This window comes from Enterobacter sp. V87_3 (assembly GCF_029967835.1).
Lineage (GTDB): Bacteria > Pseudomonadota > Gammaproteobacteria > Enterobacterales > Enterobacteriaceae > Enterobacter > Enterobacter cancerogenus.
Genome location: NZ_JASCAM010000026.1, coordinates 115,344 through 158,266, shown reverse-complemented (window position 1 = coordinate 158,266; position 42,923 = coordinate 115,344). Strand labels below are relative to the sequence as shown.

The following is a 42,923-nucleotide window of genomic DNA, read 5'->3' as shown; positions in this document are numbered from 1 at the left end:
GGTAGTGTGGGGTCTCCCCATGTGAGAGTAGGGAACTGCCAGGCATCAAACAAGTAAAAAGGCCATCCGGAAGGATGGCCTTTTTGCGTTTTTGTACCCCAAAAAACCTCAACACCTTTTCTTCATTGCCGTCTAAAATTGTTAAAAAGACTTTAACAATGGTGCCGCTTTGACCCGTCCATTTGATTATCAGCAAGATTTTGCCAACATTAATTTTCGCGAACGTCCCGAACTGTACCAGGTTGGCCGGGGTGAACAGGGCGTTTTGATGGTCGAGCCTTATAAAAGCGAAATCCTTCCTCACTGGCGCTACAAAAATGCTGAAGTGGCGGCGCGTTCTGCAAAAGAGATATATGCCCTGTTTGAAGAATACCGCCAGCAGAACGACTTTGTTGGCATGGATATGGCTCGAAAATTCATTCAGATGGGCTATACGCGCGCCCGTCGATATGCCAACCATAAAGGCGGTAAAAAGTACGATGAGGAGCGTCAGGTCAAACCCCTCGATCACGATCCGGTAAAAGCTGAAGCCGCTGCGGTATTCAAAGTGTGGTGGGATAAGATCCGTGAGGACGACGATTATTTGCAGAGGAAAAAAGCGCATCAACGTAAGTGGGGATAATTACTACGTTCGCTAATAATTCAATATCTGATCAACTTCACAAAACTTAATGAAACATATTGGAAACATTTCTTTTACCTAACGGTTCGTTTTAAATCCGGTTTTACTGTGGGTGGGCACTGGCCCGCAATGTGAGACAGGGGATTTAAAATGACAGAAACCGTAGCAAGTACAGATACGGAAAACACAAACTTAACGGCGAAAGATACACGCCGTCGGGTTTGGGCAATTGTTGGGGCTTCATCGGGGAACCTGGTAGAGTGGTTCGATTTTTACGTTTATTCATTCTGCTCTCTCTACTTCGCGCATATCTTTTTCCCATCCGGTAATACCACCACACAGCTTCTGCAAACCGCAGGCGTCTTTGCCGCCGGGTTTTTGATGCGTCCAATTGGCGGGTGGTTGTTCGGCCGTATCGCCGACAGGAAAGGGCGAAAGACCTCAATGCTCATATCGGTCTGCATGATGTGCGTGGGTTCGCTGGTCATTGCCTGCCTGCCCGGATATAACGTAATCGGCACCTGGGCACCCGCGTTGCTCCTGCTGGCTCGTCTGTTCCAGGGACTTTCTGTTGGCGGCGAGTACGGCACCAGCGCGACATACATGAGTGAAGTCGCTGTTGAAGGGCGCAAAGGTTTCTATGCTTCATTCCAGTATGTCACGCTAATCGGCGGGCAACTGCTTGCTCTGCTCGTTGTGGTGATGCTTCAACATATTCTCAGCGATGCAGATCTTCGCGCCTGGGGCTGGCGCATCCCGTTTGCGATGGGGGCCGCTCTGGCGGTTGTGGCTCTCTGGCTGCGCCGCCAGCTGGATGAAACCTCTCAACAAGAGGTCAGGACACTGAAAGAGGCCGGGTCTCTCAAAGGGCTGTGGCGTAACCGTAAAGCCTTTTTAATGGTGCTCGGTTTTACCGCCGCGGGGTCGTTGAGCTTCTACACCTTTACCACTTATATGCAAAAGTATCTGGTCAATACCTCCGGCATGCACGCTAACGTGGCAAGCGTGGTCATGACCGTCGCCCTGCTGGTCTTTATGCTTATTCAGCCTGCTATCGGTGCGCTATCCGATAAGATAGGCCGCCGAACCTCAATGCTCATTTTTGGCAGTTTACTGACGCTCGGTACCGTCCCGCTATTAAGTGCGCTGCAGCATACCACCTCACCTTATGCTGCTTTTGGACTGATCATGATTGCACTGGTCATCGTCAGTTTTTACACGTCAATCAGCGGGATATTGAAAGCAGAGATGTTCCCGGCCCAGGTCAGGGCGCTCGGGGTAGGGCTGTCGTATGCGGTGGCTAACGCGCTATTTGGTGGGTCAGCGGAGTACGTCGCGCTGTCGCTTAAATCGTGGGGCAGTGAGACAACGTTCTTCTGGTATGTCACCGTAATGGGGGCGTTGGCCTTTATCGTCTCCCTGATGCTGCATCGCAAGGGTAAGGGTATTCGCCTTTAATAATGGGCCATCTGCCATACCGCGTAGCCGGTTGTTGCACCGGCTACGTCCCAGGCAAAATCTTTCCAGCTCCAGCCGGTTCCCCCCGGACGACTGTCCCAAAGCTCTTTAGATGCGCCAAGGCTGACGGAGAACATCAATCCGATGGCTGCACTGCGATCCCGGCTGTAACCCTGGTGCTGCGCGACTTCATTACCCGCAGCGGACAACATCGCAGAAGCAATAAAGTGTTGAGCTTTGTCCTGGCCTGTCCAGCTGTCGTTCGCCATATGGCTGCATCCGGTCAGGCAAAGGGAGATAAGCAGGAGAAGGATACGCATCAACAGGCTCCATAAAAAAGCCCTGTCGATGACAGGGCCGGAATATTACAGAATACGGCTGATAAGGCGGTCGATACGGATCCGACGTAAGCGACGAATCAGCTTGCGGACTTTTACCGGGTAATCCGCAATGCTCTGCAGATCGCGGTAATGGCGCACAACGGTCGTATGCGTGCGGATCAGTTCCAGCTCGCGTTCACGCTTCGCCGCCAGTTCGTGCTGCGGATCGTGGATCAGAATGGCGTTTTCCAGATCCAGCCGCCAGGCGCGAGGGTTGAGGTTGTTGCCGGTCAGCAGCATCCACTCATCGTCCACCCACATGCCTTTGAGATGATAGCTATTGTCTTCATCTTTCCACAGGCGCACAACCAGTTGGTCTGTGTTTACATAGTACTGTAAACGGCTCAGGAAGCGACGCAGGTTGATCTCATAGAGATAAGGCAGTGCGCCGATGATCTTGAAGGGCTGATCTTCCGGAATAAAGAAGTCGTTAGCCGTTTTATCCCCAACGATAATTTCCACTTTCTTGCCATCACGCAGCAGCTGAATGATATTCCGCACCAGCACGGCAGGCAGGTTAAAGTAGGGCGTGCAGATCGTAAGCTTTTGCTCTGCACACGGCATCAGATGGAAGATAGTCTTGTTCAGCAGGCTGGATTTGCCCAAACCGACCAGTGGCGTAACGGAGAGCTCTTCGTTATTGGCGTCACCCTGGAAGTGATAGACCGCGTCGCGCAGCTCCTGGCGGAAGGAACGCACGTCGTTTTTAATTTCCGGGCTTTTAGGGCGCTGCGGATCATCAAGACGGTTTACGCCGCGGCCATGCACAAGGTATTTATCAACCCAGTTGAACATGATGTCCGCCATCTGCGGATTGCGGATAAGATGATAGCGGTCGTAACGGTACTTATCGAGCTGATGAAGATAGACATCATTCAGACTGGCGCCGCTGTACAGCACGCTGTCATCAATGATAAATCCTTTGAAATGCAGCACGCCCAGCGCTTCGCGGGTATTCACCGGCACGCCGTAAACGGGCACATCGACGCCAGGATTTTCCTGCGCCGTGCGGCAGTACCAGTCAGCATTGGTGTTTGACGCCGCAGCGCCAATGCGCCCGCGCTGGCCACGGTGCCAGTCGACGAGCACACGAACGTCCAGTTCCGGACGCTGACGTTTCGCTTCATAGAGCGCGTTCAGAATAGCGCGCCCACCTTCATCTTGTTCAAGATACAGCGCCACGATACAGATACGTCGCGTCGCACTGGCAATCTTTTCCAGAAGCGTCTCCCGAAAATCAGCGGGAGCATAAAAGAATTCGACATCATCAACTGACTGAGAAATCTTCGGTAGTTGAGCAAGGTGTTGTTGATGTTTATTACGCTTAAATTTTGACAACATCACAGTGCGTTTCTTCTCTGTTCATTGAAGGGTTGTATGTATCATGCAAACAACATAAGCGGGCAATGATACCACCAGTACCGTCCAAAGTGGGCAACATTTCCAGTAGCTTACTCTTGTTTACCCACGGATATAAGGCTGAGCGAAAGGGAAACAATGCCTTCATCCAGCTGGATATCAACATCAAAACCGAGTTTACGCGCGAGTGTCACCATGCCGCGATTGTTTGGCATAGTAATGCCGTTCAGGCGTAACAATCCATGATCGCGCGTATAGCTGATAAGCTTTTCAAGCAGTCGTCTTCCCAGACCCAGCCCCTTCAGATCGGAACGCACCAGGACGGCAAACTCTGCATCCACATTATCCGGATCAGAGATCGCACGCGTGACGCCGAGGATCTCATCCCCGCTGTCAGTCCGGCGAACCGCCACAAACGCCATTTCTCGATCGTAGTCGATCTGCGTCATATTGGCTAAATCATCGTGGGTAAATTCATTGATTTCGCTAAAGTAGCGATAGTAAAGGTCCTCTTTGGTCACCTGCGAAATGAAGACCCGCAACTGGGGTTCATCTTCCGGCAGGATAGGGCGAAACAGCGCCCGTTCTCCATTCTTCATCTCGACCCACTCTTCAAGATGCAGAGGATAAGGGCGAATGGCGAGGCGGCTTTCACTGTCTCCGTCAAAAGGCGCAATATCCAGCGTGACGTCAAGCGCGGTAAATTCATTTCCGGAGGCGAGCAGGGGATGAATATCCAGCCGCTGGATCTCCGCACAATCAACGATTAGGTTAGAGACCTGCACCAGAAACTGGCTTAAACCGGCAATATCAAGCGGGCGCAGGGCGCTTCGGCCACGGATTTTTTTACTCTTAATCGCCTGAATGATCAGATAGCGCGCCAGGTTCATGTTGAGCGGCGGCAGTGCCACCACGGCCTGTTCCTCCGGTCGCCATTCAACGCCACCCTCACCCAGCATGATGAGCGGGCCAAAGACCGGGTCGTGCTCGACCACAACCCGCAGTTCCTGCGCGCCCGCCCGGTTAGCCATGCTTTGGACCAGCAGGCCGTGGATCCGTGCCTGAGGCCAGGCCATTTTGACGCGATCGAAAATGGCATCTGCCGCCTGCTGCACTTCTGCCGCAGTTCGCAGATACAGCATTACCCCCTGAACATCTGACTTATGCGGAATATCGGGCGAGCGAAGCTTGAGGGCAACCGGATAGCCGAGTTGCTCGGCAATATGGACCGCCTCGGCGCTGTCGCTGGCAATCCAGGTGGGGAGCGTCTGAATACCGTAACTGCCAAGAATAGGCTGCACTTCGTGGGTATCCAGGGACGTTGCGCCTTCCGCGATAGCCTGGTGCAGCAGTCGATGGACATCCACCGCGTTAGCCGTCAGATTGCCAGGCAGGGCGGGCGTTTCACGGAGCTGCTTTTGATTACGGCGATATTCAACCATATGCATAAACGCGGTAATGGTGCCTTCCGGAGTACGGTACGTGGGTAATCCGGCCTCGCTGAACAACCGTCGCGCCTCCTGAGACGAAAATTCGCCGCACCAGTTCGTCAGTAGCGTGACGTATTTTCCGCGAGGATGACGTTTTACCGCCTCAATGAGTGCTCGCGCGCTGTCGCTACCTGGCGCTGCCGCACTGGGAGAGTGGATAATCATCAGCGCGTCAAAATCCTGGCTATCCAGCAGGATGGAAAGCGCGGTGATGTATCGCTCGCTGCTGGCATCGTCGCGTAAATCGAGTGGATTGCCCGGGGTAACGCTGGCCGGCAGAGCGTCTCGCAGGCGCTGAAGCGTCTCGTCTCCGAGCGTCGCCAGCTTTCCATTGCGTAGCCACAGCTCATCCAGTGCCAGCGCCGCGGGCGCTGCGCCGTTACTGACGATCATCAGTTTATCACCGCGTAGCGGACGCATGTGGCTTAAGGTCTCAACGGCGGAAAAGAGCTCATGGGTATCCTGTACACGCAACAACCCAGCGCGCTGGATCGCCGCGTCCCAGGCGGGATCCATGCCCGAGTGGGAATGAAGCAACCGTTGCGCGGCGGGGCTGCGTCCGCTTTTGATCACCAGAATCGGTTTGTTACGTGACGCGCTTCGGGCCGCTGAGACAAAACGACGGGCATCGCTGAGATGTTCAAGGTAGAGCAGAATTGCGCTGGTTTTGCTGTCACGCGCCAGGAAGTCCAGCAGCTCGTCAACGTCAATATCGAGGCTGTCACCCAACGCAATAAAGTAGGAAAACCCCATTTCCCGCTGCTGCGCCCAGTCCAGAATCGTGTTCGATACGGCAGCAGACTGCGAAATAAACGCCAGTTTACCTTTGCGAATCGGCACCGGCGAGAAGCTGGCGTTCAGACCCTGCCAGGGGGCAAGGAGGCCCAGACTGTTCGGGCCAAGGATCCGCATCTGAAAGCGTCCGGCACAGGCCAGTAGCTCGGCCTGCTGTTCAGGAGGAGACGAGAGAATAATGCAGGTTTTACACCCCTTTTGCCCAAGCGACTCCAGTAACTCCAGATTACGCTTAGCATGGGTACAGAGGACGGCGAGGTCGGGTATGAATGGCAGACTGGGCACATCGGGCCACGCCAGCACGCCCAGAACCGCCTTATAAGCGGGCGTGACGGGCAGAACAGGGCCACTGAAACCACCGGCCAGGAGATTGCGCATCATCAGATAACCTGCGCGATCCGGTTTCATCGAGGCGCCAATAACGGCAATGGACTTTGGACGTAATAGCGCTTCTAACCCTCGCTGGCTCATGCAACTCTCCTGTGAATGCAAGCGACCTGATGATTTTAAACGCTTTCTGACTCTGCTGCTGTGACGCTGCCCTTATGAATGGTTTTTCCCGCCAGATAGCGTTCGCGAAAACAGGAGAAATGGTTGCCAAGCGCGGTGGCGGCAGCGGTATCCCCGGCCAAATCCAGCAGCGCGATGGCCACTTCTGCGGTGCAGTATTGCCCGTCAGCGTGCGCTTCCCGCAGGCGATAGGCCGAGACGCGTGATAAATCAACGGAGATCACCGGTAAGGCATCCAGATACGGGCTTTTACGAAACATTTTTCGGGCTTCGGTCCAGGTGCCATCCAGCATGATAAACAGCGGCGGTTTGCCTGACGGCGGTGCAGAGAGAACTTCACGCTGTTCTCCGGCATAGGAGGCCGGAAAAACCACCATCGGCTGATAGTCAGGATGGGCGACCAGGTCCAGCAGCGCCTGTGGCGGCTCCGTTCGCGACCACTGGAACGCGGCGGTTTCGGGCAGGATATCGGCGATCAGACGCCCGGTATTGCTGGGCTTCATGGGTTCGGTATCGAACATCACCAGGCAAAAGCGGCTTTCGGCGGGGCAGGGAGCCAGCGTGTCGCACAGGCAGACCTTGAGCGGAAGCAGGCAGCGCTGGCAGCGGCGAATGCGATTGCCTCGGGCAAGAAAAGGGCGAGTGGCGCGGGCGAGTCGTTCGGCGCGCAGTTGCAGGACAGCGTTATCAGTCATGGGCGAAACACAGGAAAAACGCTATTTTCGCAGAGGCGGGAGCGGGGCACAAGATGTGCCCCGGGGAATGTTAGAGTGACTCGTTCAACCAGCTTTCAAAAGGTGCTTTAGGAACCGCACCGTTCAGCATGTCAATCACTTCACCATTTTTAAAGATCATGATGGTAGGGATGCTGCGAATGCGAAAACGGGCGCTTAACTCACGTTCCGCTTCGGTGTTCACCTTCACAAAACGCATTTTACCGCTACGTTCCTCCGCCACGTCTTCAAATACCGGCGCGAAGTTACGGCACGGACCACACCACGGTGCCCAAAAATCGACAACCACCGGGAGATCGTCTTTGAGGAGTTTGTCCAGCGTAGCACCCGTCGCGTTAATGACATCGCCATCAAACAGTTCGTGACCACAGCGTCCGCATTTAGCGGCATCGTCAATACGATCGTCCGGAATGCGATTCAGGGCCTGACAGTTGGCACATACGGTATTCATAACTAACCTCTGATACAGCGGCAGAATGCCGAGAATGTTTCTTATATGTTACATATTATCAATGAGCCTGTTTGAAACGACAATGCGTTTTATTCAATGAGAACAATAGTCACAGGCTTTTGTACGAAATTATGGCTATGAGCTTGCACATCGGGTAATCTGCGCGCTTCGCGCAGCGCTGGTGGAGAAAAGCATGAACGACGAAATGAAAAACAAAAGCGGCAAGGTCAAAGTGATGTATGTCCGCAGTGATGATGACTCAGATAAACGCACCCAAAATCCGCGTACCGGAAAAGGGGGCGGGCGTCCGGCGTCTTCTCGTGCAGACGGTGGCCGTCGCCCCGCCCGCGATGACAGAAATAACCGCGGCGATGACCGCAAACGTGACGATCGCAAACGCGATGACCGTCCACGCAGCGATCGTCCACGTAATGACCGCCCTCGCGACGATCGTCCGCGTGATGACTATTCGCGTGATAATGCCTCACCGTGGCGTACCGTGTCGCGCGCACCTGGCGAAGAGACGCCAGAGAAAGCCGATCACGGCGGGATCAGCGGCAAAAGCTTTATCGATCCGGAAGTTCTGCGCCGCCAGCGTGCAGAAGAGACCCGTGTCTACGGCGAAAACGCCTGTCAGGCCCTGTTCCAGAGCCGCCCTGAGTGCATCGTCCGCGCCTGGTTCATCCAGAGCGTGACCCCACGCTTCAAAGAAGCGTTACGCTGGATGGCGGCAAACCGTAAGGCCTACCATGTGGTGGATGATGCCGAGCTGACGAAAGCATCCGGTACGGAACACCACGGCGGCGTCTGCTTCCTGATCAAAAAACGTAACGGTACTACCGTGCAGCAGTGGGTTAGCCAGGCTGAAGCGGATGACTGCGTGCTGGCGCTGGAAGATGTGGGCAACCCGCACAACCTGGGCGCGATGATGCGCAGCTGCGCGCACTTCGGCGTGAAGGGTGTTTTGCTGCAGGATGCTGCCCTGCTGGAATCCGGCGCGGCGATCCGTACCGCAGAAGGCGGAGCGGAACACGTTCAGCCGATCACCGGCGACAGCGTTCTGGACGCAATTGAGCAGTTCCGCAAAGCGGGCTACTCCATCGTGACCACTTCCAGCCATGCCGCTACGCCGCTGTTTAAAGCAACGCTGCCGCGTAAAATGGTGCTGGTGTTAGGTCAGGAGCGTGATGGCCTGTCTGATGCAGCGCTGTCCAGCGCCGATCTCAGTGTCTCCATCGACGGTACGGGTAATGTTGAAAGCCTCAACGTGTCCGTCGCGACCGGCGTATTGCTAGCCGAATGGTGGCGTCAGAATAAGGCATAAGCCTCTTATGTGCCGGGCCTGACCCGGCACATTTAATGTTTATTCACCCTCAGCCGGCAACACAGGCATCCAGTCAATCGGCGTTTCGCCACGTTTCTCCAGCCATTCATTCGCCAGAACAAAGTGATTACTGCCAAAGAAACCGCGATGGGCAGAGAGCGGTGACGGGTGCGGCGCTTTAAGAACGTGATGACGCTGCCTGTCGATGATCACCCCTTTCTTCTGCGCATGCGATCCCCAGAGTAAAAATACGACCCCTTCGCGATGCTCGTTAATCAGGCTTATCACCTTATCCGTAAAGGTTTCCCACCCCAGGCTGGCATGGGAATGCGCCTGCCCGGCACGCACCGTGAGCACGGTGTTCAACAGCAGTACGCCCTGGCGCGCCCAGCTTTCCAGGTAGCCGTGATTTGGCCGGGTAAACCCGGGTACCGTCGCTTCGAGCTCTTTATACATATTCAACAGGGAAGGGGGTATGGCAACGCCAGGACGCACGGAAAACGCCAGGCCATGCGCCTGCCCTGGCCCATGGTAGGGGTCCTGACCCAGGATCACCACTTTGACGTCGCCCAGTTCGGTATAGCGAAACGCGTTGAAAACATCCTTTTGCGGCGGATAGATCGTCTGCCCCGCCTGCCGCTCTGCGGCAACCGTGCTGAGCGTATTGATAAAATAGGGCTGCTGTTTCTCTTCGGCCAGCACATCGTGCCACGTTAACGGGGTCGTCATCTCGCTCTCCTGCGAATTTTCATCTGTGCCTAGCTTAACTGCTAAATCCCGGTGAGCAAAATTTCGGGCCGGAAAATCACGCTAACCCTTTAAATTTTATTTGAAAGTCTATGCCATGGTTTGAAATGGTAAGGTTCAAAATTGATCTAAAACAATAAAATCAAACCACACTCTTTATGTGGTTGGTGTTTTTGTTGATTTAAATCAATAAATCTCACGGGGGTGAATGATATATATACACACAAGCAACAATGGTTTTACCAATTGGCCGCGTGAGGCCGACACCAGTTAATGTAGCCTAAGGGAGGCATCACATGATTACGGGTATCCAGATTACTAAAGCTGCAAATGACGACCTGCTGAACTCTTTCTGGCTGCTGGACAGCGAAAAAAATGAAGCACGCTGTGTAGTAGCAAAAGCCGGTTTTGCTGAAGATGAAATCGTTCCGGTGAACAAGCTGGGCGAAATCGAATACCGTGAAATTCCGATGGAAGTGCAACCGGAAGTGCGCGTGGAAGGCGGTCAGCACCTGAACGTCAACGTTCTGCGTCGCGAAACGCTGATGGATGCCGTTGAGCATCCGGAAAAATACCCACAGCTGACCATCCGTGTGTCTGGCTATGCGGTACGTTTCAACTCTCTGACGCCAGAACAGCAGCGCGACGTTATTGCACGTACCTTTACTGAAAGTCTGTAAGGGTCTCAGCCACGGGGGTGGCATAAAAAAGCCGGGGATTTCCCCGGCTTTTTTTTATTCTTCAGTTTTCGTCTCAGGCGCAGCTGAGCTTGGCTTGCGACGTTTACCAACGTTTTTGGTGTCGCGGTGGCGCTGCTTCACCCGCGGCTTCTCTTTTTCTTTCTCTTTTCTCTCGGCACGCTTCGCGAGCGCTTTTTTAGACGGTTTACCCGTCATTTTTTCACTCGGGGCACGCGTGGTTGGACGCAACCCGTCAATCACCCGCGATTTCAGCGGTTCGTCGACGTAGCGGCCAATTTTCTGCAGCAGCAGATGGTCGTGTGCTTCAACCAGAGAAATAGCAATACCTTTACGGCCCGCACGTCCGGTACGACCGATACGGTGCAGATAGGTATCACCGCTGCGCGGCATATCAAAGTTGATGACATGGCTGACATCCGGAATGTCGATCCCGCGCGCAGCGACGTCGGTGGCTACCAGCACGTTCACGCGGCCCTCGGTCAGGCGCTTAATCCCTTCGGTACGCTTAACCTGCGCCATCTCGCCTTCGAGATAACAGTTGTTGATCCCGGCGTTACGCAGGATCTCTGCCAGCTCATGCACACGCTCGCGTTTACGCACAAACACGATGGTACGGGTCGCATCTTCCTGCTTCAGCAGTTGCTTGAGCAGTTCAATTTTGTGCTCAAGATTATCCGCACGGTAATACCACTGGTGGATCTTTTTGCGCTCGCGCGTGGACGGTGTAGCAGACACTTCTACCGGATCTTCCAGCAGACGTTCTGCGAAATCTTTGATGGCGTCCCCTTCGAGGGTCGCAGAGAACAGCATCGTCTGGTTACGCCAGCGCGTTTCACCTGCAATGTGCTCGATATCCTGGGCAAAGCCCATGTCCAGCATGCGGTCGGCTTCGTCGAGGATCAGGGTTTCAACCGCGCGGCAGTCGAAGTTCTCTTCTTTAATGTATTGCAGCAGGCGGCCCGTCGTTGCAACGACGATGTCCTGGTTCTCGCTGAACACTTCGGCGTGGTTCATATACGCAACGCCGCCGGTGATCGTGGCAATGTCCAGATGGGTATTAGCCGCAAGCTCACGCGCGTGGTCGGCAACCTGCATCGCCAGTTCTCGGGTTGGCGTCAGGATCAAAATACGCGGTGGGCCAGATTTTTTACGCGGGAAATCGAGCAGGTGCTGCAACACAGGCAGCAAATAGGCTGCTGTTTTCCCCGTGCCGGTTGGCGCAGAACCGAGCACATCGCGGCCTTCAAGCGCAGGCGGAATGGCCGCGGCCTGAATGGCGGTCGGGCGTGTAAAGCCTTTACTCTCAAGTGCATTGAGCAGGCTTTCATCGAGTTCAAGTTCGGAAAAAGTCGTTACAGTCATGTTCTACCTCTGTGTGGGGCGCTGATTATAGACGTTACGGCTGTAATCTTCATCTGTTTGTATGGATATCGCTTTTCGGCCACATCGCTTTCCCCTATGCTACTCCAGTTTCGTTCAGAAGGTTGCCCCAACATGTCTCAACTCAAAGCGCAATTGCGCCGCGATGGTTTCACATTTAAACAGTTCTTTGTTGCTCACGACCGCTGCGCGATGAAAGTCGGCACTGATGCTATTTTACTGGGGGCCTGGGCACCCGTCGCCGAGGCGACGCGTATTCTGGATATCGGAACCGGGAGCGGGCTTCTGGCATTAATGCTGGCACAGCGTACCAAAAATCACGTCACGATTGATGCCGTCGAGCTGGACGCGCAGGCGGCAGGCCAGGCGAGTGAAAATGCAGCCGAATCACCCTGGGCGGAGCGCATTAACGTCAAGTGTGCTGATATACTTGCCTGGGCACCAGAGCAGACGGCGCGTTACGATCTTATCGTCAGCAACCCGCCCTATTTTGAACCCGGCGTGGAATGCGGTACACCGGAACGTGAACAGGCCCGCTACACCGGCTCGCTTGATCATAAGGCGCTGCTAACCAGTGCCGCAGAGCTGATCGCGGAAGAGGGTTTTTTCTGCGTTGTACTGCCGGAAAGTACCGGCAACACCTTTATTGAGATAGCGCAGCAGATAGGATGGAAACTCCGTTTGCGGACTGATATCTCCGATACCGAAGGGCGTTTGCCGCATCGCGTGCTGCTGGCGCTCTCCCCGAAAGAAGGGGAGTGCTTTACTGACCGGATGGTGATTCGCGGACCAGACCAGCGCTATTCCGAAGATTACACTGCCCTGACCCAGGCTTTTTATCTGTTTATGTGAGTATGTGGCGACAGGATCGACGGGCCGGATGTCGGTAAAGCATCAGGATAGTCCAGGGTATAGTGCAGGCCACGGCTCTCTTTACGCATCATCGCGCAGCGAACGATCAGCTCAGCCACCTGAACCAGGTTGCGCAGCTCCAGCAGATTATTGGATACGCGGAAGTTGGCGTAGTATTCATCTATCTCTTGTTGCAGCATCGTGATGCGGCGTAACGCACGTTCAAGGCGCTTAGTCGTTCGCACAATCCCCACGTAGTCCCACATGAAGAGTCTCAGCTCATGCCAGTTATGCTGGATGACGACCAGCTCATCCGGATTCTCCACCCGACTTTCGTCCCAGGCTGGCAAGTTCTCCGTCTGGCGGGCATACGGCATGCGTTTGGTGATATCTTCCGCAGCTGACCATCCATAGACCAGACACTCCAGTAGCGAGTTGGACGCCATCCGGTTAGCGCCATGCAGCCCGGTGTAACTCACCTCACCGATGGCATATAAGCCATCCACATCGGTACGCCCGTGATCGTCAACCATCACACCGCCACAGGTATAGTGGGCAGCGGGAACGACAGGAACCGGATCGCGGGTCAAATCTATACCCAGACCCCGCAGTTTTTCGTCGATTGTCGGAAAGTGGTGGCGAATAAATTCAGGCGGCTTATGGCTGATATCTAGATACATGCAATCGACGCCAAGGCGCTTCATTTCATGATCGATAGCACGGGCGACGATGTCGCGCGGGGCGAGTTCGCCTCTATCATCAAAGTCCGGCATAAAGCGCGAGCCGTCCGGGCGCTTCAGGTAAGCGCCTTCGCCGCGCAGGGCTTCCGTCAGCAGGAAGTTGCGCGCCTGGGGATGGTACAGGGCAGTAGGATGGAACTGATTAAATTCAAGATTCGCCACGCGGCATCCGGCCCGCCATGCCATCGCGATGCCATCGCCTGAAGAAATGTCCGGATTCGTCGTGTACTGATAGACCTTAGAAGCCCCGCCTGTTGCCAGCACAACCGCTTTGGCGCGGCAGGTTTCAACTTTCTCTTTATTACGATTCCATACCCAGGCACCGACCACGCGCCGCGTGCCGGGCAGGCCAATTTTATCGGAGATAATCAGATCCACTGCATTACTGCGCTCAAGGATCTGGATATTGGGATGGCTCAGGGCCTTACTCACCAGCGTGGTTTCGACCGCTTTACCGGTGGCATCGGCAGCATGAAGGATGCGGCGATGGCTGTGCCCACCCTCGCGGGTCAGATGATAGCTCTGTTCACCATTGGGTTGAACTTCGGTATCAAATAACACGCCCTGGTCTATCAGCCACTGCACGCAGTGTCGGGCGTTGCTTGCGACAAACTCAGCGGCGTGGGTGTCCACGATCCCGGCACCGGCAATCAGGGTATCTTCTACGTGGGAGGCGATGCTGTCGGTTTCATCAAACACGGCGGCGATGCCACCCTGTGCGTAGAAGGTCGATCCTTCGCTCATCGGCCCCTTACTGAGTACGATCACCCGCTGATGCTCGGCCAGACGCAGCGCAAGGGACAGTCCCGCAGCACCGCTGCCGATAATCAGTACATCACAATGGAGTTCTGGTGTAGTGTTCATGTTGTGTTGTTTAATTTACTAAACATGGTTAGGCCAGAATAGCACCCGATTGCGAGATATCGCACGTTTTTTTTAATCACTGTTACAATGGCTAAACGTGTGACAAGGCGTAAACGGGAGGTAAATGAACGAAAATATTTTGCGAAGCAGATCGTTAGCGTCAGATTATGTGATGAAATAAAACCCGTGTTGCGTTACTCTTCAGCGGTAAAGTGGCGCATTCTTGACAGAAAGTGCGTATGTATCGTGAACCGACTTATAATGAGAGAAAATGAACGGTCGACGACACGATGAACAAAAACAAAAGCGTGACGGAACTTATTGAAGAACAAACGCTCTAAGTCGGTGCTTGCTCAAAGTGCGATGTTTTAGAGTGGCGTTTCGATAACGCGTGGAATTTTGGTTTGGGGAGACATTACCTCGGATGAGCGAGCAGTTAACGGACCAGGTCCTGGTTGAACGGGTCCAGAAGGGAGATCAGAAAGCCTTTAACCTCCTGGTAGTGCGCTACCAGCATAAGGTGGCGAGTCTGGTATCCCGCTATGTACCCTCAGGTGACGTGCCTGATGTGGTGCAAGAGTCTTTTATTAAGGCCTATCGTGCGCTGGATTCGTTCCGGGGGGATAGTGCTTTTTATACCTGGCTGTACCGTATTGCGGTCAACACAGCCAAGAACTATCTGGTCGCTCAGGGCCGTCGTCCGCCTTCAAGTGATGTGGACGCAATCGACGCCGAAAATTTCGAAAGTGGCGGCGCATTGAAAGAAATTTCGAACCCTGAGAACTTAATGTTGTCAGAAGAACTGAGACAAATCGTTTTTCGCACAATCGAGTCACTCCCGGAAGATTTACGCATGGCTATTACTCTGCGGGAGCTTGATGGTCTGAGCTATGAAGAGATAGCCGCTATCATGGATTGTCCGGTTGGCACGGTACGCTCTCGTATTTTCCGTGCGCGAGAAGCTATTGATAATAAAGTTCAACCGCTTATCAGGCGTTGACGATAGCGGGATACTGGAAAAGGTATTAGGCATGCAGAAAGAAAAACTTTCCGCTTTAATGGATGGTGAAACGCTGGACAGTGAGTTGCTCAACGAGCTTTCTCACTCCTCCGAGATGCAACAGACCTGGGAGAGTTATCACCTCATCCGTGATGCGCTTCGCGGTGACACCAGCGAGGTTCTCCATTTCGATATCTCAGCCCGCGTGATGGCGGCCATTGAGAATGAGCCTGTCCATCAGACCACTCCGCTGATCCCTGAAGCGCAGCCAGCACCGCACCAGTGGCAAAAAATGCCGTTCTGGCACAAGGTGCGACCGTGGGCCAGTCAACTCACCCAAATGGGCGTGGCGGCTTGCGTATCGCTTGCAGTTATCGTTGGTGTCCAGCACTATAACACGCAGTCTGAAGCCAGCCAGCAGCCTGAAGCGCCAGTGTTTAATACGCTGCCGATGATGGGCAAAGCCAGCCCGGTAAGTCTGGGTGTTCCTGCAGATGCCTCCGCCAGCGGCGGACAGCAAGTGCAGGTTCAGGAGCAGCGTCGTCGCATTAATGCGATGTTGCAGGACTATGAGCTGCAGCGTCGACTGCACTCAGAGCAGCTTCAGTTTGAGCAGGCACAAACCCAGCAGGCCGCTGTGCAGGTGCCTGGAAACCAAACTTTAGGAACGCAATCGCAGTAATGAAGCAACTTTGGTTCGCCATGTCTCTGATGGCGGGTAGCCTGTTCTTCTCTGCCAACGCCTCGGCTGATGTTTCATCCGGGGCGTTGTTGCAGCAAATGAATCTGGCCAGCCAGTCACTCAACTATGAGTTGGCATTTATCAGCATCAATAAGCAGGGCGTCGAATCGTTACGTTATCGCCATGCACGTCTTGATAATCAGCCTCTCGCTCAGCTTTTACAGATGGATGGCCCACGGCGTGAAGTGGTTCAGCGGGGGAACGAAATCAGCTATTTCGAACCCGGGCTTGAGCCGTTTACCCTGAATGGCGACTATATCGTCGATTCTCTGCCGTCACTTATCTATACCGATTTTAAGCGACTTGCCCCTTACTATGATTTTATCTCAGTAGGACGCACGCGAATTGCTGACCGACTGTGTGAAGTGATCCGCGTGGTTGCTCGCGACGGTACGCGCTACAGCTATATCGTCTGGATAGATGCGGAAACCCACTTGCCGATGCGCGTTGACCTGCTCGATCGTGATGGTGAAACGCTGGAACAGTTCCGCGTGATCTCCTTTAGCGTTAACAGCCAGGTCGGAAACAGCATGCAGGACCTGGCCAAGGCCAGCCTGCCGCCGCTGCTTTCTGTCCCTGCGGGTGATTCCGTCAATTTCAGCTGGGTGCCTTCCTGGATCCCGCAAGGGTTTAGTGAAGTGTCCAGCAGCCGTCGTCAGTTGCCGACCATTGAAACGCCCGTTGAGTCACGACTCTACTCTGACGGTTTGTTCAGCTTCTCGGTAAACATTAACCGTGCCACGGCTAACAGTTCTGAACAGATGCTACGTACCGGCCGCCGGACGGTGAGCACGACGGTTCGTGAAAATGCTGAAATTACTATCGTCGGGGAATTGCCGCCGCAAACCGCGAAGCGCATTTCCGACAGCATCAAATTCAAGGCTACGCAATGATTAAAGAGTGGGCTACCGTCGTCTCATGGAAGGATGGCATCGCACTGGTTAGCTGTGATGTGAAAGCATCCTGCAACAGCTGCGCATCCAGAGCGGGTTGCGGAAGCCGGGTGCTGAATAAACTCGGCCCTCAAACCTCGCACACCCTCTCCGTGCCGAGTGAACAGCCTCTGATGGAAGGGCAGAAAGTCGAACTGGGAATTGCCGAAGGCAGCCTGCTGGGTTCCGCAATGCTGGTTTACCTTTCTCCGCTGGTGGGGCTGTTTGTCATGGGCGGTGTTTTCCAGATGCTTTTCGGTACCGATATTGCCGCCATGTGCGGGGCTGCATTGGGCGGTGTGGGCGGTTTCTGGCTTGCCAAAGGCATCTCGCCTAAGCTTGCCGCCCGCGAAGAGTGGCAGCCTGTTATTCTCAGCGTAGCGCTGGCGCCTGACCAGCTTCGTGTTGAAACGCTCTCTTCTGAGGCCCGGTAATCTGCCGGGCTTTATCATTATTTACATCCCAAAAAAGAAAATGCCGTTTCTTCGCGCTATGCTTGGCTCTAAGTGCATTTCCAGGTGACGGGGATGTAGTGTAGAATGCTGCGTTTTCGCACTGAAAAACGTCAGGCTAAGAACAGCGGCCTCCAGGAATTCGTAAGGCATAATTATTTAACTATATGAAGAACATACGTAACTTTTCGATCATTGCTCACATTGACCACGGTAAGTCGACGCTGTCTGACCGTATTATCCAGATTTGCGGTGGCCTGTCTGATCGTGAAATGGCAGCCCAGGTACTGGACTCCATGGACCTGGAACGCGAACGCGGTATCACCATTAAAGCGCAAAGCGTGACGCTCGACTATAAAGCGTCTGATGGTGAAACCTATCAACTTAACTTTATCGACACCCCGGGCCACGTTGACTTCTCTTATGAAGTTTCCCGCTCGCTGGCGGCTTGTGAAGGTGCGCTGCTGGTGGTCGATGCCGGGCAGGGCGTAGAAGCCCAGACGCTGGCAAACTGCTACACCGCGATGGAGATGGATCTGGAGGTTGTGCCGGTCCTGAACAAAATCGACCTGCCGGCAGCCGATCCTGAGCGCGTGGCAGAAGAGATTGAAGATATCGTTGGTATCGATGCCACCGATGCCGTGCGCTGCTCGGCGAAAACCGGCGTGGGCGTTCCTGATGTGCTTGAACGTCTGGTACGCGATATTCCGGCCCCTGAAGGCGATCCGGATGCCCCTCTGCAGGCGCTGATCATCGACTCCTGGTTTGATAACTATCTCGGCGTCGTCTCGCTGGTGCGTATTAAAAACGGCACCATGCGTAAAGGCGATAAAATCAAGGTTATCAGTACCGGCCAGGTCTATAACGCCGACCGTCTGGGGATCTTCACGCCAAAACAGGTTGACCGTACCGAGCTGAAATGCGGCGAGGTTGGCTGGCTGGTTTGCGCCATCAAAGACATCCTCGGTGCGCCAGTGGGCGATACCCTGACGGGCGCACGTAACCCGGCGGACAAAGCGTTGCCTGGTTTCAAAAAGGTGAAGCCGCAGGTTTACGCGGGTCTGTTCCCGGTCAGCTCTGACGACTATGAAAACTTCCGCGACGCGCTCGGCAAACTGAGCCTCAACGATGCCTCCCTGTTCTACGAGCCAGAAAGCTCAACCGCGCTGGGCTTCGGCTTCCGCTGTGGCTTCCTTGGCCTGCTGCACATGGAGATCATCCAGGAACGTCTGGAGCGTGAATACGATCTGGATCTGATCACCACCGCCCCGACGGTAGTGTACGAAGTTGAAACGACGTCGAAAGAAGTTATCTATGTCGACAGCCCGTCCAAGCTTCCGCCGCTGAACAACATTCATGAACTGCGCGAGCCTATCGCAGAGTGTCACATGCTGCTGCCACAGGAGTTCCTGGGCAACGTGATCACCCTGTGCATCGAGAAGCGTGGCGTGCAAACCAACATGGTTTACCACGGTAACCAGGTGGCGCTGACCTATGAAATTCCAATGGCGGAAGTGGTGCTCGACTTCTTCGACCGTCTGAAGTCTACCTCCCGTGGCTATGCGTCGCTGGATTACAACTTCAAACGCTTCCAGGCCTCCAATATGGTCCGTGTTGACGTGCTGATCAACGGCGAGCGTGTCGACGCCCTGGCGCTGATCACCCATAACGACAACGCGCCGTATCGTGGACGTGAACTGGTCGAGAAGATGAAAGAGCTGATCCCGCGTCAGCAGTTCGACATCGCGATTCAGGCGGCCATCGGTAACCACATTATCGCCCGTTCTACCGTGAAGCAGCTGCGTAAAAACGTCCTGGCGAAATGCTATGGCGGCGACGTCAGCCGTAAGAAAAAGCTGTTGCAGAAACAGAAAGACGGTAAGAAGCGTATGAAGCAGGTCGGTAACGTTGAGCTGCCGCAGGAAGCATTCCTTGCCATCCTTCACGTTGGTAAAGACGGCAAATAACCCTAAGGAGTTGGCATGGCGAACATGTTTGCCCTGATTCTGGTCATCGCGACCCTGGTGACAGGTCTGTTGTGGTGTCTGGATAAGTTTATTTTCGCCCCAAAACGCCGTGAACGTCAGGCTGCCGCGCAGGCAGCCACTGGCGATCAGCTGGACGCGAAGACCCTGAAAAAAGTCGGCCCAAAACCGGGCTGGCTGGAAACAGGGGCCTCGGTCTTCCCGGTGCTGGCGATTGTGCTGGTGGTTCGTTCGTTCATTTACGAGCCGTTCCAGATCCCGTCAGGCTCAATGATGCCTACGCTGCTGATTGGTGATTTCATTCTGGTCGAGAAGTTTGCCTACGGAATTAAAGATCCTATCTACCAGAAAACACTTATTGAGACCGGCCACCCGAAACGGGGCGACATCGTGGTCTTTAAATATCCGGAAGATCCGCGCCTGGACTACATCAAGCGCGCTGTCGGCCTGCCGGGTGATAAAGTGACCTACGATCCGGTTGCGAAAGAAGTGACCGTGCAGCCAGGCTGCAGCTCCGGTACCGCATGTGAAAATGCGCTGCCAATCACTTACTCCAATGTGGAGCCAAGCGATTTTGTGCAGACGTTTGCCCGTCGTAACGGCGGCGAAGCGACCAGCGGTTTCTTCCAGGTACCGAAGGGCGAAACCAAAGAAAATGGCATTCGTCTGGTCGAGCGTAAAGAGACGCTGGGCGACGTAACGCACCGCATTCTGACCGTGCCAATCGCGCAGGATCAGGTGGGGATGTATTACCGTCAGCCAGGCCAGCAGCTGGCAACCTGGATCGTTCCACCGGGGCACTACTTCATGATGGGTGATAACCGCGATAACTCTGCGGACAGCCGTTACTGGGGCTTTGTGCCGGAAGCGAATCTGGTCGGTAAAGCTACCGCCATCTGGATGAGTTTTGAGAAACAGGAAGGGGAATGGCCAACCGGCGTTCGCCTGAATCGTATTGGCGGAATCCATTAATTCTCATTAAATGAACACGTAGCCGCGTTAATTCGCGGCTACGTGAATTATTTCCGCGATAAATCTCTATGAACTAACGACATCCCCTGTCGTTGTGTATAGAATATTCCCCCGAAGTTTAAGGTTGGCCCTGCAAGGGTGCCACGGCACACGAAACCGCGTTGGTCTTCTCAGGTCGGTTTCGTGTGCTGCATTTTTGACGCATTCATTTATTGGTATCGCATGAACCCCATCGTAATTAATCGGCTTCAACGGAAGCTGGGCTACACTTTTATTCATCAGGAGTTGTTGCAACAGGCATTAACCCACCGCAGTGCCAGCAGCAAACATAATGAGCGTCTTGAGTTTTTAGGCGACTCTATTTTAAGTTTTGTGATTGCTAATGCGCTTTACCATCGTTTCCCACGTGTGGACGAGGGTGATATGAGCCGCATGCGCGCCACGCTGGTGCGGGGTAACACTCTGGCGGAAATCGCACGCGAATTTGAGCTGGGTGAATGTCTGCGTCTGGGGCCGGGTGAACTGAAAAGCGGCGGCTTCCGTCGTGAGTCTATTCTCGCCGATACCGTCGAAGCATTGATTGGTGGCGTATTCCTGGACAGCGATATCCAGACCGTAGAAAAAATGATCCTTAACTGGTATCAAACCCGTCTGGATGAAATCAGTCCAGGCGATAAACAAAAAGATCCGAAAACGCGTCTGCAGGAATATCTGCAGGGTCGCCACCTTCCGCTGCCGTCCTATCTGGTTGTGCAGGTGCGTGGCGAAGCGCACGACCAAGAATTTACCATCCATTGCCAGGTCAGTGGCCTGAGTGAACCGGTGGTTGGCACAGGTTCTAGCCGTCGTAAGGCGGAACAGGCTGCCGCCGAACAGGCGTTAAAAATGCTGGAGCTGGAATGAGCGAAGAAAAAACCTATTGCGGATTTATTGCCATCGTCGGACGTCCGAACGTCGGCAAATCCACCCTGTTGAATAATCTGCTTGGACAGAAGATTTCAATCACCTCTCGCAAGGCGCAGACGACCCGTCACCGCATTGTGGGCATCCATACTGAAGGCGCGTATCAGGCGATTTACGTCGATACCCCGGGCCTGCATATGGAAGAGAAACGCGCCATCAACCGCCTGATGAACAAGGCGGCAAGCAGCTCGATTGGCGATGTTGAACTGGTGATTTTCGTGGTCGAAGGTACTCGTTGGACGCCGGACGACGAAATGGTGCTCAACAAGCTGCGTGATGGTAAAACGCCGGTGATCCTTGCCGTCAATAAAGTTGACAACGTGCAGGAAAAAGCCGACCTGCTGCCGCACCTGCAGTGGCTGGGCAGCCAGATGAACTTCCTCGATATCGTACCGCTGTCTGCAGAGACCGGTCTGAACGTCGATACCATCGCGGGCATCGTGCGTAAACATCTGCCGGAAGCGATCCATCACTTTCCGGAAGATTACATTACCGATCGCTCACAGCGCTTTATGGCCTCTGAAATCATCCGCGAAAAGCTGATGCGTTTCCTGGGGGCGGAACTGCCTTACTCGGTGACCGTGGAGATCGAACGTTTCCAGACCAACGAGCGTGGCGGCTATGACATCAACGGCCTGATCCTCGTTGAGCGTGAAGGGCAGAAGAAGATGGTTATTGGCAACAAAGGGGCCAAGATCAAAACCATCGGCATTGAAGCCCGTAAGGACATGATGGAGATGTTTGAAGCGCCGGTTCACCTGGAACTGTGGGTGAAAGTGAAATCTGGCTGGGCCGATGATGAGCGCGCGCTGCGCAGCCTCGGTTACGGCGAAGACCAGTAACGCAAGACGACGAACAGTATGGAAGGTTGGCAGCGTGCCTTCGTTCTCCATAGTCGTCCCTGGAGCGAAACCAGCCTGATGCTGGACGTCTTCACGGAAGAGTCGGGTCGCGTGCGCCTTGTGGCTAAAGGCGCACGTTCCAAACGTTCTAACCTGAAAGGTGCCTTACAGCCTTTCACGCCGCTGCTGGTCCGCTTTGGCGGGCGCGGTGAAGTCAAAACCCTGCGCAGTGCCGAAGCCGTCTCTCTGGCGCTTCCCCTTTCTGGTATCACGCTATACAGCGGTCTGTATGTCAACGAGCTTATCTCGCGCGTTCTTGAACATGAGACTCGCTTCTCTGAACTTTTCTTTGATTACCTGCACTGTATCCAGGCCTTAGCTGGCGCAACCGGCACGCCGGAACCTGCGCTGCGCCGTTTTGAGCTGGCGCTGCTGGGGCATCTGGGTTACGGCGTCGATTTTCTGCATTGTGCGGGCAGTGGTGACGAGGTGGAAGACACCATGACCTACCGCTATCGCGAGGAAAAAGGCTTTATTGCCAGCATTGTGGTCGATAACAGTACCTTTACCGGGCGGCACCTGCGGGCGCTATATGAGCGGGAGTTCCCGGATGCGGATACCCTGCGTGCGGCAAAACGCTTTACCCGAATTGCACTCAAGCCGTATCTTGGTGGCAAGCCCTTAAAGAGCCGCGAATTATTCAGGCAGTTTTTGCCGAAACGTTAACGTTTTACCCCTCACCCCAGCCCTCTCCCGAAGGGTGAGGGGGAAAGGAAATGAACCAAAATACCGAGGATTGTCATGGCTGAATTACTGTTAGGCGTCAACATCGATCACATTGCCACGCTGCGTAATGCACGCGGGACGGCGTATCCCGATCCGGTTCAGGCGGCGTTTATCGCCGAACAGGCTGGCGCCGACGGTATTACCGTTCACCTGCGTGAAGATCGCCGCCACATCACCGACCGTGACGTGCGCATTCTGCGTCAAACGCTGGATACCCGCATGAATCTGGAGATGGCCGTCACCGAGGAGATGCTGGCGATTGCCTGCGAAACGAAGCCGCATTTCTGCTGCCTGGTGCCGGAAAAGCGTCAGGAAGTGACCACCGAAGGCGGTCTCGACGTGGCGGGCCAGCCTGAGAAAATGCGCGATGCCTGCAAACGTCTTGCAGATGCCGGTATTCTGGTTTCCCTGTTTATCGATGCCGATGACGCGCAGATCAAAGCGGCGGCTGATGCAGGCGCGCCGTATATCGAAATTCATACCGGCTGTTATGCCGATGCCAAAAACGATGCCGAGCAGGCGAAAGAGCTTGAGCGCATCGCGAAAGCCGCCACCTATGCGGCAAGCCTCGGCCTGAAGGTCAATGCCGGTCACGGGCTGACCTACCACAACGTAAAAGCCATCGCGGCGCTGCCGGAAATGCACGAGCTGAATATCGGACACGCCATTATTGGCCGTGCGGTGATGAGCGGCCTGAAAGACGCCGTGGCGGAAATGAAGCGCCTGATGCTGGAAGCACGCCAGTAATGGCCATTCTGGGCTTAGGCACCGATATCGTAGAAATCGCCCGCATAGAAGCGGTGATCGCCCGTAGCGGCGATCGCCTGGCAAGACGCGTGCTGAGCGACAACGAATGGGCCATCTGGGAAGCGCACCAGCAGCCGGTGCGTTTTCTGGCGAAGCGCTTTGCGGTGAAAGAGGCGGCGGCGAAAGCCTTCGGAACCGGCATTCGTAACGGGCTGGCGTTTAATCAGTTCGAAGTTTTCAATGATGAACTGGGGAAACCGCGCCTGCGCTTATGGGGCGAGGCGCAAAAGCTGGCGGAAAAACTCGGCGTAGCGCATATGCACGTCACGCTGGCCGATGAACGCCACTACGCCTGCGCCACGGTCATCATCGAAAGTTAAAGTTTGTCCGCGTGGTGCATCAGGACAAACTTGTCCCACAGTTGCTCTTCGCTCTCAGCGTGTGCCGGATCTTTAAGAATGGTATTGGGGATAGGGCACACCTTCTGACAGGTCGGCGTCTCGTAGTGGCCGATGCATTCGGTGCAGCGGTCGCTGTTAATCTCATAAATGCTCTCACCCATCGAAATGGCCTCGTTCGGGCATTCGGGTTCGCACATATCGCAATTGATGCATTTTTTGGTGATTAACAGCGCCATCGGGAAATTCTCAGAAACAACACAAACAGGGCGGGCATTATACGCTCATTCTCTGTTCAAACCAGTTTTTTTACCAGCGCCTCGCTGTGGCGGATCCGCTCCGGCGCATGCTCAAGATCCTGCTGTACGAGAGCCATAAACAGCAGATCCGTCAGCATCATCTGGGCGCTGGTGGAGGAGATGGCTGCGCTGCGCGTGGCCTGTTCTTCGGCGATGGTATACAGACAGCGTGTCGCACGCTGTTGCAGCGCGTTAGGGGTGAAACCGGTGATGGCCAAAATTTTGCCACCCACGCGCAGCGTTTCATCCGTCGCCATATTGATCTCCCGGCGTTCGCCGGAATAGGAGATCGCCAGCAGCACGTCTTCAGGATCCATTGCCTGTACCGTCGCCAGCAGGGCATGCATATCCTGCTCAACAATGGCGTTAAGACCGATTTTTGTCAGCTTCCAGCCAAAGTTACGCGCCACAAGCCCGGACGCGCCAATCCCGGTCAAAATAATGCGCCGTGCGTTACGCAGCATCGCGACGCTATCCAGCAACTTCTCTTCGGTGTTGACGTCGAGCGTCGCATGCATGGCCGCGACCTTCTCTTTAATCAGCTTTTCGCCCACCAGGCGCATCGGATCGTCGCCGCGGATCTGGTTATGCACCGGCATCGACTGCGGGTTCGGGTTACTGACCAGCGCTTCGCTGAGTGCCAGTTTCAGCGCCGGGAAGCCTTTAAAACCAATCTTCTGGGCAAATTTCACCACGCTGGACTGGCTTACCCCCGCCTCGCTCGCCAGCTGCTGCGAGCTAAGATGGCGCGCCCGATCGGGCTGGGACAGCAGAAAGTCCGCGAGCTTCTTATCGCTCTGGGCAAAGCCCGCGTAACGCTGGCGAATGCGAATTAAACAGTTCATACGATCTCCTGGCGAAAATGTGATTGCCTGCGCAAATACGGATTTTGCTCGCCTGAATGAATTTTATATTCCATTATAGTGTGATTATTATGAATTAAAAATTCTTGAGGTACAAAAGATGAATCTTGGCTCACTTGTTTCTGAAACGCGCAACCCGCAAACCATGGATCTGGATGCGCTCTCCACGCTGGAACTGGTTAACCGTTTTAATCAGCAGGATACGCTGGTCGCGCTGGCGGTGAAAGATACATTACCAGAGGTCGCGAAGGCGGTCGATGCGGCAGCGGCCGCGCTGAAAGCCGGTGGACGCATTATTTACATGGGCGCAGGCACCAGCGGACGTCTCGGCGTGCTGGACGCGTCTGAATGTCCACCGACCTTTGGTGTACCGCATGGCCTGGTGGTGGGGCTGATCGCCGGTGGTCCTGGCGCGCTGCTTAAGGCGGTAGAAGGGGCGGAAGACAGCAAACAGCTGGGCGAGGATGACCTGAAGGCGCTGAACCTGACCGCGCAGGATCTGGTGGTGGGCCTGGCGGCCTCGGGGCGTACACCGTACGTCATTGGCGGCCTCGAGTACGCCAGGCAGACCGGGTGCACCACGGTGGCTATCTCCTGCAACCCCGGCTCCCCGATTGCGCAGGTGGCAGATATCGCTATCTCGCCGGTCGTCGGGCCTGAAGCGCTTACCGGCTCCACGCGGCTGAAGTCCGGAACCGCACAAAAACTGGTACTGAATATGATCTCTACCGGCGCGATGGTGAAATTTGGCAAGGTTTACCAGAACCTGATGGTGGATATGAAGGCCACCAACGTGAAGCTGGTGGACAGAGCGTGTCGCATGGTGGTGGAAGCCACAGGGACAAGCCGCGAGGAGGCGGAAAAGGTACTCAAGCAGACGGACTACGACGTGAAACCGGCCATCCTGATGATATTAAGCGGGCTGGATGCAGCCGCCGCACGAGCCAGCCTTGAAAGGCATCAAGGCTTCCTGCGGGCGGCATTAGAAAACGAATAAGAGGCGTGTATGGAAAAAACAGCAGCGCTCGCCGGCGACATCCTGAAGGGAATCGGTGGGGAAAAAAATATACAGCGTCTGGAAAACTGCATGACGCGCGTGCGCGTCGAGGTGCATGACGATGAGCAGCTCGACATCGTGCGTCTTAAGCAGCTTCCTGGCGTCAGCGGCTACGTCAAGCAGGGGCAACAGCATCAGCTGATCGTCGGACCGGGCAAAGCGGCACAGGTGGTTGATGCCATGCGTGCGCAAATGGGCGGTGAGGCGACAGCGACAGTTAACGATGCCGAGCGTACCAAAGCGCAGGCGAAAGCCAAATACAAAGCCCCGATGAGCGATGCGCTGCGCCAACTGGCAAACGTCTTTATTCCCCTGATCCCGGCGTTTATTGCCTCCGGCTTAATCACGGGGATCATTAATATCCTCAAGCGTCCGGACATCGTGGGTGATTTCGCCACCCACTATCCGAACCTGCTGGGCATTCTGGGGATCTTCGGCAGCGCCGTGTTTGCCATCATGAGCATTCTGGTGGGGGTCAACACTGCGAAGGTGTTTGGCGGCTCGATGGCCATGGGCGGCGTGATGGCGGGCATTTTGTCCAGCCCGCAGCTGGCGCAGATCACGCTGTTTGGTGAGGCACTTCAGCCAGGCCGGGGCGGCGTCATTGCCGTGCTGCTGGTGGTCATCCTGATGTGCTGGATTGAGAAAAGACTGCGCGCCCTGCTGCCGGGCTCGCTTGAGCTTATCCTCAATCCGCTGCTGACGACGCTTATCGCAGGCGGAATCGCCATCGTTGCGCTGCAGCCGCTGGGGGGATGGATCTCCGAGGCGATTGCGCACGGTGCCTCTCTGGCTATCGATCGCGGCGGCTTGCTGGTCGGCGCGGTGTTGTCGGGGACGTTCCTGCCGCTGGTACTGACCGGTCTGCATCAGGGGCTGGTACCGATCCACGTCGAACTGGTACAGGCGCACGGGTATAACGCGTTGCTGCCAATTCTCTCTATGGCCGGGGTGGGTCAGGTGGGCGCGGCCCTCGCGGTACTGATGAAAACCCGCAATGCGCGGCTGAAAAAAGTGATTAAAGGCGCGATGCCAGTCGGATTACTCGGCATCGGTGAGCCATTAATTTTCGGCGTGACGCTGCCATTGGGTAAGCCCTTTCTTGCCGCCTGTCTGGGCGGTGCGGTAGGTGGGGCGCTGATTAGCTACTGGAAAGTGGCGACCGTGATTACCTTTGGGCTGTCGGGTTTACCGCTGGCATTAACGATCGTCACCGGAAAAGTCATGCTCTATCTGTTAGGCTATTTGGTAACGGTAATTGCAGGTTTCCTGTTTACCTGGCTATTAGGATTCAACGACCCAGAGGAGTAAGGTTTGGCAAATCACGAGCGTCGCGTTGTCTTTTTCGACCTGGACGGAACGCTGCACCAGCAGGATATGTTCGGCACGTTTATGCGCTACCTGCTGCGGCGTCAGCCTGTGAATGCGTTGCTCGTCTTACCGCTCTTACCCGTCATTGGCATTGCGCTGCTGGTGAAAGGCCGTGCCGCGCGATGGCCAATGAGCCTGCTGCTGTGGGGCTGCACGTTCGGCCACAGCGATGCGCGGCTTAAACAGCTCGAACAGGATTTTGTGCACTGGTTTCGCGGTCATGTGACCGCGTTTCCCGTAGTTCAGGAAAGGCTCACTCAGTATCTCGATGCCAATGACGCCGACATCTGGTTGATTACCGGCTCGCCGCAGCCGCTGGTTGAGCAGGTTTACGTTGATACCCCGTGGCTACCGCGCGTCAATCTCATCGCCACGCAGATCTCCAGAGGCTATGGTGGCTGGGTGCTCACCCTGCGCTGCCTCGGGCACGAAAAAGTCGTCCAGCTTGAAAAGCGCATCGGTACGCCGCTGCGTCTTTACAGCGGCTACAGCGACAGCAAACAGGACAACCCGCTTCTTTACTTTTGCCAGCACCGCTGGCGCGTCACGCCGTCAGGTGAACTCCAGCAACTCGAATAGTCTTCTTGAGAGCGGGTGTGTATAATGCCGCCCGCTTTTAGACAGGAGTATTAACCGTTGTCCAACCCTGAACGCGATCATGAATACTGGATGCGCCACGCGCTTACGCTGGCCCAACGTGCCTGGGAAGAGGGCGAAGTCCCCGTGGGGGCCGTGCTGGTCCATAATAATCAGGTCATTGGGGAAGGGTGGAATCGGCCAATTGGCCGCCACGATCCGACCGCGCACGCCGAGATTATGGCGTTACGTCAGGGGGGACTGGTGATGCAAAACTATCGCCTGCTTGATACCACGCTGTACGTTACGCTCGAGCCCTGTGTCATGTGCTCAGGGGCGATGGTCCACAGCCGCATCGGCACGCTGGTTTTTGGTGCCCGGGATGAAAAAACCGGGGCGGCAGGCTCGCTGATGGATGTTCTCGGTCACCCGGGGATGAACCACCAGGTGAAGATTATCGGTGGGGTACTTGCACCAGAATGTTCGGGTCTATTGAGTGACTTCTTTCGAATGCGTCGGCAGCAGAAAAAGCAGCAAAAGGCAGAATTGACGCGGTCGGACGATTAAGCTCGTCCGGCGCGACGATCGGGTAGCTTTGCGCCAGCTGCTGCGCTTCGGCAGCCTCTTTTTCTTTTTCCAGCAGATAACCCACCAGGCTTATCTGATATTTACGAATATTCTCCACATAGGCGTAGGCTTCATGCCCACGCGCGTAGCCGTAGGTCAGCTTGTTGTACCACGGCTTCTGGCTTAAGAGCGGCAAGCGCTGCTTAACGTCAGACCAGCTGTCCGGATTACCCTTCGTTTTCGCCGTCAGCGCACGGGCATCCAGCATGTGCGCGTACCCCATGTTATAGGCCGCCAGCGCAAACCAGATACGTTCCTCTTCCGGAACCGATTCAGGCACTTTCCCCATCATATCCTGCAGGTAGCGTGCACCACCGCTGATACTCTGCTCGGCATCGGTGCGGTCAGTCAGGCCAAGGCTCTGTGCCGTGTTTTTGGTCAGCATCATCAGGCCACGCACCCCGGTGGGGGAGGTCGCCTGCGTATCCCAGTGTGATTCCTGATACGAAATGGCCGCCAGTAATTTCCAGTCAATTTCCTGGGCATACTTCTCAAACAGCGGCTGCAGGTCAGGCAGAACGCTATCGACGGCGCGTAAGAAACTGCGGGTGTCGACATAATCGAAGTCATCACCGTGGCCGAGATATTTCTCTTCCAGGCGGGCCAGCGTACCGTCTTCATTGATGGTGTTGTAGAAATCCAGCATGGCCGCTGAGAGGGTCTGATCGTTATCAAGCTGGGTAAACCAGGTCACCGGCTGTTCGTCCGTGACGTCCAGCGCGACGGCGATTTCGGGGTGAACGCGCTGAAACAGGCTGATCGCCACCGAGTCGGCAATGGTGTACGGAATTTTTTTATCCTTCACCTGCTCCAGCAGCGCGTTGGTGCCGAGTTTAGGGTCAACCGTCCAGCTGAGATCCGGGTATTTCGTCTCTTTTAACGCGCGTAAATCGTCAATCACCACATGGCCAGGGGCGATGGTCAGTTGCTGCTCGCCAATCCCGGCAAGCGAGCGCGGGCGTAGGCTGCCGACGCGGTAGACCAGCTGTTGGGAAACGGAGTAGTAGGTCGGGCCTGGTTGATAGCTTTTGCTGCGCTCGCTGTTGTACACCAGTCCGGCGGCAAGTATGTCCGCCTCGTTATGATCGAGATCGTCAAACAGCTGGTTGATGTTCTGGCGCACGGTCACCTTCAGCTTCACGCCGAGGTAGTTGGCGAACTGCTGCGCCAGCTCATAGTCCAGGCCGATGGTTTTGCCGTTGATGTCGCTGTAGATAAGCGGCGAAGAAAGTGTACTGACGCGCAGTTCCCCCCGCTCCTGAATAGCGGCGATGCGGTTTTCGGCTTTACCGAACCAGGGGATTGAAGGCCAGAGGGCCACTGCCAGCAGCAACGTCACAATGCCGATGAGCAGATAATTAATCTTTAATTTTTTCAATTAGTTAATTCTCTGCGACGCCGGTTGCCTCAGTATGCTGTAGCCATAGTAAGAATAAGGATTGCCATTGGATGAGCGGCATTTTGCGTAAACCCGCGCCAGTTGGCAACCCATTAGAGAAAGAGGCCACATCTATTGTTAAACGTAAACGCCGATTTTATTTCGACGCAAACGGTTTCGTCGGCGCTCAGGATTCTCTATAATGACGCCCGTTTTCCCCCTTGCGCACACTGAAAGCGCCCCGGCGCTTCGAAGACGAGAGACTTATGATGGAAATTCTGCGTGGTTCGCCTGCACTGTCTGCCTTCCGTATCAACAAACTGCTGGCACGCTTTCAGGCAGCCAACCTTCCGGTAAGCAATATTTACGCTGAGTATGTCCATTTTGCTGATCTGAACGCCCCCCTGAATACAGAAGAGCGCGAGCAGCTGGAACGCCTGCTCAAGTATGGTCCAAGCCTGAGTAGCCACACGCCAACCGGCACACTGATCCTTGCTACCCCGCGTCCGGGCACCATCTCCCCCTGGTCTTCTAAAGCTACCGACATCGCTCACAACTGCGGTCTGAACCAGATTAACCGTCTGGAACGCGGCGTGGCGTACTATGTTGAAGCCTCTACCCTGACTGCGGAACAGTGGGAGACCGTAGCCGCAGAACTGCACGATCGCATGATGGAGAGCGTATTTACCTCTCTGGACGACGCGCAGAAGCTGTTCTCCCATCACCAGCCTGCGCCAGTGCAGAGCGTGGATCTGCTGGGGCAGGGCCGTCAGGCGCTGATTGACGCCAACCTGCGTCTCGGCCTGGCGCTGGCGGAAGACGAAATCGACTACCTGCACGATGCCTTTGTTAAGCTGAACCGCAATCCGAACGACATCGAGCTGTATATGTTCGCGCAGGCCAACTCTGAGCACTGCCGCCACAAGATTTTCAACGCCGACTGGATTATTGACGGCGAACAGCAGCCGAAGTCGCTGTTCAAAATGATTAAAAACACCATGGAGCACACCCCTGACCACGTACTGTCTGCCTATAAAGACAATGCCGCGGTGATGGAAGGCTCTGAGGTGGGCCGCTTCTTCGCCGATCGCGAAGCAGGGCGCTACGATTTCCATCAGGAACCTGCGCATATCCTGATGAAGGTAGAAACGCACAACCACCCGACGGCGATCTCTCCGTGGCCGGGCGCGGCAACGGGGTCCGGCGGTGAAATCCGTGACGAAGGCGCAACGGGCCGCGGTGCAAAACCGAAGGCGGGTCTGGTGGGCTTCTCGGTCTCTAACCTGCGTATTCCGGGCTTTGAACAGCCGTGGGAAGAAGACTTCGGCAAGCCGGAGCGCATCGTGACCGCGCTGGATATCATGACCGAAGGTCCGCTGGGCGGCGCGGCGTTTAACAACGAGTTTGGTCGTCCCGCGCTGAACGGCTATTTCCGTACCTACGAAGAGAAAGTGGACAGCCACAACGGCGAAGAGCTGCGCGGCTACCACAAGCCGATCATGCTGGCAGGCGGGATCGGTAACATTCGCGCCGATCACGTTCAGAAAGGTGAGATCGTGGTGGGCGCGAAGCTGATCGTCCTCGGCGGCCCGTCAATGAACATCGGTCTGGGCGGCGGAGCTGCTTCGTCAATGGCCTCCGGCCAGTCTGACGCCGATCTCGATTTCGCCTCCGTGCAGCGTGATAACCCTGAAATGGAGCGCCGCTGTCAGGAAGTGATCGACCGCTGCTGGCAGCTGGGCGACGCTAACCCGATCCTCTTTATTCACGACGTGGGCGCAGGCGGTCTGTCTAACGCCATGCCGGAGCTGGTGAGCGACGGTGGACGCGGCGGGCGCTTTAACCTGCGCGACATTCTGAACGATGAGCCAGGCATGAGCCCGCTGGAAATCTGGTGTAACGAATCCCAGGAGCGCTACGTGCTGGCCGTTGCCGCCGACCAGCTGCCGCTGTTTGACGAGCTGTGCCGCCGCGAGCGCGCCCCGTATGCCGTCATCGGTGAAGCGACGGAAGAACAGCACCTGAGCCTGAACGACACCCACTTCGATAATCAGCCTATCGATCTGCCGCTGGACGTGCTGCTCGGCAAAACGCCAAAAATGACCCGCGATGTCCAGACCCGTAAAGCCGCAGGTAAGGCGCTGGATCGTCAGGCAATCACCGTGGCTGACGCGGTCAACCGCGTGCTGCACCTGCCTGCCGTCGCGGAGAAGACGTTCCTGGTAACCATTGGTGACCGTACCGTCACCGGCATGGTGGCGCGTGACCAGATGGTTGGCCCGTGGCAGATCCCGGTGGCGAACTGTGCCGTAACCACCGCGAGCCTCGACAGCTACTACGGCGAAGCGATGGCGCTGGGTGAACGTACGCCGGTGGCGCTGCTGGACTTCGCCGCCTCTGCCCGTCTGGCGGTCGGTGAAGCGCTGACCAACATCGCCGCGACGCAGATCGGTGATATCAAACGGATCAAACTCTCCGCGAACTGGATGGCCGCAGCCGGACACCCGGGAGAAGATGCTGGCCTGTACGAAGCCGTGAAAGCGGTGGGTGAGGAGCTGTGTCCTGCGCTTGGCCTGACCATTCCGGTGGGTAAAGACTCTATGTCGATGAAAACCCGCTGGCAGGAAGGCAACGAGCAGCGCGAGATGACCTCCCCGCTGTCGCTGGTGATTACCGCCTTTGCCCGCGTGGAGGACGTGCGTCATACCGTGACGCCACAGCTCTCTACCGAAGACAACGCCCTGCTGCTGATTGACCTCGGCAAAGGGCAGAACGCGCTCGGTGCGACCGCGCTGGCGCAGGTGTATCGTCAGCTCGGCGACAAGCCGGCAGACGTGCGCGACGTCGCTCAGTTAAAAGGCTTCTACGATGCGATTCAGGCGCTGGTGGCGCAGCGTAAGCTGCTGGCCTACCACGACCGCTCTGATGGCGGCCTGCTGGTCACCCTGGCCGAGATGGCCTTCACCGGCCACTGCGGCGTTGAGGCGAACATCGCCTCGCTGGGGGATGACCGTCTGGCGGCGCTGTTCAATGAAGAGCTGGGCGCGGTGATTCAGGTGCGTGCGGCAGATCGCGACGCGGTTGACGCTGTTCTGGCGCAGCACGGTCTGGCTGACTGCGTGCATTATCTGGGTAAAGCCGTTCAGGGTGACCGCTTCGTGATTGAAGCAGACGGCCACGCGGTGTTCAGCGAAAGCCGTACCACTCTGCGTATGTGGTGGGCTGAAACCACCTGGCAGATGCAGCGCCTGCGCGACAACCCGGAATGTGCCGATCAGGAACACGAGGCCAAGGCCAACGACAACGATCCTGGCCTCAACGTGAAGCTCTCCTTCGACATCAACGACGACATTGCGGCACCGTACATTGCCACCGGCGCGCGTCCAAAAGTGGCGGTACTGCGCGAGCAGGGCGTTAACTCCCACGTTGAGATGGCGGCCGCCTTCCACCGTGCGGGCTTTGATGCCATTGACGTTCACATGAGCGACCTGCTGGCAGGGCGTACCGGTCTGGATGATTTCCAGGCGCTGGTGGCGTGCGGCGGTTTCTCCTACGGCGATGTGCTGGGCGCGGGTGAGGGCTGGGCGAAATCGATCCTCTTCAACAGCCGCGTGCGCGATGAGTTCGAGACCTTCTTCCACCGTCCGCAGACGCTGGCGCTGGGCGTGTGTAACGGCTGCCAGATGATGTCTAACCTGCGCGAGCTTATCCCGGGCAGCGAAGCCTGGCCGCGCTTCGTGCGTAACCGCTCTGACCGCTTCGAAGCGCGTTTCAGCCTGGTGGAAGTCACGCAAAGCCCGTCACTTCTGCTGCAGGGAATGGTCGGGTCACAGATGCCCATTGCGGTTTCTCACGGCGAAGGTCAGGTCGAAGTGCGTGATGCCGCGCACCTGGCGCAGCTTGAAAGCAAAGGCCTGGTGGCGCTGCGCTTTGTCGATAACCTCGGTAAGGTAACCGAAACGTACCCGGCTAACCCGAACGGTTCGGCAAACGGGATCACCGCTGTGACCAGCGAAAGCGGTCGGGCGACGATTATGATGCCGCACCCTGAGCGCGTGTTCCGTACCGTGAGCAACTCCTGGCACCCGGAAAACTGGGGCGAGGACAGCCCGTGGATGCGCATCTTCCGCAACGCACGTAAACAGTTGGGGTAAGTTTCCCGCGCAGAATAAAGCCTCCGTCAGGAGGCTTTTTTTTGGTGTCGGGAAATCGAGACAAACCCCTATACTGGTTGTCGCCAGATGGCGACACTTAACATGTTGATTTTTATAGTGGTAACCAGGTTGCGGTTAAGGTGTTGCTAATTAACGACACTTAGCTGCAAAATCGTTCACGTCATAATGAATTCAGTTAACGCATAAAACGTTAAATATCATCAAGATAAATTATTTATTTGCAAGTTGGCACAGATGTTGCATAATAATAGTCAGTGGCTCATTCACCCTCTTATGTCAGCCCCTTCGGGACGTGCTACATAAACTTCGAATGACGCACAAAAAGGTGCCTGCCGTCCAACTACTGATCATAGCGATGCTTTATCAGGACAGGGCGAAACGTCGAGTTAGGCACCGCCTCATTTCATGACAAAGCCGGGTTTTTACCCGGCTTTGTTGTATCTGACGGTCAGTCTCAGTTACGCTCTCATCAAACCCACATTAAGAGAGTAATGTGTTGAAACGCTGGCCCGCTTTCCCCCGTTCCCTGCGACAGCTCGTTATGATGGCGTTCTTGCTGATCCTGCTGCCACTGCTGGTGCTGGCATGGCAGGCGTGGCAAAGCCTGAATGCCCTGAGCGCGCAGGCGGCATTAACCAACCGCACCACGCTCATTGACGCCAGGCGCAGTGAGGCAATGACCAATGCCGCGCTGGAGATGGAGCGCAGCTATCGCCAGTATTGCGTTCTCGACGACAGCACGCTGGAGAAGGTCTATCAGAACCAGCGTAAGCGCTACAGCGAAATGCTGGATGCCCATGCGGGCGTACTGCCAGATGATAAACTCTACCAGGCATTGCGCCAGGATCTGAACAGCCTTGCCCAGCTCCAGTGTAAAAACAGTGGCCCGGATGAAGCCGCCGCGGCGCGTCTTGAAGCCTTTGCCAACGCCAATACCGAAATGGTGCAGACCACGCGAACGGTGATTTTCTCGCGCGGACAGCAGCTGCAGCAGGAGATTGCCGAGCGCGGGCAGTTCTTTGGCTGGCAGGCGTTAATACTCTTTCTCGTTAGCCTCGCGCTGGTGGTGTTGTTCACGCGCATGATCATCGGCCCGGTGAAGGGCATCCAGCGGATGATTAACCGGCTGGGGGAGGGGAAGTCCCTGGGTGACACGGTGGCCTTTAAAGGACCGCGCGAGCTGCGCTCCGTGGGGCAGCGTATCATCTGGCTTTCGGAGCGCCTGGCGTGGCTCGAATCTCAGCGCCATCAGTTTTTGCGCCACATCTCCCATGAGCTTAAAACCCCGCTTGCCAGCATGCGCGAAGGCACAGAACTGCTGGCGGATGAGGTGGCAGGGCCGTTGACCTCTGAGCAGAAAGAGATTGTCGAGATACTGGACGCCAGCAGCCGCAATTTGCAAAAGCTTATTGAGCAACTGCTGGACTATAACCGCAAGCTGGCGGATGGTGTGGTGGTGCTGGAGAAGGTTGAGATTGAGCCGCTGGTGGATATGGTGATTTCTGCCCATAGCCTGCCCGCAAGGGCTAAAATGATGCATACCGCTGTGGCGCTCGACGAGCCGGCTTGTCTGGCCGAACCGATGCTGCTGATGAGCGTGCTGGATAATCTTTATTCCAATGCGGTGCACTATGGTACTGAATCCGGTAACATTTATATCAGAAGCTATACGAACGGTTCTCGGGTGTTTATTGACGTAGCGAATACGGGCACCCCGATCCCGGATGACGAAAAAACAATGATATTTGAACCCTTCTTTCAGGGCAGTCATCAGCGGAAAGGTGCGGTAAAAGGAAGCGGTCTGGGGCTGAGTATTGCCCGCGACTGCATAAGACGTATGCAGGGTGAACTGAAGATCGTTAGCGATGCGCGATCGGACGTTTGCTTCCGTATTGAACTGCCTCTTGAGCCGGAAAAATCAATGAAATGAATCTAAGTCTGGTGAGTATGTCACACGTCTTTTTCCGCGCAATGCGCGCGGCGTTTTCCAGCAAACCATTACGCCTGGCCCTGCCATGTCTTTTACTGGCCGGCTGTGTCACCCATGCACCTAAGAGTGCCATCAGTGAAAAACAAGACGATAAATGGCCCGTCAACCAGCTGGCGAATTTCCTGACCACCCCGTGTGAAGGCATCTGGCAGTTATCGGGGCACGACGTCGAAACCAACCCGTTGTTCTGGCTGCGGGGGATCGACTGCGCGCAGCGTCTGGCGCCTGTAGACGCGCGTGCGCAGGCGGCCCTGTGGGGCGCAGAGACCTGGCAGGACAACTTTAAGCGCGCGATCCTGCTGGCAGATGCCAAAATCACGCCGGTTGAGCGCCGCGCGAATACCACGCGCCTCGATGCTCAGGCGATGAGTATTCCCTCTCAGGTGCGCCCGGTGTACCAGCTGTGGCGTGATGGACAGGCCCTGCAGCTGCAGCTCTCTGAGGAGCGCTCGCGCTACAGCAGGTTGCAACAAGCGACGGATGCCGAGTTAGATACCCTTCGCCAGCAGCAGGACGCGTTACGCGCGCAGCTTGATACCACGACCCGCAAGCTGGAAAATCTGACCGACATTGAAAGACAACTCTCAACGCGTAAGCCGACGGGCAGCTACCTGCCTGATGGCTCTAAAGGTAATCAACCTTCCGCGGTGCCTGAGGATCAGGAGAGCGACACGCCCAAACAAGAGGATGTGAGTCATGACAAGCCGTAAACCTGCCCATCTCCTGCTGGTGGATGACGATCCCGGGCTGTTAAAACTGCTGGGGATGCGTCTGGTCAGTGAAGGCTACACCGTGGTCACTGCCGAAAGCGGCCAGGAAGGGCTAAAAGTCCTCTCCCGCGAGAAGATCGATCTGGTCATCAGCGATTTACGGATGGACGAGATGGACGGCATGCAGCTGTTCGCCGAGATCCAGAAGCAGCAGCCGGGAATGCCGGTGATTATCCTCACCGCGCACGGCTCGATACCGGACGCTGTGGCCGCAACGCAGCAGGGGGTGTTCAGCTTCCTGACCAAACCGGTGGATAAAGACGCGCTGTATAAGGCCATCGACAGCGCGCTTGAACATGCCGCGCCTTCCGGTGATGAAACCTGGCGTGAATCCATCGTGACGCGCAGTCCTGTTATGCTGCGCCTGCTCGAACAGGCGCGGATGGTGGCGCAATCTGACGTCAGCGTTCTGATTAACGGCCAGAGCGGAACCGGGAAGGAGATCCTGGCGCAGGCGATCCACAACGCCAGTCCGCGCAGCAAAAATGCCTTTATTGCCATTAACTGCGGCGCGCTGCCGGAGCAACTGCTGGAATCCGAACTCTTTGGTCACGCGCGCGGTGCCTTTACCGGCGCGGTTAGCAGCCGGGAAGGGCTCTTCCAGGCTGCGGAAGGCGGCACGCTGTTTCTTGATGAGATTGGCGATATGCCCGCGCCGCTGCAGGTTAAACTGCTGCGCGTGCTGCAGGAACGCAAAGTTCGCCCGCTCGGCAGCAACCGGGATATCGACATCAACGTGCGCATCATCTCTGCAACCCACCGTGATTTGCCGAAGGTGATGGCGCGCAACGAGTTTCGCGAAGATCTCTATTATCGCCTGAACGTCGTGAACCTGAAAATTCCGGCGCTGGCCGAGCGAGCGGAAGATATCCCGCTGCTGGCGAACCATCTGCTGCGCCAGTCCGCCGATCGTCATAAACCTTTTGTGCGGGCCTTTTCCACCGATGCGATGAAACGTCTGATGACCGCAAGCTGGCCGGGCAACGTCCGTCAGCTGGTAAACGTCATTGAGCAGTGCGTGGCGTTGACATCGTCGCCGGTCATTAGCGATGCGCTGGTAGGGCAGGCGCTGGAAGGGGAAAACACGGCGCTGCCCACCTTCGCGGAAGCGCGCAATCAGTTCGAACTCAATTATCTGCGCAAGCTTTTGCAAATCACTAAAGGCAACGTGACCCACGCGGCGCGCATGGCCGGACGCAATCGTACCGAGTTCTACAAGCTGCTGTCACGCCACGAGCTGGAAGCGAACGATTTTAAAGAGTAGTACCGCAAAATCCGAACGAATATGATACTGTGAGCAATCGATTACGAGGCAGCTTACAGGCAAGAGTTTAAGGACCCACCATGAAAAAAATTGATGCGATTATTAAACCTTTCAAACTGGATGATGTACGTGAAGCGCTTGCAGAAGTGGGCATCACCGGGATGACAGTGACGGAAGTGAAAGGTTTTGGTCGTCAAAAAGGTCACACCGAGCTGTACCGTGGCGCAGAGTACATGGTGGACTTTCTGCCGAAAGTAAAAATTGAAATCGTGGTCAGCGACGACATCGTGGACACCTGCGTGGATACCATTATCCGCACGGCCCAGACGGGTAAAATCGGCGACGGCAAAATCTTCGTCTTTGACGTGGCGCGCGTGATCCGTATTCGTACCGGTGAAGAAGACGACGCGGCGATTTAACGTTGTTAATGGTTATGTAGGCCGGGTAAGGCGCAGCCGCCATCCGGCGAAAAAAAAAGCCCCTCGTTTGAGGGGCTTTTTGCGTTACAGCACCTTATGCGGCCCGAAACATTCGTAATGAATGTTGTCTTTATTGACGCCCAGGTCAACCAACTGCTTCGCGGCATACTGCATAAACGCTACCGGTCCACACACGTAGAACTGCATTTCCGGCGCGCTAAACGCCCCTTCATGCTGGCTCAAATTCATCAGACCTTCGCTGTCGAAACGTGCTGCCGCGCGGTCCGCATCCGTTGGCAGACGATACCAGGTGTGCGCCGTAAAGTGCGGCAGACCTGCTGCCAGCGCTGTCACTTCATCCGCAAAAGCATGCACATCACCGTTTTCTGCAGCGTGGAACCAGTTCACCTGCGCGCTGTGGTGAGATTTTGCAAGAGTATCCAGCATCGCCAGCATTGGCGTTTGACCCACACCCGCAGAGATCAGCGTAACCGGTACATTCGCCTCAACGGCCATAAAGAAATCGCCCGCCGGTGCGGCCAGATGCACCACGTCGCCCACTTTCGCTTCGTTATGCAGCCAGCTTGATACCTGGCCACCCTCTTCGCGTTTCACCGCAATACGGTAGCCTTTGCCGTTCGGCTTACGGGTAAGGGAGTACTGGCGGATCTCCTGATGCGGGAAACCGTCTGGCTTCAGCCACACGCCGAGATACTGGCCCGGCTGGTAATCTGCCACCGGCTGCCCGTCAACCGGCTCGAATTCAAAGCTGGTAATCAGCGCGCTGCGCGGCGTTTTTTCGACGATGCGGAACGCACGGGTGCCTTCCCAGCCGCCGTTTTTACTGGCGTTTTCGCTGTAGATCTCTGCTTCACGGTTGATAAACACGCCTGCCAGCACGCCGTAGGCTTTGCCCCAGGCGTCAAGCACCTCCTGGCCTGGGCTGAACATCTCGTCCAGTGTTGCCAGCAGATGAGCGCCAACAATGTTGTACTGCTCCGGTTTGATCTGGAAGCTGGTATGTTTCTGCGCGATTTTCTCTACCGCAGGCAGCAAGGCCGGCAGGTTTTCAATATTGCTGGCATAGGCGGCGATGGCGTTAAACAACGCTTCACGCTGATCGCCGTTGCGCTGGTTGCTCATGTTAAAAATCTCTTTGAGCTCCGGATTATGCGCGAACATGCGATCGTAGAAGTGGGCGGTAAGTTTAGGGCCGGTTTCGACCAGCAGGGGAATAGTAGCCTTAACGGTAGCGATGGTTTGAGCGTCTAACATAGCAACTTCCTTCATATGTTACTTTAATGATGTATTTTAGATGCATCTTATAAAAATAACCCTGTAATGTAAATGGTTCTTTGCATAGTGAAAAATATGCATCACAAAGCTGAAAAGAAATCCGCTGAAACGGACGACAGCTTTATTGCTCAAACCCTTGCGTGGTGCGCAGGAAAACGTTTGCGTAAAATCGTTTGTCAAGACCTGTTATCGAAGAACTATTCGGTTATACTGTTGCGCGTCGTCCAACAGGACTGCCTTTTCAGGCCAAAAATTTACTTGTTAGCTGAGTCAGGAGATGCGGATGTTAAAGCGTGAAATGAACATTGCCGATTATGATGCCGAACTGTGGCAGGCTATGGAGCAGGAAAAAGTACGTCAGGAAGAGCACATCGAACTGATCGCCTCCGAGAACTACACCAGCCCGCGCGTTATGCAGGCGCAGGGTTCTCAGCTGACCAACAAATATGCTGAAGGTTATCCGGGCAAGCGCTATTACGGCGGTTGCGAGTACGTTGATATCGTTGAGCAACTGGCGATTGACCGCGCAAAAGAGCTGTTTGGTGCTGACTACGCAAACGTCCAGCCACACTCCGGCTCTCAGGCTAACTTTGCAGTCTATACCGCGCTGCTGCAGCCGGGCGATACCGTTCTGGGTATGAACCTGGCGCAGGGCGGCCACCTGACTCACGGCTCCCCGGTTAACTTCTCTGGCAAACTGTACAACATCATTCCTTACGGTATTGATGAGTCCGGTAAAATTGACTACGAAGACATGGCGAAGCAGGCCAAAGAGCACAAGCCGAAGATGATTATCGGTGGCTTCTCCGCTTACTCCGGCGTGGTTGACTGGGCTAAAATGCGCGAAATCGCAGACAGCATCGGCGCTTACCTGTTCGTCGACATGGCGCACGTTGCCGGTCTGATTGCTGCAGGCGTCTATCCAAACCCGGTTCCACATGCGCACGTTGTCACCACCACCACCCACAAAACGCTGGCCGGCCCACGCGGTGGCCTGATCCTGGCGAAAGGTGGCGACGAAGATCTGTATAAGAAACTGAACTCAGCCGTGTTCCCAAGCGCACAGGGCGGCCCGCTGATGCACGTCATCGCGGCAAAAGCCGTGGCGCTGAAAGAAGCGATGGAGCCAGAGTTCAAAGTTTACCAGCAGCAGGTTGCTAAGAACGCTAAAGCGATGGTGGAAGTGTTCCTGAACCGTGGCTACAAAGTGGTTTCCGGCGGTACTGAAAACCACCTGTTCCTGCTGGATCTGGTTGATAAGAACCTGACCGGTAAAGAAGCTGACGCTGCCCTGGGCCGCGCCAACATCACCGTCAACAAAAACAGCGTACCAAACGATCCTAAGAGCCCGTTTGTGACGTCCGGTATCCGTATCGGCTCTCCGGCCGTCACGCGCCGTGGCTTCAAAGAAGCAGAAGTGAAAGAGCTGGCGGGCTGGATGTGCGACGTGCTGGACAACATCAATGACGAAGCGGTCATTGAGCGTGTTAAAGGTAAAGTGCTGGATATCTGTGCACGCTTCCCGGTGTACGCATAATCTTACTGCTTTGCAGACAGTATTAAGGCCGCGCTTGCGGCCTTTTTTTATGGGCTAACGTCGGTCGAGGGAGATTGCGCCCGGCCCGACAATCGCCAGCAAAAGAAACGCGCCCGCAATACTCACATTCTTGTAGAAGTTAATCATATTCGGCACAACCGCATCGCCGGTCATATTCCAGTAATGGTGGCCAATCACCGCTGTTCCCAGGGTGTAAAAAACATACAGTACGGCGAGAGGGCGGGTGAAAAAGCCCAGCACGATCACTATCGCGACGGGCACTTCCATGACCACCGCGATAACCGCCGCCAGCATCGGCATGGGGGCGCCAAGCGACGCCATATACTGCACGGTGCCGCTAAAGCCCGTCAGTTTTGGGAAGCCAAAAATAATAAACAACACAACGATGGCGATGCGGGCAACCAACAGCAACAGGTGGCGCGACTGACCAAAATCGAGGTAGCGAAGCGAGTTCATGGCAGAAATACCTCTGCAGAGGGGAGTCATTTAAACCTAATACAGATTTTCCTCCCTTGCCATAAGCCAGCCGACTGCACGGAATGTTAAATTTTCGTTAACTTATAGCAGGCTATCGACTTGCTTAATTTGCCTATTCTCGCCAGACTATGGCCTTCATTTCGGGAGGGATTCATGGTCTTGCATTCCACGCGCTGGCTGGCGCTCAGCTATTTTACCTACTTCTTTAGCTACGGCATTTTTCTGCCATTCTGGAGCGTCTGGCTCAAAGGGATCGGCCTGAGCCCCGAAACCATCGGCGTACTGCTGGGGGCAGGGCTGGTGGCGCGTTTCCTCGGTAGCCTGCTGATTGCGCCGCGCGTTAGCGATCCGTCTTTACTGATTAAAGCCGTACGCATACTCGCCTTGCTGACGCTGGTGTTTGTCGCCTGCTTCTGGGTCAGCCATCAGTTTGCCTGGCTGATGGTGGTGATGGTTGGCTTTAACCTGTTTTTCTCTCCCCTGGTTCCGCTGACGGATGCGCTGGCGAACACCTGGCAAAAACAGATCACCATGGACTATGGCCGCGTGCGGCTGTGGGGATCGATCGCCTTTGTGA

At 55.6% G+C, this 42,923-nt stretch carries 40 protein-coding genes (1 of these 40 only partly in view); 27 read left to right on the top strand and 13 right to left on the bottom strand.

The window, feature by feature from the left end:
• The first annotated feature begins 169 nt into the window (after positions 1–169).
• Positions 170–622 carry a DUF4385 domain-containing protein gene (locus tag QLG21_RS16265; protein ID WP_058610335.1) on the top strand — a complete coding sequence of 151 codons (453 nt, stop codon included), beginning with the start codon at positions 170–172 and terminating at the stop codon, positions 620–622.
• 150 nt (positions 623–772) lie between these two features.
• Positions 773–2,080, top strand: a complete 1,308-nt coding sequence (locus QLG21_RS16260; RefSeq protein ID WP_282484794.1) for an MFS transporter — start codon at positions 773–775, stop codon at positions 2,078–2,080.
• On the opposite strand, the gene QLG21_RS16255 is transcribed toward QLG21_RS16260, so the two are convergent.
• The 5 genes from QLG21_RS16255 to trxC all read right to left on the bottom strand — a co-directional run bounded on the left by QLG21_RS16255 (position 2,077) and on the right by trxC (position 7,799).
• Entirely contained in the window at positions 2,077–2,400 is a 324-nt protein-coding gene (locus QLG21_RS16255) for a YfiM family lipoprotein (protein WP_102890361.1), read from the bottom strand. The two genes, QLG21_RS16260 and QLG21_RS16255, sit on opposite strands and share 4 nt — an antisense overlap.
• Before the next feature lie 45 nt (positions 2,401–2,445).
• Positions 2,446–3,801, bottom strand: a complete 1,356-nt coding sequence (pssA, locus tag QLG21_RS16250; protein ID WP_006176740.1) for a CDP-diacylglycerol--serine O-phosphatidyltransferase — start codon at positions 3,799–3,801, stop codon at positions 2,446–2,448.
• A gap of 110 nt (positions 3,802–3,911) precedes the next feature.
• A complete protein-coding gene (gene pat / locus QLG21_RS16240; protein ID WP_282484793.1) occupies positions 3,912–6,575 on the bottom strand; it encodes a protein lysine acetyltransferase in 2,664 nt (887 codons plus the stop codon).
• 35 nt (positions 6,576–6,610) lie between these two features.
• On the bottom strand, positions 6,611–7,309 hold the full coding sequence (tapT, locus tag QLG21_RS16235; protein WP_058610332.1) for a tRNA-uridine aminocarboxypropyltransferase: 699 nt from the start codon (positions 7,307–7,309) through the stop codon (positions 6,611–6,613).
• 70 nt (positions 7,310–7,379) lie between these two features.
• On the bottom strand, positions 7,380–7,799 hold the full coding sequence (gene trxC, locus QLG21_RS16230; protein WP_006176737.1) for a thioredoxin TrxC: 420 nt from the start codon (positions 7,797–7,799) through the stop codon (positions 7,380–7,382).
• A 193-nt stretch (positions 7,800–7,992) separates the two neighbouring features.
• On the opposite strand from trxC, the gene QLG21_RS16225 reads away from it, so the two are divergent.
• Positions 7,993–9,123: a tRNA/rRNA methyltransferase gene (locus QLG21_RS16225; protein WP_042320444.1), complete on the top strand. Its 1,131-nt coding sequence runs from the start codon at positions 7,993–7,995 to the stop codon at positions 9,121–9,123.
• 39 nt (positions 9,124–9,162) lie between these two features.
• Here the strand turns inward: QLG21_RS16225 and ung are convergent, their stop codons facing one another.
• A complete protein-coding gene (gene ung / locus QLG21_RS16220; RefSeq protein WP_282484792.1) occupies positions 9,163–9,852 on the bottom strand; it encodes a uracil-DNA glycosylase in 690 nt (229 codons plus the stop codon).
• A 314-nt stretch (positions 9,853–10,166) separates the two neighbouring features.
• Between ung and grcA the strand changes: the two genes are divergently transcribed.
• Entirely contained in the window at positions 10,167–10,550 is a 384-nt protein-coding gene (grcA, locus tag QLG21_RS16215; protein WP_006176733.1) for an autonomous glycyl radical cofactor GrcA, read from the top strand.
• A 54-nt stretch (positions 10,551–10,604) separates the two neighbouring features.
• Here the strand turns inward: grcA and srmB are convergent, their stop codons facing one another.
• On the bottom strand, positions 10,605–11,933 hold the full coding sequence (gene srmB, locus QLG21_RS16210; RefSeq protein WP_137849521.1) for an ATP-dependent RNA helicase SrmB: 1,329 nt from the start codon (positions 11,931–11,933) through the stop codon (positions 10,605–10,607).
• 132 nt (positions 11,934–12,065) lie between these two features.
• Between srmB and QLG21_RS16205 the strand changes: the two genes are divergently transcribed.
• Positions 12,066–12,803, top strand: a complete 738-nt coding sequence (locus tag QLG21_RS16205) for a tRNA1(Val) (adenine(37)-N6)-methyltransferase (protein WP_137849520.1) — start codon at positions 12,066–12,068, stop codon at positions 12,801–12,803.
• On the opposite strand, the gene nadB is transcribed toward QLG21_RS16205, so the two are convergent.
• Complete coding sequence (gene nadB / locus QLG21_RS16200) at positions 12,788–14,407, bottom strand: L-aspartate oxidase (protein ID WP_282484791.1); 1,620 nt, start codon at positions 14,405–14,407, stop codon at positions 12,788–12,790. The two genes, QLG21_RS16205 and nadB, sit on opposite strands and share 16 nt — an antisense overlap.
• Positions 14,408–14,831: 424 nt before the next feature.
• Here nadB and rpoE point away from each other — a divergent pair, with 424 nt between their 5' ends.
• The 11 genes from rpoE to acpS all read left to right on the top strand — a co-directional run bounded on the left by rpoE (position 14,832) and on the right by acpS (position 24,208).
• Positions 14,832–15,407, top strand: coding sequence for an RNA polymerase sigma factor RpoE (gene rpoE / locus QLG21_RS16195; protein WP_006176728.1), 576 nt, complete (start codon positions 14,832–14,834; stop codon positions 15,405–15,407).
• Positions 15,408–15,438: 31 nt separating this feature from the next.
• Positions 15,439–16,089, top strand: coding sequence for an anti-sigma-E factor RseA (gene rseA, locus QLG21_RS16190; RefSeq protein WP_006176727.1), 651 nt, complete (start codon positions 15,439–15,441; stop codon positions 16,087–16,089).
• Positions 16,089–17,042, top strand: coding sequence for a sigma-E factor regulatory protein RseB (gene rseB, locus QLG21_RS16185; RefSeq protein WP_282484790.1), 954 nt, complete (start codon positions 16,089–16,091; stop codon positions 17,040–17,042). Before rseA ends, rseB begins: the two co-directional genes overlap by 1 nt.
• Positions 17,039–17,515 carry a SoxR-reducing system protein RseC gene (gene rseC / locus QLG21_RS16180; protein ID WP_282484789.1) on the top strand — a complete coding sequence of 159 codons (477 nt, stop codon included), beginning with the start codon at positions 17,039–17,041 and terminating at the stop codon, positions 17,513–17,515. The genes rseB and rseC overlap by 4 nt, the downstream gene beginning before the upstream one ends.
• Before the next feature lie 185 nt (positions 17,516–17,700).
• A complete protein-coding gene (gene lepA / locus QLG21_RS16175) occupies positions 17,701–19,500 on the top strand; it encodes a translation elongation factor 4 (RefSeq protein ID WP_282484788.1) in 1,800 nt (599 codons plus the stop codon).
• A gap of 15 nt (positions 19,501–19,515) precedes the next feature.
• Positions 19,516–20,490, top strand: a complete 975-nt coding sequence (lepB, locus tag QLG21_RS16170; RefSeq protein ID WP_006176723.1) for a signal peptidase I — start codon at positions 19,516–19,518, stop codon at positions 20,488–20,490.
• A 222-nt stretch (positions 20,491–20,712) separates the two neighbouring features.
• A complete protein-coding gene (gene rnc / locus QLG21_RS16165) occupies positions 20,713–21,393 on the top strand; it encodes a ribonuclease III (protein ID WP_042320629.1) in 681 nt (226 codons plus the stop codon).
• Positions 21,390–22,295, top strand: coding sequence for a GTPase Era (gene era, locus QLG21_RS16160; protein ID WP_006176722.1), 906 nt, complete (start codon positions 21,390–21,392; stop codon positions 22,293–22,295). The genes rnc and era overlap by 4 nt, the downstream gene beginning before the upstream one ends.
• An 18-nt stretch (positions 22,296–22,313) precedes the next feature.
• Positions 22,314–23,021, top strand: a complete 708-nt coding sequence (gene recO, locus QLG21_RS16155; protein ID WP_058610339.1) for a DNA repair protein RecO — start codon at positions 22,314–22,316, stop codon at positions 23,019–23,021.
• Positions 23,022–23,096: 75 nt separating this feature from the next.
• Complete coding sequence (gene pdxJ / locus QLG21_RS16150; protein ID WP_006176719.1) at positions 23,097–23,828, top strand: pyridoxine 5'-phosphate synthase; 732 nt, start codon at positions 23,097–23,099, stop codon at positions 23,826–23,828.
• The gene (gene acpS, locus QLG21_RS16145) at positions 23,828–24,208 is read left to right on the top strand and encodes a holo-ACP synthase (protein ID WP_088207934.1); all 381 of its coding nucleotides are present in this window, start codon (positions 23,828–23,830) and stop codon (positions 24,206–24,208) included. Before pdxJ ends, acpS begins: the two co-directional genes overlap by 1 nt.
• On the opposite strand, the gene QLG21_RS16140 is transcribed toward acpS, so the two are convergent.
• Both QLG21_RS16140 and QLG21_RS16135 read right to left on the bottom strand, forming a co-directional pair.
• Positions 24,205–24,465 (bottom strand): YfhL family 4Fe-4S dicluster ferredoxin, encoded by a 261-nt coding sequence (locus QLG21_RS16140; protein WP_006176717.1) that lies wholly within the window; start codon positions 24,463–24,465, stop codon positions 24,205–24,207. The two genes, acpS and QLG21_RS16140, sit on opposite strands and share 4 nt — an antisense overlap.
• Before the next feature lie 56 nt (positions 24,466–24,521).
• The gene (locus tag QLG21_RS16135; protein WP_006176716.1) at positions 24,522–25,370 is read right to left on the bottom strand and encodes a MurR/RpiR family transcriptional regulator; all 849 of its coding nucleotides are present in this window, start codon (positions 25,368–25,370) and stop codon (positions 24,522–24,524) included.
• Positions 25,371–25,488: 118 nt separating this feature from the next.
• Between QLG21_RS16135 and murQ the strand changes: the two genes are divergently transcribed.
• From murQ to tadA, 4 genes are read left to right on the top strand one after another with little or no spacing between them, the layout of a single operon-like run.
• The gene (murQ, locus tag QLG21_RS16130) at positions 25,489–26,385 is read left to right on the top strand and encodes an N-acetylmuramic acid 6-phosphate etherase (RefSeq protein ID WP_282484787.1); all 897 of its coding nucleotides are present in this window, start codon (positions 25,489–25,491) and stop codon (positions 26,383–26,385) included.
• Between the two features lie 9 nt (positions 26,386–26,394).
• Positions 26,395–27,756 carry a PTS transporter subunit EIIC gene (locus QLG21_RS16125; protein WP_006176713.1) on the top strand — a complete coding sequence of 454 codons (1,362 nt, stop codon included), beginning with the start codon at positions 26,395–26,397 and terminating at the stop codon, positions 27,754–27,756.
• A 3-nt stretch (positions 27,757–27,759) separates the two neighbouring features.
• Entirely contained in the window at positions 27,760–28,395 is a 636-nt protein-coding gene (gene yfhb, locus QLG21_RS16120; RefSeq protein WP_006176712.1) for a phosphatidylglycerophosphatase C, read from the top strand.
• A gap of 57 nt (positions 28,396–28,452) precedes the next feature.
• Positions 28,453–28,959, top strand: coding sequence for a tRNA adenosine(34) deaminase TadA (tadA, locus tag QLG21_RS16115; protein WP_006176711.1), 507 nt, complete (start codon positions 28,453–28,455; stop codon positions 28,957–28,959).
• On the opposite strand, the gene mltF is transcribed toward tadA, so the two are convergent.
• A complete protein-coding gene (gene mltF / locus QLG21_RS16110) occupies positions 28,847–30,397 on the bottom strand; it encodes a membrane-bound lytic murein transglycosylase MltF (RefSeq protein WP_058610321.1) in 1,551 nt (516 codons plus the stop codon). The two genes, tadA and mltF, sit on opposite strands and share 113 nt — an antisense overlap.
• Before the next feature lie 266 nt (positions 30,398–30,663).
• Between mltF and purL the strand changes: the two genes are divergently transcribed.
• The 5 genes from purL (at position 30,664) to glnB (ending at position 39,015) form a co-directional block, all read left to right on the top strand.
• Positions 30,664–34,551: a phosphoribosylformylglycinamidine synthase gene (gene purL, locus QLG21_RS16105; protein WP_282484786.1), complete on the top strand. Its 3,888-nt coding sequence runs from the start codon at positions 30,664–30,666 to the stop codon at positions 34,549–34,551.
• Positions 34,552–35,068: 517 nt separating this feature from the next.
• Entirely contained in the window at positions 35,069–36,502 is a 1,434-nt protein-coding gene (gene qseE / locus QLG21_RS16100; protein WP_171007403.1) for a two component system sensor histidine kinase QseE/GlrK, read from the top strand.
• The gene (gene qseG, locus QLG21_RS16095; RefSeq protein WP_006176706.1) at positions 36,499–37,272 is read left to right on the top strand and encodes a two-component system QseEF-associated lipoprotein QseG; all 774 of its coding nucleotides are present in this window, start codon (positions 36,499–36,501) and stop codon (positions 37,270–37,272) included. Before qseE ends, qseG begins: the two co-directional genes overlap by 4 nt.
• Positions 37,259–38,596, top strand: a complete 1,338-nt coding sequence (glrR, locus tag QLG21_RS16090; RefSeq protein WP_006176705.1) for a two-component system response regulator GlrR — start codon at positions 37,259–37,261, stop codon at positions 38,594–38,596. Before qseG ends, glrR begins: the two co-directional genes overlap by 14 nt.
• Before the next feature lie 80 nt (positions 38,597–38,676).
• Positions 38,677–39,015, top strand: a complete 339-nt coding sequence (glnB, locus tag QLG21_RS16085) for a nitrogen regulatory protein P-II (protein ID WP_003860685.1) — start codon at positions 38,677–38,679, stop codon at positions 39,013–39,015.
• Positions 39,016–39,099: 84 nt separating this feature from the next.
• Here glnB and hmpA read toward each other — a convergent pair whose 3' ends face one another.
• Positions 39,100–40,290, bottom strand: coding sequence for an NO-inducible flavohemoprotein (gene hmpA / locus QLG21_RS16080; RefSeq protein ID WP_282484785.1), 1,191 nt, complete (start codon positions 40,288–40,290; stop codon positions 39,100–39,102).
• Positions 40,291–40,594: 304 nt separating this feature from the next.
• Between hmpA and glyA the strand changes: the two genes are divergently transcribed.
• On the top strand, positions 40,595–41,848 hold the full coding sequence (gene glyA, locus QLG21_RS16075; protein WP_045783563.1) for a serine hydroxymethyltransferase: 1,254 nt from the start codon (positions 40,595–40,597) through the stop codon (positions 41,846–41,848).
• A gap of 54 nt (positions 41,849–41,902) precedes the next feature.
• Here glyA and QLG21_RS16070 read toward each other — a convergent pair whose 3' ends face one another.
• Positions 41,903–42,325, bottom strand: coding sequence for a DoxX family protein (locus QLG21_RS16070; protein ID WP_282484784.1), 423 nt, complete (start codon positions 42,323–42,325; stop codon positions 41,903–41,905).
• A 174-nt stretch (positions 42,326–42,499) separates the two neighbouring features.
• Between QLG21_RS16070 and QLG21_RS16065 the strand changes: the two genes are divergently transcribed.
• Positions 42,500–42,923, top strand: the beginning of a protein-coding gene (locus tag QLG21_RS16065; protein ID WP_137849510.1) for a 3-phenylpropionate MFS transporter. Its footprint extends 716 nt past the window's final position; only the first 424 of its 1,140 coding nucleotides appear in the window; the start codon lies at positions 42,500–42,502; its stop codon lies beyond the right edge, outside the window.

Excerpts from the sequence above, each read along its gene's own strand:
- QLG21_RS16260 (WP_282484794.1), top strand. The coding sequence starts at position 773 with ATGACAGAAACCGTAGCAAGTACAGATACGGAAAACACAAACTTAACG.
- QLG21_RS16255 (WP_102890361.1), bottom strand. The coding sequence starts at position 2,400 with ATGCGTATCCTTCTCCTGCTTATCTCCCTTTGCCTGACCGGATGCAGC.
- pssA (WP_006176740.1), bottom strand. The coding sequence starts at position 3,801 with ATGTTGTCAAAATTTAAGCGTAATAAACATCAACAACACCTTGCTCAA.
- pat (WP_282484793.1), bottom strand. The coding sequence starts at position 6,575 with ATGAGCCAGCGAGGGTTAGAAGCGCTATTACGTCCAAAGTCCATTGCC.
- tapT (WP_058610332.1), bottom strand. The coding sequence starts at position 7,309 with ATGACTGATAACGCTGTCCTGCAACTGCGCGCCGAACGACTCGCCCGC.
- trxC (WP_006176737.1), bottom strand. The coding sequence starts at position 7,799 with ATGAATACCGTATGTGCCAACTGTCAGGCCCTGAATCGCATTCCGGAC.
- QLG21_RS16225 (WP_042320444.1), top strand. The coding sequence starts at position 7,993 with ATGAACGACGAAATGAAAAACAAAAGCGGCAAGGTCAAAGTGATGTAT.
- ung (WP_282484792.1), bottom strand. The coding sequence starts at position 9,852 with ATGACGACCCCGTTAACGTGGCACGATGTGCTGGCCGAAGAGAAACAG.
- grcA (WP_006176733.1), top strand. The coding sequence starts at position 10,167 with ATGATTACGGGTATCCAGATTACTAAAGCTGCAAATGACGACCTGCTG.
- srmB (WP_137849521.1), bottom strand. The coding sequence starts at position 11,933 with ATGACTGTAACGACTTTTTCCGAACTTGAACTCGATGAAAGCCTGCTC.
- QLG21_RS16205 (WP_137849520.1), top strand. The coding sequence starts at position 12,066 with ATGTCTCAACTCAAAGCGCAATTGCGCCGCGATGGTTTCACATTTAAA.
- nadB (WP_282484791.1), bottom strand. The coding sequence starts at position 14,407 with ATGAACACTACACCAGAACTCCATTGTGATGTACTGATTATCGGCAGC.
- rpoE (WP_006176728.1), top strand. The coding sequence starts at position 14,832 with ATGAGCGAGCAGTTAACGGACCAGGTCCTGGTTGAACGGGTCCAGAAG.
- rseA (WP_006176727.1), top strand. The coding sequence starts at position 15,439 with ATGCAGAAAGAAAAACTTTCCGCTTTAATGGATGGTGAAACGCTGGAC.
- rseB (WP_282484790.1), top strand. The coding sequence starts at position 16,089 with ATGAAGCAACTTTGGTTCGCCATGTCTCTGATGGCGGGTAGCCTGTTC.
- rseC (WP_282484789.1), top strand. The coding sequence starts at position 17,039 with ATGATTAAAGAGTGGGCTACCGTCGTCTCATGGAAGGATGGCATCGCA.
- lepA (WP_282484788.1), top strand. The coding sequence starts at position 17,701 with ATGAAGAACATACGTAACTTTTCGATCATTGCTCACATTGACCACGGT.
- lepB (WP_006176723.1), top strand. The coding sequence starts at position 19,516 with ATGGCGAACATGTTTGCCCTGATTCTGGTCATCGCGACCCTGGTGACA.
- rnc (WP_042320629.1), top strand. The coding sequence starts at position 20,713 with ATGAACCCCATCGTAATTAATCGGCTTCAACGGAAGCTGGGCTACACT.
- era (WP_006176722.1), top strand. The coding sequence starts at position 21,390 with ATGAGCGAAGAAAAAACCTATTGCGGATTTATTGCCATCGTCGGACGT.
- recO (WP_058610339.1), top strand. The coding sequence starts at position 22,314 with ATGGAAGGTTGGCAGCGTGCCTTCGTTCTCCATAGTCGTCCCTGGAGC.
- pdxJ (WP_006176719.1), top strand. The coding sequence starts at position 23,097 with ATGGCTGAATTACTGTTAGGCGTCAACATCGATCACATTGCCACGCTG.
- acpS (WP_088207934.1), top strand. The coding sequence starts at position 23,828 with ATGGCCATTCTGGGCTTAGGCACCGATATCGTAGAAATCGCCCGCATA.
- QLG21_RS16140 (WP_006176717.1), bottom strand. The coding sequence starts at position 24,465 with ATGGCGCTGTTAATCACCAAAAAATGCATCAATTGCGATATGTGCGAA.
- QLG21_RS16135 (WP_006176716.1), bottom strand. The coding sequence starts at position 25,370 with ATGAACTGTTTAATTCGCATTCGCCAGCGTTACGCGGGCTTTGCCCAG.
- murQ (WP_282484787.1), top strand. The coding sequence starts at position 25,489 with ATGAATCTTGGCTCACTTGTTTCTGAAACGCGCAACCCGCAAACCATG.
- QLG21_RS16125 (WP_006176713.1), top strand. The coding sequence starts at position 26,395 with ATGGAAAAAACAGCAGCGCTCGCCGGCGACATCCTGAAGGGAATCGGT.
- purL (WP_282484786.1), top strand. The coding sequence starts at position 30,664 with ATGATGGAAATTCTGCGTGGTTCGCCTGCACTGTCTGCCTTCCGTATC.
- qseG (WP_006176706.1), top strand. The coding sequence starts at position 36,499 with ATGAATCTAAGTCTGGTGAGTATGTCACACGTCTTTTTCCGCGCAATG.
- glrR (WP_006176705.1), top strand. The coding sequence starts at position 37,259 with ATGACAAGCCGTAAACCTGCCCATCTCCTGCTGGTGGATGACGATCCC.
- glnB (WP_003860685.1), top strand. The coding sequence starts at position 38,677 with ATGAAAAAAATTGATGCGATTATTAAACCTTTCAAACTGGATGATGTA.
- hmpA (WP_282484785.1), bottom strand. The coding sequence starts at position 40,290 with ATGTTAGACGCTCAAACCATCGCTACCGTTAAGGCTACTATTCCCCTG.
- glyA (WP_045783563.1), top strand. The coding sequence starts at position 40,595 with ATGTTAAAGCGTGAAATGAACATTGCCGATTATGATGCCGAACTGTGG.
- QLG21_RS16070 (WP_282484784.1), bottom strand. The coding sequence starts at position 42,325 with ATGAACTCGCTTCGCTACCTCGATTTTGGTCAGTCGCGCCACCTGTTG.